The sequence below is a fragment of the Actinoplanes sp. NPDC049316 genome, from assembly GCF_040677315.1.
Lineage (GTDB): Bacteria > Actinomycetota > Actinomycetes > Mycobacteriales > Micromonosporaceae > Actinoplanes.
The window spans coordinates 56,428-112,028 of sequence record NZ_JBFAQM010000029.1 but is presented as its reverse complement, the minus strand read 5'-3'; the positions used below and the strand labels follow the sequence as shown (position 1 = coordinate 112,028).

Here is a 55,601-nt window from a genome sequence, read left to right as displayed (position 1 = left end):
CGCCGTTGCGGAGAAAGACGTTGCTGCTGCGTCCCCAGGACACCACTCGGCGGAACAGGTAGCGGGCCACCTCGTCCGGAGACAGCCGCCGCTGCCCCCGGTAGGTGCACGTGACTCCGTACTCGGTTTCGAGGCCGAAAATTCGCCGTTCCATGACGAAACACTAGCCGCAGAACGGCATTGAACGGCAGTGACAACGCGCCCTTTCACCGCAGCACTGCGTGGTCTTCCCAGGCCACAGGCCCCCGACCTGCGGATACACTGCCGACTTGATGAATCTTCTGATCACCGGCGGCGCCGGCTTCATCGGGTCCAGCTTCACCCGCGGCGTGCTCCGCGACGAACTGCCGGGCTTGGAGGGCGCGCGGGTCACGGTCCTCGACAAGCTCACGTACGCCGGGAACTTCGCCAACCTCGGTCCCGTCGCGGAGAGCAAACGCCTCGACTTCGTCCCCGGCGACATCTGCGACGCGGCCCTCGTCGACTCGGTGCTGAGAAAACACGACCACGTCGTCCACTTCGCGGCGGAATCGCACGTCGACCGCTCGATCCAGGAGGCGGCGGAGTTCGCCACGACCAACGTGGTCGGCACCCAGGTCCTGCTCGACGCGGCACTGCGGCACGGCGTGCAGAAGTTCCTGCACGTCTCCACGGACGAGGTCTACGGCTCGATCGAGTCGGGCTCCTGGACGGAAACGGCGCCGCTGGCCCCCAACTCCCCGTACGCGGCGACCAAGGCCGGCTCGGACCTCGTGGCGCTCGCCTACCACCGGACGCACGGTCTCCCGGTGACGGTGACACGGTGCGCCAACAACTACGGCCCGTACCAGCACCCGGAGAAACTGATCCCCCGCTTCGTGACGAACCTGCTGGAAGGCCGCCCGGTCCCCCTCTACGGCGACGGCGGCCAGGTCCGCGACTGGATCCACGTCGCCGACCACTGCCGCGGCACGGCCCTGGTCCTGCAGCAGGGGCGACCCGGCGAGATCTACCACATCGGCGGCAACGAGGAACTGACCAACCGAGACCTGACAGAGCTGCTCCTGGAGGCCTGCGGCGCCGGCTGGGACCAGGTCCACCACGTCGAGGACCGCAAGGGCCACGACCGCCGGTACGCCCTCGACGACACCCGCATCCGCGAGGAACTCGGCTACCGCCCGCAGGTCGACTTCCGCGAGGGGCTGGCCGAGACGGTCCAGTGGTACCGCGACAACCCGGACTGGTGGCGGCCCCTGGTCATCGACTGACCACCCCGCTCCCCGTGGCCGGCGGCGTGGTGGCCCAGCACTCGGGCCTTCTGACCACCGAGCGCACGCGCCAGCGAGACCGGCCCGCCGGCAACCCGGTCCTTCCCGGCCACCGAGCGCACCCGGGCAACCAGGCAACCCGCCGGACACGCGGCCCGCCAGTCGGCCAGGCCCACCGGACAACCGGCCCGGCCGCACCAGCGCCCCCGGCCCTTCCGGCCGCCGAGCGCACCCGGCCCGCCAGCCGACCAGACCCACCGGCCCGCCGAACACCCGGCCCGCCAGACACCTGGCCCGCCAGACACCCGGCCCACCAGCCGGACAGACCCACCGGACAGCCGGCCGGCTCGCGGGTGCGTCACTCGCCGGCGACGCACCCGGAGCGTCGCCCGTCAGGACTTGTCGTCGCCCTCTTCCGGCACGCCTTCCGTGTCCACCGACGCGGCCGACACGGTCGGCTTCTCCTCGGCCGGGGCGGGCGGCGCGGAGTCGCCCTGGGCGGTGGCCGATTCGTCCGCCGGCTGGTCCTTGCCGCCGGCCAGCAGGGACTCCAGCGCAGCGCCGCTGATGCGGCGGAACGTGCGGCCCTTGCGGCGCCGGTCCAGAACCGCGACCTCGAGACGGGAAGCGTCCAGCTCACGCTCGGCGCCGTTCTCGCCGCCGACCGAGCCGAGGCCCTTGACCGCCAGCGCGAGCGCGGTGGGCAGGTCCGCGGTGACGTCGTGACGTTCCTTGAGGACGGTGGAGATGGCCTCGGCCGAGCCGCCCATCGCCATGAAACCGGGCTCGTCCATCACCGAGCCGTCGTACGTGATCCGGTACAGCTCGTCCGTCTCGGGCGACGAGCCGACCTGCGCCACGCAGATCTCCACCTCGTACGGCTTCTGCGTCTCGGAGAAGATCGCGCCGAGCGTCTGCGTGTACGCGTTCGCCAGCGCGCGGCCCGTCACGTCCCGGCGGTCGAACTGCAGGCCGTTGATGTCCGCCATGCGCACGCCGGCGCGACGCAGGCTCTCGAACTCGTTGTAACGGCCGACGGCCGCGAAACCGATCCTGTCGTACAACTCGCTGATCTTGCGCAGCGAGGTGAGGTTCTCGGCGACCAGCAGGATGCCGCCCTCGTACGTGAGCACGACGGCGGAGCGGCCGCGGGCGATGCCCTTGCGGGCGTACTCCGAGCGGTCCCGCTGGACCTGCTCGGGTGAGGCGTAGAACTGCATGGCCACGGGTGGCTACTCCTTCGATGACCGGATGTCGTGGACCGGGGGTCGGCCGCCCCGGCGGGCGTGCCGACGACGGGAGGGTGCGGCGGAACCGCGCGGCTCAGCCGCCCGGGTTCTCCATCCGTCCGGCGACCACTGCCTCGGCCACCGCGGTGATCTCGGCGTCGGTGAGCCGGTGCGTGCCCTCCGCCGTCGCCGTCATCACCACCGGGTAGATCTTGCGGGTCACGTCGGGGCCGCCGGTCGCCGTGTCGTCGTCCGCGGCGTCGTACAGCGCCTCGACGGCGAGCCGGATGGCGTCCTGCGTGCCGACACCGGCGCGGTACTTCTTCTTCAGAGCGGACTTGGCGAACAGCGAGCCCGAGCCGATCGCGTCGAAGCCGGTCTCCTCGTAGAGCCCGCCCGCGACGTCGAAGCTGAAGATGCGCCCGGCGCGAGCCGGGTCGGCCGGCGCCAGGTCGTACCCGGCGAACAGCGGCACCACGGCCAGGCCCTGCATGGCCGCGCCGAGGTTGCCGCGCACCATCGAGGCCAGCCGGTTGGCCTTACCGTCGAGGGACAGCATCGTCCCCTCGATCTTCTCGTAGTGCTCCAGCTCCACCTGGAACAGCCGCATCAGCTCGATGCCGATACCCGCGGTGCCGGCGATGCCGATCAGCGAATACGCATCCGCCGGGTGCACCTTCTCGATGTCCCGGCTGGCGATGAGGTTGCCCATGGTGGCACGCCGGTCCCCGGCCATCACGACACCCTCGGCGGTGGCGATGGCGACGATCGTGGTGGCGTGCGGCGCGATGTCGGCCGACAGCCCCGGCGGCAGCGGCCGGCGTCCCGGCAGCAACTCGGGGGCGGCCTGGGTCAGGAACTGCGTGAAGGATGACGTCCCCGCGTTGGTGAACACATCTGGAAGACGCCCGGATGGATCAAAGCCCGCTGCCACGTGGTTCCTTTCAGATATGCGATCGCGTCGGCCAGGAGCACCGGGTCGTCCCGGAACTGCCCCAGACCGCCGTTGCAGTTGAAGCACAATATCCCGCGCACCTCGCCGGTGCGATGATCGTGGTCGAGGTGTTGAGGATCGTCTCCGCCACAGATCGCACAGACACCCCCCCTGCGCGGCCAGCAGCCCGTCGAACTCAAGCTGCCCGATCCCATACCGCCGCAGGTGATACTCCCGCGAGCCGCCGTAGAGGCGGGTTCTCGACTCCTTGCCACGCGTGTTGTGGCATGGCTTGCAGTAGCTCGCGTAGCCGGTGCTGTCGGCACGGTTGCGGGGGAAGTCGCCCAAGGGCTTGACGAGGCCGCAATCGGGGCACGCCCGGTAGCCTTCTGCCACGGCACGGACCGGGCGCACATCTCGACCGTGCCGTGCCCGCATGCTCTTGGCATAACTGACGCGGGACCTAACGTTGAAGCAGTCCTTGCAGTAGCTTCCGCGCCCGCTCGGACGCTTGCTATTCGCGCAGAACTGCTCCAACGGCTTCCACTCGCCACAGTCACGGCAAATCCGCTGGCCCTCACGATCGTCGGACTTCCGCGGCATGTCCGGTTTGCCCTTTAAGTGCTATTCTCCGCCTTTTTGTACATAGCCTCTGACGAATTCCTCGGCGTTCTCCTCGAGGACCGAGTCGATTTCGTCGAGCAGGTCGTCGACGTCCTCGGTGATCTCGGCGTGCCGCTCGGCTACCTCCGGGTTGGCCTCGGTGGTGACGTCCTCGATCTCCTCGTCGCGCTTTCCCTTGCCGGACTGCGACTGACCGCCGGTGTCTCGCGTTGCCATCCCTGTCCCCCTTCAAGACCCAACTGGTTCGGGTTGGGAAAAACCTACCTCGCGGGTACGACGAAAAGGCCTGCGCGGTCGCGTGTTTCGCTGCCGGCGAAGCCTCGCGAGGTCGCTCAGCGGCTCGTGATCACCTCGAGCAGGTCCTTGGCCGTGTCGCACTTGTCGAACAGGGCCCCGACGTGCTTCTTGGTGCCCCGCTCGGGTTCCATCATCGGGACCCGGACGAGGGACTCGCGGCCGACGTCGAAGATGACCGAGTCCCAGCTGGCCGCGACCACTTCGGACGCGTACCGGGCGAGGCACTGGCCGCGGAAGTACGCCCGGGTGTCCTCGGGCGGCTCCACCATCGCGCGACGGGTCTCCTCGGCGTCGAGGAGGGTCTTCATCGAGCCTCGGGCCACCAGGCGGTGGTAGAGGCCCTTCTCCGGCCGGACGTCGGAGTACTGCAGGTCGACGAGCTGCAGCTTGGGGGACGACCAGGCGAGGTTCTCACGTTCCCGGTAGCCCTCGAGCAGGCGCAGCTTGGCGACCCAGTCGAGCTGGTCGGAGCAGGACATCGGGTCGTCGCCGAGCTTGGTGAGGATCTCCTCCCAGCGGCGCAGGACGTCGGCGGTCTGCTCGTCGACGTCGTCGCCGTAGCGTTCGTCCACGAAGGCCTTGGCGCGCTCGTAGTACGCCCACTGCAGGTCGAGCGCGGTGAGCCGGCGGCCGTCACGCAGGCGCATGAGGTGCTTGAGCGAGGGGTCATGGCTGACCGCCTTGAGCTCGGAGACCGGGTCGGCCACGCCGAGGTCGCCGCTGAAGACCTTCTCCTCGATCATGTTGAGGATCAGGGCGGTCGTGCCCATCTTCAGGTACGTGGAGATCTCGGAGAGGTTCGCGTCGCCGATGATGACGTGCAGGCGGCGGTATTTGTCGGCGTCCGAGTGGGGCTCGTCGCGGGTGTTGATGATCGGCCGCTTGAGGGTGGTCTCGAGGCCGACCTCCACCTCGAAGAAGTCGGCGCGCGAGGAGATCTGGAAGCCGGAGCCGGAGCCGTCCTGCCCGATGCCGACGCGGCCGGCGCCGACGACGATCTGCCGGGTGACGAAGAACGGTGTCAGGTGGGCGACGATGTCCGCGAACGGGGTCTGCCGGCGCATGAGGTAGTTCTCGTGCGAGCCGTACGAGGCGCCCTTGTTGTCGGTGTTGTTCTTGTAGAGCTGGATGCGGTGGGTGCCGGGGATGGTCGCGGCGCGCCGGGAGGCCTCCGCCATGACGCGCTCGCCGGCCTTGTCCCAGCGGACGATGTCGAGGGGGTTGGTGCATTCGGGGGTGCTGTACTCGGGGTGGGCGTGGTCGACGTAGAGCCGGGCGCCGTTGGTCAGTATCACGTTGGCGAGGCCGAGATCCTCGTCGGCGAGGGCATCCGCCGGGTCGTAGGCGGCCCCGGAATACGTGAAGCCGCGGGCGTCGCGCAGCGGCGACTCCTCCTCGTAGTCCCAGCGGGCGCGGCCACCCCGGTTGAGCTCGGGCCGGGCGCCGTAGGCGTTGACGACCTGGGAGGACGTGACCATCGGGTTGGCGCCGGGCTGCCCGGGCACGGAAATGCCGTACTCGACCTCGGTGCCCATAATCCGCCGAACGCTCATGCGACCACTCCGCCCGCTGTGCTGCCGTTGCCCATGTATCGAGCCTAGACGCTCCGGTATCGGTTATCGCCCCGGGCCGTGCCGGGGAAAGCACTCTGAGTAGAGACAGCACGGGCGGAGGGAGAGCCCTCCGCCCGTGCCGTGGGTTGCTCGCTACAGGTATTGACCGGTGTTGCTGGCCGTCTCGATGGAGCGGCCGGCCTCGGCGCCCTTGCCGCCGGAGACGAGCGTACGGATGTAGACGATCCGCTCGCCCTTCTTGCCGGAGATGCGGGCCCAGTCGTCGGGGTTGGTGGTGTTGGGCAGGTCCTCGTTCTCGCGGAACTCGTCGACACAGCTGTCGAGCAGGTGCTGCAGGCGCAGCCCCTTCTTGCCGGAGGTGAGGAACTCCTTGATGGCCATCTTCTTGCCGCGGTCGACGATGTTCTGGATCATCGCGCCCGAGTTGAAGTCCTTGAAGTACAGGACTTCCTTGTCACCGTTGGCGTAGGTGACCTCGAGGAAGCGGTTCTCCTCGGTCTCCGTGTACATCCGGAGCACGACCGCCTCGATCATGGCCGCGACCGTCACGTCGGCGTCGCCGCCGTGCTCGGCCAGGTCGTCCTCGCTGAGCGGCAGGCCGGGGAGGATGTACTTGGCGAAGATGTCCTTCGCCGCCTCCGCGTCCGGGCGCTCGATCTTGATCTTCACGTCGAGGCGGCCGGGCCGCAGGATGGCCGGGTCGATCATGTCTTCCCGGTTGGAGGCGCCGATGACGATGACGTTCTCCAGGCCCTCGACGCCGTCGATTTCGCTGAGCAGCTGCGGGACGATGGTGTTCTCGACGTCGGAGGAGACGCCGGAGCCACGGGTCCGGAAGATGGAGTCCATCTCGTCGAAGAAGACGATGACCGGCGTGCCCTCGCCGGCCTTCTCCCGGGCCCGCTGGAAGACCAGGCGGATGTGCCGCTCGGTCTCACCCACGTACTTGTTGAGCAGCTCGGGACCCTTGATGTTGAGGAAGTAGCTGGTGTGCTTCTCCTCGCCGCGCCGCTCGGCGATCTTCTTCGCCAGCGAGTTGGCGACCGCCTTGGCGATCAGGGTCTTGCCGCAGCCGGGCGGGCCGTAGAGCAGGATGCCCTTCGGCGGGCGCAGCTGGTGCTCGCGGAACAGGTCGGCGTGCAGGAACGGCAGCTCCACCGCGTCGCGGATCTGCTCGATCTGCGAGTGCAGACCGCCGATGTCGGAGTAGTCGACGTCGGGCACTTCCTCCAGGACGAGCTCTTCGACCTCGCTCTTCGGGATGCGCTCGTACGCGTACGCCGAGCGCGGCTCGATCATGAGCGAGTCGCCGGCCCGCAGCGCGGACACCTGCAGTGAATCGGCCAGGTGGACGATCCGTTCCTCGTCGGCGTGCGAGACGACCAGGGCGCGGTCGCCCGGGGCGCCGCCGGGACCGGCGAGGACCTCCTTGAGCAGGACGACCTCGCCGACCCGCTCGTAGCCGAACGCGTCGACCACGTTGAGCGCGTCGTTGAGCAGGACCTCCTGTCCCCGGTTGAGCTCCTCGACCTCGAGGCTCGGGGACACGGCGACACGGAGCTTGCGGCCACCGGTGAAGACATCGACGGTGCCGTCCTCGTGGGCGGCCAGGAATACGCCGTAGCCGCTGGGCGGCTGGGCGAGGCGGTCAATCTCTTCCTTGAGAGTGACGATCTGAGCCCGGGCTTCCTTGAGGGTCGCCACGAGCCGGTCGTTGTTCTCGGTCAGCCGGGCGAGCTGCGCCTGCGTTGCCGCGAGCCGCTCCTCGAGCTGCCGGACGTGTCGGGGGCTTTCGGTCAACTTGCGCCGAACCAGAGCGAGTTCCTCCTGCAGGAACGCAACCTGGCTGGAGAGATCGTTGGCCTCTTTCTCCCAACGTGCGGCGCGGTGATCCGCCTCGTCGCTGCGTGCCACGTCCCACCTCCCCGGGGGCTCGAACGTTCTGAGACAACACTAACCGCTGCGGGCCGGATTTCGACCCATGCAACACCCTCGTCACTGAACCTTGATCGATTCGGTCAGGTGGGCGCGCCGGGTGGTCAGGGGGTTCGGGTACCGTCGGACCGGGCTATTTCTGGGAGGTGTGCGGTGTCCGTGGAGACCGGGACTGACGAACTGCAGGTCTGGGTGGATCAGGATCTGTGCACCGGTGACGGGCTCTGCGTGCAGTACGCGCCGGAGGTCTTCGAGTTCGACGTCGACGGCTTGGCGTACGTGAAGGACAGCACCGGTGAGCTGCTGCAGGACCCCGGAGTGCGCACCGGCGTGCCGGCGCGGCTGCGGCTGGAAGTGATCGACGCGGCGAAGGAGTGCCCGGGCGATTGCATCCACGTGGTGCGCAGTTCCGACGACGTCGAGGTCGCCGGCCCGGACGCCGACTGATCGGTTTCGGCAGGGCCGGCGCGGGCCGCGCGGCCGTCCGCTGTGACAGCGGGAAATGTCACAGTGTCGGACGGCCGACCAAAGATGCGACTATTCGGGAAAAGTCCTCCAACCGGGCGATTTGCCCCGGACCGCCGTCGTCGAGCGTCTTGCCGAAGCGCAGCGCGTCGTGCCGCAGCGCGGTCCGGCCCTCCTCCTCGGCCATGCCGGGCGGCGGCACCGCGTCGTCGACCGAGCTCAGCAGCAGGTAGACGTCGATGCTGTCGACCCGCGCCTGGCCGCTGGAGGTGCGCGTCAGCCGCCGCCGGCACCCGACCTCGGTGACCGTGGACAGCGGCACCACGCGCAGCGACGAGGTCATCGACCCGACCGGGCCGTCACCGGGCGCCACGTCCTCGCCGTGCCACAGCACCAGCCGGCTGCCGTCGCAGATGACGACCTCCTGCCACACGCCGTTGACCTCGTTGACGAAGCGCTCCAGCGTGAAACACAGCACCGACGCCCCGCGCAGCACCCCGAAGAGCGCGTCCAGCGCCACCTCGGGGTCCCGCAGGTAGGCCCGGGCGGCCGAGTCGAGGTCCTCGTACGGCGACCAGTCCGGGAAGACCGCCGGCATCTCGTTGCTGCCCCCGAACGGCGGAGAACTCATCGCGCCCACCGGTTCCCTCCCAAGCCCCATCAAATCCGCGACGGAAACTACCGGATCCGCGGCGGCCCGTCACACCCCGGTATCGTCGCCCGTCTCCGCGCGCTCGGCGGCGAGGGCGGCCTGAGCGGCCCTGCGCAGCGCGTACGCCTCGGCGCCCTTGCTGGGTTTGCGCCGGCGCGGCGGGGCGGTGACGCCGGGCGCGAGCTTACGGGCCGACACCAGGAACGCGGTGTGCGCGATCATCCGGTGGTCCGGACGCACGGCCAGGCCCTCGGCGTGCCAGTCCCGGACGAGCGACTCCCATGCCCGCGGCTCGGTCCACCCGCCGCGCTCACGCAACGCCTCGACCAGCTCGGACAACTGCGGCGTCGTGGCCACGTACCCGATGAAGACCCCGCCGGGCACGAGCGCCTTCTCGACCATGTCGAGGGCCTCCCACGGGGTGAGCATGTCGAGGATGATGCGGTCGAAACCGGTCTCGGTGGCGCCGGCCACATCACCGTGGTGCAGGTGCCAGGCCGGGTGCGGGCCGCCGAAGAACGACTCGACGTTCTTGCGGGCGATCGCGGCGAAGTCCTCGCGCAGCTCGTACGAGTGCAGCTCACCGCTGCCCCCGACGGCCCGCAGCAGCGAACAAGTGAGCGCGCCGGAGCCGACGCCGGCCTCCAGAACCTTCGCGCCGGGGAAGATGTCGCCCATGGCGACGATCTGCGCCGCGTCCTTCGGGTAGATGACCTGGGCGCCGCGCGGCATCGACAGCACGTAGTCCGACAACAGCGGGCGCAGCGCCAGGTATGCGGTGCCGCCGCTCGAGGTGACGACGCTGCCGTCGGGCAGCCCGATCAGCGAGTCGTGCTCCAGCGCGCCGCGGTGGGTGTGGAAGGCCTTGCCCGGCTCCAGGACGATCGTGTGCATGCGGTTCTTGGGATCGGTGAGCTGCACCCGGTCGCCCGCACGGAACGGCCCCCGGTGCGCGGGCACGGGGTCGGCGGCCACGGTGGTCTCTTGAACGGTCACGGATCCCTCTCTCGTCTGCTACCTCGCGGCGGTGCGGCGGACCGCGCGGCGCGGCTCCAGCAGCTCGGCCAGATCCGCGACGTGCAGCACGCCGACGACATCCTCGCCTGCGGTCACCACGTACTGTGCACCCGGGTGTGCCTGCACGGCCCGGACCACCTGCTCGCCGGTGAGACCGACGCGCATCGCCGGCAGCCGCGCCAGGTCGCGCGAGACGGTGTCGACGGAGACCCACGGCCGCCGCTCGGCCGGCACGGCCGCCGCGGCGGCGGCATCCACCACCGCGACGACGCGCCCGCTGGAATCGGCCACGGCAAGGCCCTTGCGCTCCAGCTCCGACGCATCGGCGCGGCGTTGTGCCTCCGCGATCGACGTTCCCGACGGTACGGCGAACAGCGGCCGCGCGAGGGTCGCCAGGTCGACCAGGGGGAACCGCCGCGTCATCCGCGCGAGCCGGATCGACTGCCCGGCGCCCTGCCACAACGTGAAGACCACCAGCAGGATGAACATGAGGCCGAACAGCGTCAGCAGGTTCAGCCGGTACAGGGTGAATGCCACACTTCCGGTCACCAGCGCGATGCCCCGGCCGGCCCAGCCCGCGACCTCCGTGGCCCGGTTCCGATCCTTGAGCAGCGCCCACATCCCCGCGCGCAACGCCCGCCCGCCGTCGAGCGGCAGGCCGGGCAGCACGTTGAAGACCGCCACGATGACGTTGCTCGCGGCCAGCTGGAAGGCGATCTGCCCGGCAACCGTACGGTCGGGCAGCGCGAACGCGGCGGCGGTGGCGAGCCCGCCCAGGACCAGGGACACGGCAGGACCGGCCAGCGAGACGAGGGCGTCCACGCGCGGGTTCGGGGCGTCGCGATCCATCTCGGTCCAGCCGCCGAGCAGTTCGAGGGTGATACCGCGCACACCGATCCCGTACCGCCGGGCGGTCACGGCGTGGCCGAGCTCGTGCAGCAGCACCGAACCCATCAGGCACACCACGAAACCCAGGCCCACCGCGTACGCGAAGGGCGCGGCCAGGCCCAGTTCGCTCTCCGCGTACCCGCCGTAGACGACCGTGACCAGCACAGCCAGCAGCAACATCGACGCGTTGACGTAGATCGGCACGCCCAGGACACGGCCGACCACCCGTCCACCGCGCCGCCGGGCCGGACGGGTCTGCCGCGAGCTGTCGTCCACGGCACCGATGCTACGGACCGAGCCTGAGAGCCCCGTACGGCCGCGGCCCGCCCGGTGCCCGGCGGGTGACCCCCGGCTCGCGGGTTTCGTCGTACCCCTCCCCTAGCCTTATCCGCATGACGGCAGAAACGGTCCTTTCCCCCGCCGGCGCCACATCCCCGGGCGCCGACCGGGAGCGCCACCCCGGCCCGTCGCTGTCGCCGTCGCGCGCGGCCGACTTCAAGACGTGCCCCCTGCTGTTCCGCTTCCGCACGATCGACCGCCTGCCGGAGCAGCCCAGCCGCGACCAGCTGCGCGGCACCCTCGTGCACGCGGTCCTGGAGCGCCTGTTCGACCTGCCGGCGCCCGACCGCACACCGGAGGCCGCGGCGGCGCTGGTGGCGCCGCAGTGGGAGCGGCTGGTGCAGCAGGAGCCGGAGGTGGCCCGGCTCTTCGAGGCGCCGGGGGACGTCCCGGCGCCGGTCGCGGTCGAGGACCACCCGCTCCCGGCGCCTTCCGGGACGGTCTCCCCGGCACCGCAGGGGACGCCCTCACCGGCGCCTTCCGGGTCGCTTTCCCCGGCGCCTCCGGGGATTGCCGCCGCGGAGCCTTCGCGGATTGCCGCCGCGGAGGCGGAGGCCCTGCCGGGCATGCCGCAGGGACGGCCCGCCGACGAGCGCGCCCGGCTCGAGGCGTTCCTGGCCGGCGCGGGCGAGCTGCTCGACGGCTACTTCGCCGTGGAGGATCCGCGGCGCCTGGAGCCCGCCGAGCGCGAGTCCCTGGTCTCCACGCTCGTCGACGAGGACCTGCTGATCCGCGGCTACATCGACCGCCTCGACGTCTCCCCCGCCGGCGACCTGCGCGTGGTCGACTACAAGACCGGCGGCGCCCCCCGCGAGGCGTTCGAGGGCCGGGCACTGTTCCAGCTCAAGTTCTACGCGCTGGTGCTGTGGCGCACCCGCGGCGTCGTGCCCCGGGTCCTGCGCCTGCTGTATCTCAAGGACGCGGAGATCTGCGACTACAGCCCGGACGCCGAGGAGCTGGAACGCTTCGAACGCACCCTGGTCGCGCTGTCCCAGGCGATCGAGCGCGCCAAGCAGGACCGCGACTTCCGGCCGAAACCGAGCCGGCTGTGCGGCTGGTGCAGCCACCAGCAGTTCTGCCCGGAGTTCGGCGGCACCCCGCCGCCCTACCCGGAGCCGGCACCCCCGGTCACAGACCAGCCCGCGGCAGCCGCCGCCGATCCGGTCCCAGCGACAGCCCCCGCCGCCGCTCCTGCGCCGCCCGCGAGCTCCGGCGAGGCGGTGTCAACCGAGGCCGGGCCGGCGCTGCCCCGGCAGCCCTGAGGCAACCGACGGCCGCCCTGCGCCACGACGGCCGCCGCGAGAGCAGTGACGCCGCCCTGCGCCGACGACGGCCGCCGTGAGCCCGCTGAAGGCCACCTCAAGCCATTCGATCGCGGCAGGAAGACCGACGACGGCCGCCGGGACGGCTACAAGGCACGACGATCGCTTAGGGTGAGCGCCGGAGCCGGACACGGGTGGGGAGGCAGAGCGGTGCCGCAGGGCAACGGGCACGACATCGGTCCCGCACCTGTGCCGGACGGCCATCGCGCCGCACCCACGCCGGACGGCCACCACGCCGCACCCACACCTGACGGCCACCGCGCCGCACCCACGCCCGACAGCCACCACGCCGCACCCACACCTGACGGCCACCACGCCGCACCCACACCTGACGGCCACCACGCCGCGCCCACACCTGACGGCCACCACGCCACGCCCACACCTGACGGCCACCACGCCACGCCCACGCCCACGCCGACGCCGGACCGCCACCGCGCCGCACCCACGCCGGACGGCCGCCACGCCGGGACCGTCCGTACCGTGCGGGTGTTGCTCGCTGACGAGCAGCCCATGTTGCGGGCCGGGCTGCGGATGGCGCTGGCCGGGGCCGACGGGCTCGCCGTGGTCGGGGAGGCCGGGGACGGGGCCGAGGCCGTCGACCTGGCGCGCCGGCTGCTCCCCGATGTCGTGGTCATGGATCTGCGGCTGCCGCGGGTCGACGGGCTGGCCGCCGCCCGGCGCATCACCGGGTCGGGGCTGCCGGTGCGGGTGCTGGTGCTGACCGCGGACGACGCGGACGAGCAGGTGGTGAGCGCCGTCGCGGCGGGGGCTTCGGGGTATCTGTGCAAGGATGCCGGGGCCGATGAGCTGGTGGCGGCGATCCGTACGGTGGCGGCCGGGGGTGCGGTCGTCGCCCCGCGGATCCTCGACCGGTTGCTGGTGCGGCTGGCCGAGCTGCTGCCCGTCGCCGAGGCCACGGCCGCCGCGCCCGCGCTGGACGCGCTCACCGAGCGGGAGCGTGAGGTGCTGGTGCACGTCGCCCGGGGCCATTCCAACGCCGAGATCGCGCGGGCGTTGTCGGTCAGCGAGACGACCGTGAAGACCCACGTCGGGCATGTGCTCACGAAGCTTCGGCTGCGGGACCGGGTGCAGGCGGTCGTGCTGGCGTACGAGACGGGCCTGGTCCGTCCCGGCGGCTGAGCCGGCGGCGGAGGGACGAGCGCGCCGGGTCGGGGTCAACCCTGAGATCACGTAGGTGACGTCCCCGGGCGAAATCTCCGCGTCGCGCTCCGCCGTCAGGCGGACGCCCGGGCCGGTCCCGGCCGGAAGACTGAGCGGGCCGGCCGGGCGCTGCCGCCCGGCCGGACCATCCGGCCGGCGACTGCGCACGTCCGGCCGCACCATCGCGACCGGTCCCGCATCGCGACCGGCCGCACCATCCCGGCCGCTCGGTGAGAGCGACCGGTTCAGCACCGGCGGGCCGCACCACGCCCGGCGGACCATTCCCGCGGGCCGCGTCCCGCATGACATACGACACACAGGGGGCGACAGTGACTGCGACGAATGCCGGTGAACCGGTGGCCGCACGGGCCGGCGAGGTCTGGAAGGTCTACGGCTCGGGCGAGGCGCGAGTCACCGCTCTGCGGGGCGTGAGCGCCGAGTTCGGGCGGGGCCGGTTCACGGCGATCATGGGGCCGTCGGGCAGCGGCAAGTCCACGCTCATGCACTGCCTGGCCGGTCTGGACACTGTGGACCGCGGCACCGTGCACGTGGGCGACACCGAGCTCAGCAAGCTCGGCGACAAGGCGTTGACGCGGCTGCGCCGGGACCGGATCGGGTTCATCTTCCAGCAGTTCAACCTGCTGCCGACGCTGAGCGCGCAGGAGAACATCCGGCTGCCGCTGGACATCGCCGGGCGCAAGCCGGACCAGCAGTGGTGGGACATCGTCATCGACACCGTCGGGCTGCGCGACCGGCTGAGCCACCGGCCCAGCCAGCTCTCCGGCGGTCAGCAGCAGCGGGTCGCGTGCGCGCGGGCGCTGGTCGGCCGGCCGGACGTGATCTTCGCCGACGAGCCGACCGGCAACCTGGACTCGCGGTCCGGCGCCGAGGTGCTGTCGTTCCTGCGGGCCAGCGTGCGCGAGCACCACCAGACGATCATCATGGTGACCCACGATCCGGTGGCCGCGAGCTACGCCGACCGCGTCGTCTTCCTGGCCGACGGGCAGATCGTCGACGAGCTGGCCGCGCCGACCGCCGAGACCGTGCTGGACACGATGAAGCGGCTCGACACGCACGCCGAGCCGGTGATGCTCTGATGCTGCGCGCCACCCTCAAGAGCCTGCTGGCGCGCAAGCTGCGGCTGATCCTTTCCGGGCTCGCCGTCGTGCTCGGCGTCATGTTCGTCGCGGGCGCGTTCGTGGTGACCGACACGCTGAGCCGCTCGTTCGACGCGGTGTTCGCCAGCGCGTACTCGACCACCGACGTCGGCGTGACGGCGCGGCCGAAGGTCGAGGTGTCGGAGATGGAGGGCGAGCAGGTCGCCGCTCCGCTTCCCGCCGGCGTGCTGGGCACGATCAAGACCGTTCCGGGGGTACGCGAGGCAGCCGGGCTGGTGGAGGCCGACGGCGCCCGCGTGATCGGCAGCGACGGCAAGGTGCTGACCTCGATGGGTCCGCCGCGGCTGGGCGTGGCCTGGACCGGCGAGGACGACCTGGTGCGGCTCCGCGCGGGCTGCGGCCCGTCCGCCCCGGACGAGATCGCGGTCAACGCGACCGTGGCCGAGGCCGCGGGCCTGAAGGTCGGCGACAAGGTCGGTGTGCTGACGCTGCAACCGAAGAAGCAGTTCACGCTTGTCGGCGTGTACGGCTACAGCGGCGACCGGGACAGCCTCGGCGGCGTGCAGGAGGTCGCGTTCACCGAGCCGGTCGCGCAGAAGCTGATGCTGGGCAAGACGGGGGTCTACAGCTCGGTGCGCGTACGCGCCGCCGCCGACGTGACACCGGAGGCTCTGCGGGACCGGATCACCGCCACGCTCGGCTCCGCGTACGTGGTCAAGACCGGCGACCAGCTGGCCGAGGACAACGCCGCCGATCTGCAGGAGGGCCTGAGCTTTTTCAGTCAGATCCTGCTCGGGTTCGCGGGCGTCGCGCTGTTCGTCGGCGTCTTTCTGATCCTCAACACGTTCTCGATCATCGTGGCGCAGCGCACCCGTGAGCTCGCCCTGCTGCGGGCGATGGGTGCGAGCCGCCGGCAGGTGATCACTTCCGTCCTGGTGGAGGCGGTCGCGATCGGCCTGGTCGCGGCGGTGCTCGGGCTCGCCGCGGGGGTCGGGGCCGGCGCGGGGCTCGCGTACCTGTTCGGCTCGTTCGCCGGCGGCGGCCTGGACCTGGCCCCGGTCGGCGTGCCGATGACCGCGGTGATCAGCTCGTTCGCCGTCGGCCTGATCGTCACCGTGGTGGCCGCGGTACTGCCGGCGCTGCGCGCGGCCCGCATCGCGCCCATCGCCGCCATGCAGGACGTCGCCACGCCCGACCGGCCGCTGACCCGGATCAGCGTGGCGGGCGGCGCGGTCACGGCCGCCGGCGCCGCCGCGCTGGGCGTCGGGCTGTTCGCCGACGCCGGCGACGCCGGCCTGTGGCTGATCCTCGGCGGCGTCCTGGTGTCGTTCATCGGGGTGGCGCTGCTGACCCCGCTGATCAGCCGCCCCGTGGTGTCCCTGCTCGGCCGGCTGTTCTCCTGGTCGCTGCCGGGCCGGCTGGGCCGGCTCAACTCGGGCCGCAACCCGCGCCGCACGGCGATCACCGCGGCCGCCCTCATGGTGGGCATCGCCCTGGTCACCGGGGTCACCGTGGTGATGGACTCGGCCAAGAGCAGCCTCAAGGCCGAGGCCGGGCGGGTGCTCAAGGCCCAGATCATGATCAGCGGGGATCAGAACGGTCCGAGGCCACCGACGTACGACCCGGCCGTCGTGCGCGAGGCCGCGGCGATCCCGGGGGTACGGGCGGCAGCCGGCCTCTGGAACGACCAGGTCCTCATCAACGGCGAGAAACAGTGGGTGAACGCGACCGACGACCTCGCGCAGCTCGCCCAGACGTACGGGGGCACCGCCGCCCTGCCGGCCCTGCGCGACGACCAGATGGTGGTCAGCGCCCCGGAGGCCGCCGAGCGGGGCTGGCAGGTCGGCACGCGGGTCACCGTGCAGCCGTCGCGCGGCGAAGCCCGCGACTACACGGTCGTGGCCACGTACCCGGAGGACTCCCTGCCCGGCAGCATCCTGCTGCCGGCGGCGGTGACGAAGGACTTCGGCATCCCGCAGCCGATGCTGGGCTTCGTGCGCCTCGCCGACGGCGTACCCGTGTCGGCGGTGTTGCCGCAGATCAAGGCCCTGTTGGCGGACAGCCCGGAGGTGTCGGCCACGGACGCCGCCGCGTTCGTCGACCAGCAGGCGGCCACGTTCGACACGCTCATCACCATGATCCAGGTCCTGCTGGCGCTGGCCATCCTCATCGCCGTCCTCGGCGTGGTCAACACGCTGGCGCTGTCGGTCCTGGAACGCACCCGTGAACTCGGCCTGCTGCGTGCGGTGGGCCTCGGCCGGGCGCAGACCATGCGCATGGTGACGGTCGAAGCCGTGGTGATCTCGGTCTTCGGCGCGCTGCTCGGCGTGACGGTGGGCGCGGGCATGGGCACGGCGGTCACCCGCGCGCTGGAGAACGACGGCATCACCGAACTGGTGCTGCCCTGGTCCCGGATGGGCACGTACCTGGTGTTCGCGGCGCTGGTCGGCGTCATCGCGGCGGTCCTGCCGGCGATCCGCGCGGCGCGACTGAACGTGCTCGGCGCCATCGCGCACGACTGACGGCGGGGTCCCGCGCCGGTCGCACCGACCGGCGCGGGCCGCCGTTCCTCGCCGCTTGTACGCGGTTCGCCCGCTGCGGCGTCTTGGGCCGGATTGTCTCTCCGCCACCAGGCTTCTCCGAATCGTGGCCTGGTTCCGCAGGTTCGGGCGTCGCCCGGGTCCCGCACCTTCGGGCGTCGCCCGGGTCCCGCACCTTCGGGGCGTGGCCCGGGTCCCGCACCTTCGGGGCGTGGCCTGAGCTCCGCAGCTGCGGAACTCAGGCGGTGACGCGGGCCAGCAGCGCTCCCAGGTACGACGGGTCGACGCCGACCAGGGTCTCGCGCAGGTGGACGCCGTCGGTCGGGGGCAGCTCCAGCTCAGCCGGCACGGCCAGCACGGCGGCTCCCGAGGCGATCGCGCTCGCCATGCCAGTGGGCGAGTCCTCGATCGCCACGCAGTCGGCGATCGGCACGCCCAGCAGCTCGGCGGCGGTCCGGTACGGCGCCGGGTCGGGCTTGGGCGCCGGCACCTCGTCACCGCAGACGACCACGTCGAAATTCTCCCGGCCCAGCGTGTCCAGCGCCACCTCGACCAGCCGGCGTCCGGTGGAGGTCACCAGCGCGGTCGGCAGCCCCGCGGCGCGGACCGCCAGCAGCAGCTCCATCGCGCCGGGACGCCACACGAGCCCCTCGGCGAACAGCTCCTCGACGCGGTGCTCGAGCCAGGCGACGTCGGCGGCCTCGTCCCGGTGGGGCTGACCCAGGTCGTCGCGCAGGATCCGCATGGACGTGGCCATGCTGCTGCCGATCATCGCCAGCCGGGCGGACTCGGAGAGCTTCCCGCCGGCATGCGCCGCGAGCTCGTGCAACGCGACGTCCCAGACCTTCTCGCTGTCGACCAGCGTGCCGTCCATGTCGAAGAGCACCGCAGCCGGATGTCGTGATGTCAGAACAGGCCTCCCACGCCGCTGAACCGTACCCCGCCCATTCTTGCCTGCGACCGGCCCCGGCGCGGCCCGGTGTGACGACCATGACGGTCGCGCTCGCCAGCAGGCCAGGACGGCGGCTGCCCGCGCTGGCCGGCCACGACGGGGCCCGCTGTGGCGGTCACCCTCGCCGGCAGGCCACGACGGGGCCCGCTGTGGCGGTCACCCTCGCCGGCAGGCCACGACGGGGCCCGCTGTGGCGGTCGCCCTCGCCGGGCAGGCCGCGACGTGCCCGGCGACGCCGGCCGCTGCGGCGGCCGGCGCAAGTGCGGGCGCGAGGTTACGACAGTTTGCAGGGGTCGAGCGAGCGGCGGTACCCGTTGCTGAACGCGGCGGTGCGCTGCCGGGCGGTCCCGTGCGCACCCTCGGCGAACCACGGCTGGCCCGGGTCGTCGCCCACCGCTTCCAGCCCCGCTGCCAGCTCGTCCAGGTCGCCGTCCTCCAGGCGCAGGCGTCCGGCCTTCTGCATGTCACCGATGTACGCGCCGGCCATGCAGTCGGCCTGCAGCTCCTGCTCGATCGTGAACTGCTTCTGGATGCCGAGGCGGCGCTGGATCGCGTGGGCGTACTCGTGGCCGAGAAGATAGAAGATGAACGCGTCACCGATCTGACGGAATGCCGCGAACGCCCAGTTGGCGTCGTACGCGATGAAGTCCCCCGCCGAGCAGTACGCCGCGTTGTTGAGCCCGAGCGCCTGCCCTCCGCACGCGACCTGCTTCCTCGCCCCGTACGGAATCAGCTCGGCGATCGGCTGGAAGTCCAGGCCGGAGCGGTCGAACTGCTTCTCCCAGTACTCCTCGGCGATCTCGCGCGCGTCGCCGACGTCGCCCTGGAACTCTTCGACGGTGTCCGTACCGTCGATGTCGGGGTCCGCGGCCGTGTCCGCCGTCTTGGTGGCGGCGGGTTTCCTCTGACCGGCGGGCGCACCTTGCCCGCCGGGCGCCTGCGGTGCGGCCACACAGCCCAGGGCGATCGCGGCCGCCGCGGCGAGCGCCGGCAGCACGAGACGGTTGCGGCGCGGCACCGGCATGCGAGGTCCTCCGAGGGCAGCAGTGGATTACCTCCACGATACGGACGCGAGCATGGTGCCGGATCAAGCGGTGTGGCGGTGGCCACCTGTGGACAACCGGGCGCGTCCCCGCCGGCGGGCGTAGCTTGCGAAGGGACTCCGGGACGGCCGCCGAGGCCGCCCGGCACGACCGCCGGATCCGGGCGCGGGAAGGGAATATCCGCATGAAGCAGGTTTCACTGGGCGGGCTCGACGTGTCCCGCATCGGCCTCGGGTGCATGGGCATGTCGGCGTTCTACACGGGCCGCGGCAGCGACGACGCCGAATCGATCCGCACGATCCACCGGGCCGTCGAGCTCGGCGTCACGTTCTTCGACACGGCCGAGATCTACGGTCCGTACACGAACGAGGAACTCGTCGGCCGGGCCCTGGCCGGGCGCCGCGACCAGGTCGTCATCGCCAGCAAATTCGGGTTGCTCTCGCACCGCGGCGGCGACGGCGGCCGCACCCTCGACGGTCACCCCGACAACGTGCGCGCGGCCGTCGAGGGCTCGCTCAAGCGGCTGGGCACCGACCACATCGATCTGTACTACCAGCACCGGATGGACCCGAAGGTGCCGGTCGAGGACACCGTCGGCGCGCTGGCCGACCTGGTGCAGGCCGGGAAGATCCGCCACATCGGCCTGTCCGAGGCGGCTCCCGAGACGATCCGCCGGGCCCACACCGTGCACCCGATCACGGCGGTGCAGTCGGAATACTCACTGTGGACGCGCGACCCCGAGACGGAGGTGCTGCCGACGCTGCGCGCTTTGGGCATCGGCTTCGTGCCGTATTCGCCCCTGGGCCGCGGCTTCCTCACCGGTGCCATCCGCTCCCCGGAAGACTTCGACGCGGACGACTTCCGCCGCAACAACCCCCGCTTCCAGGGCGACAACTTCCAGCAGAACCTCCGCATCGTCGACGAGGTGCAGGCGGTGGCCACCGAAGCGGGCGCGACGCCGGCCCAGGTCGCGCTGGCATGGGTGCTCGCGCAGGGCGACGACCTGGCGCCGATCCCGGGCACCAAGCGGGTCGCCCGCCTCGAGGAGAACGTCGCCGCGGACGGGTTGCACCTGAGCGCGGACCAGATCGACCGGCTGAGCGCGATCCGCCCGGCGGCCGGCGACCGGTACGCAGACATGAGCGAGGTGGGGCGCTGAGATCTCGTCGCTGACGCGAACGGCTACGTCGCGGATCGGGGTCTGCAGAGGCGTCACCGCGGCGGCCCATTCACCGCCGGTCCGCCCTATGCGAGTGCCGGGAGGGCAGACCGGATCGGTGCGGCCGGGCACGCTGCACCTGAAGCGGCGGAGCGCCCTGGCAGGACAGGAGCATGATGGGCGCGTGCGGATCGAGGACGTCACCCCGGAGACGATGCGGCCCGTGCGGCGGCCGTGGCTGGTGCAGAGCTGGCACGACCTGACCTTCCTGCACTGGGCCGTGCCGCCCGCCACGGTGGCGCCGTTCCTTCCGCGTGGCACGGTTCCCGACACGCTGGACGGCGTCACCTATGTGGGGCTGATCGGGTTCCGGATGGTGAAGCTGGGGCCGGGGCGCGGGCCGGGGATTCCGTACCTGGGGACGTTCTGCGAGACGAATGTGCGGCTGTACAGCGTCGACGCGCAGGGGCGGCGGGCGGTGGTGTTCCTGTCGCTGGATGCCGCGCGGTTGCTGCCCGTGCTGACTGCGCAGGCGCTGCTGCGGCTGCCGTACAAATGGTCGCGGATGTCGCTGGAGAAGCACGACGGTGTGCTGCGTTACGTCAGCACTCGGCGGTGGCCCGGGCCGCGCGGGGCCAAGACGGCCATGTCCGTACGGGTCGGAGCACCCGTTCCGGACCCCACGCCGATGGAGCACTTCATGACCGCCCGGTGGGGCCTGCACACCCGGGCCTGGGGCCGTACGGTGCATCTCCCGAACGAGCACCCCCGCTGGCCGCTGTTCCGCGCGGAGCTGCTCGACCTCGACGACGGCCTGCTCCCGGCCGCGGGCCTGCCGGTGTCGGGGCCGCCGGTCAGCGTGCTCTACTCCCCCGGCGTCCCGGTCACCTTCGGCGGCCCCGGCGTGGCGGCGGACTGACCGGCCCCGCCGGCGCGCGTGAACCGACCGGCCCGGCCGAGCCCCACAGCGCAGGACGACCTCCCAACACCCGCCAGGGCGTCGCACACGACCGCGGCGACGGCGCGTCGGACGCCGGCCCAGACCGACCGTCACCCGGGCCCACGCCCGAAGCCGGACGCCGTCGCGCAACGCCCGGCCCGACGCCGTCGCGCAACGCCCGGCCGGACGCCGACCAGACCGACCGACGCGCAATGCCCGGCGCAACCGCCACCCGCTGGACACCGGCGAGACCGACCGACGCGCGGCTCCTGGGCAGAGACCGCCACCCGGCACGACTCCGGCCGGACCGACCGATGCCCGGCCCCGGAGCGACCGTCACCCGGGCCCGGAGCGACCGACCCCCGGCCTCTGGAGCGACCGTCACCCGGGCCGACGCGGAAGCCGGACGCCGTCGCGCAGAATCCGGCCTGCGCGGCCCCGAGCCGCTACGCCAGGATCTTGTCGAGCTTGGTGAAGGAGCTGGTCCAGCCCTCGCGGGCCATGCCCTCCATCTCCCGGGTGTACGGGCCCTGCGTGATCACGATGCGCGTGCCGCCGTCCGGCTCGTCGTGGAACTCGATGCGCATGCGCATCTTGCCGGCCGGGAAGCCCGGGATGCCGGAGGTGTCCTCCTCGCCGACGAGGAGTTCGTTCTCGACGACCTCGGTGAAGGTCGCGTTGACCGGTGAGGCCATCGCCGGGTCGTCGTCGTTGACCATGGTGAAGCGCTGGTGGCCGCCCGTGCGGGCGTCGATGTCGACGGTGTCGCGCGGCACCGACCAGCCCACCGGGCCGAACCACTGGCTGAGCTGGTCGGGGTCGACGAAGGCTCGGTAGACCATGGGCCGGGGCGCGGCGAAGGTGCGGGTGATGACCAGGTCGGTGGTGTCGCTCATCGTTCGGTCTCCTCTGTGGGTGCTGACTGTTGAAGGCGGCGCAGGTGGGCGTCCAGACGCGTGAGGTTCTCGTCCCAGAAACGCCGGTAGCGCTCCATCCAGGCGGCGGCCTCCCGCAGGGGCTCGGCCTGCAGGCTGCTGGAGCGCCACTGGGCGCTGCGGCTCCGGGTGATCAGCCCGGCGTTCTCCAGGACTTTCAGGTGCCGGGAGATGGCCGGGAGGCTGATCTCGAAGGGCTCGGCGAGCTGGGTCACGGTCGCGTCCCCCTCGGCCAGCCGGGCCAGGATCGCCCGCCGGGTGGGGTCGGCGAGGGCCGCGAAGATCACGCTGAGCCGGTCGTCCGACACTGTACTTAACACCTCCGTTAATTAACGGCTATGTTAAACATAGGGTGGCCCGGAGGTGTCGTCAAGCAGGTGGAAGGTCAAACGCGGGCGGGGATGCGCCGGTGCAGCTCGGCGAGGAGGACGTCCGGGCCCGGCGACATGAGGCCGACGTCGATCACATACGCGATGCCGGCGTCACGGCGTACGGTCCGGGGCCGCCGGCCCGGTCCCGGCAGTTCGGTGACCTCAGCCGCCGCGACCGGGGTGACGACGAGTTCCGTGAAGGGTCCCCGGCGACGCAGCGCGACCGAGGCGACCGACGACCACGGCAGGTGCACCCCGCGCCGGCCCGTGGCCGCGAATTCCAGGCCGCGCACGGAGCTCTTGAGCCATCCCAGCCGGTTCCAGGCGACCAGGATGACGAGGCCGGCCACGGCGACGGGCACGATGAGCAGGCTCTCCGCGATCGTCACGAGGTCGGCGGGGGTCGGCCGCGCGCCCAGCGCCAGCGAGACCAGCAGGGACAGCCCGCGGGCCACGAGGAACACCAGCGCGACCACCCACAGCATGGTCACGAACACCATGGCGCGCGGCTGGAAGAACGTGGTCGCGTCCTCCCCGATCTCCAACGGATGGTCCTGCACGGTGCCCATTATGCCCGCTTTAAACCACGGGTACGCCGATTCGCCGGGTCGGCCGCCACCCCGGAGCCGTCCGGGGTGGCCCGGTCACGACGGACGCCACTCCCCCGGTGGGATGCGGGGAACCGGGTCGGGACCGGGCACAGAACCGCCGGCGGGTCCAGAACCGGTTGCAGGCCCAGCAGCGGGACCGGGTAAAGGACCGGCCGAAGACGGGAGGCCGGGGACAGGGGCGGCACCCGGGAAGGGGGCGGGGCCGGCGGCCGGGACAGCGCCGGGAAGCGGGGGCGCGCCGGCCGGGACCCGCCCGGTCAGCAGGTCCGCCACCCGGTACAGCGGCCCGATCTGCTGCGGGATCGTGTCCGGGTCCCGGAGCCGGCCGGGGACGGCCGCCAGCAGGTCGGTGCCCTGCAGCGTCCAGGCCGGCACGGCGCCGGCCACGTGGGCCGCCAGCAGGTGCGGGCTCAGCGGGTACGGCGACGCGCCCGGTTCGCCGACCACCTGGAACTGCTTGTCGAACTGCTCGTGGCCCAGGGCCGTGCCCGTGCCGAACAGCGCGCGGCCCCACCGGGAGAGGGTGCCGCGGGGCTGGATGCCGAGGTACGGCGACGGCCGGTCCAGGTGGACGACGAGCACCGTGTAGTGGTGGGTCGTCGACTGGGTGCCGTGCGTGGTGCCGCCCTGGCCGTCCGACGTGGTCGTCGAGGTCGTCTCGGTGTACGAGTAGTCGGCGACGCTGGCCCGGCGGCCCCACAGCGCCCCGGTCAGGGCGAGGGTCACGCCGCGGCGGTTGCGGCCGGGCAGGCGGGCGCTCCAGTCGACGGCGGGGTTCGGGACGAGCGTCCAGCCGTGGGTGGCCGCCCAGCGGTGCAGCGCGTCACGGCGGTCGCGTTCGCGGCGGCGGCCGAGCACGGCGGCGACCACCACCAGGGCGACGACGGCCGCCATGCAGGCGAGCATCCCGCCGACGATCACGACTGCCTCCATGGCCGCTCAGGATGCCATGCGTACGCCATCGAAGGCGCACCCGGGCGCGGCGGACAGCGGCACAGAGACGACGACGGCCGCCCGCGGGGCGGGCGGCCGTCGCTGCAGGCGGGCGTTACTGCCGGGCGGGCACCGTGGGCAGCGTGACCGTGTCCGCGCCGAGCTGCTCGGCGTCGACGACCTGCTCGACCGCTTCCATGCCGGCCGCCGCCGCCACCGCTTCGGCCTGGGCCTCGGAGGTCACGCCGATCTTCGCCAGCTGGCGGGTGTAGCTGTGGGTCGCCGTCCACAGCTTGTAGATGAGCAGGAGCTCGAAGGCCGTCAGGAGCACGGCGGACAGGATCGTCACCGGGATGATCTGGTTGGTCAGCGGGCCGACGATGAAGACGAACATCTGGAATTCGATGCCGCTGAACACATGCGCGCGGATCCGCTGGCGGACCAGCATGTTGCGGACGCGGACGAAGGCGCTGAACTTGCTGCGGAAGTCGCCGTACACGTCGACCACCGGACGCTCGGCGCCCTTGCCGTCGACGGCCGTGGCGGTGCCGACGGCCGCGCCGATCGGGTGCTCCGCGTCGGTCTCCTCGACGAACATCGGGGGCGCCGCGCCCTCGCCCTGGGCCGCCTCCAGGTGGCGGCGCATGTCGTTCTTGACCTTGCCCATCTGCAGGGCGTTCAGGTAGCGGAACATGTCCAGGAAGATGATCACGCCCGCCATCCACAGGTAGTGGATGTCGTCGGTCTTCGCGTACATGCCGCCCATGAGCGCGACGCCGCAGACCAGCACGCGGAGGCGGTCGAAGACGTAGTCGAGCCACGAGCCGAAGACCGAGCCGGTGCCCTTGAGCCGGGCGATCTTGCCGTCCATGCAGTCGAGCACGAAGCTCAGGTGGAAGACGATCGCGCCGGCCACCAGCCACGGGTAGTCGGCCTGGGCGAAGCAGGCGGCGGCGATCAGACCGAGCACGAACGCGCCCATGGTCAGCAGATTCGGCGTGATCCAGCGGACCGGGGCGACGAGCCACACCAGCCGCGACGCCAGCGGATCGACCAGCCAGACGGTCCACCACGCGTCGCGATCCTTGTAGGTGCGGGTGCGGATCTCGTCGAGCGAGAAGCGCTGTGCCATGCCACAACTCCACCATGGTGATGATTGCGTGAATAGTGAGACGCGCGGACCTTACAGGAGATCGATTCGCAGCATAGAACCCAGGCCAAGAATCTGGACAAAGGGCGAAATGATCGACCCTCGCGACCCAGTGATCATGAACTCCGGGGTAACGGAACCGCCGGGGCGAGACGGACGACGGCCAGGCCGCACGGTGTCACCACCCGGCCACGTTCCCAGTGGCACCGATCACCTCGCACGGCGCCGCAAGCCGCCGCCACCCGAGCGGGCGACGGCCGTGTTGGCCGCCGGCCGGTGGCGTGCCAGGATGCCCTGAGTCCGACAGACCGGGGGTACGGGTGGACGCCGAGCACGTGGCGGGCGATCTGGAGACGGTGCTGCTGACCGAGGAGCAGATCCTCTCCCGGGTGGCCGCCCTGGCGCGGGAGATCGGCGCGGACTACGCCGGCCGGGACCTCGTGCTGGTCGGCGTGCTGGGCGGCGCCGCAACGTTCACCGTGGACCTCGCCCGCGCCCTGGACAGCTCGGTGGAGATCGGCTGGATGGCGATGCGCTCGTACACCACGGGCAAGCGCAGCTCGGGCTCCGTACGCCTGCTCAAGGATCTTGATCTGGACATCGAGGGCCGCGACGTCGTCATCGTCGAGACCGTGATCGACACGGGGCTGACCATGTCCTGGCTGATCTCCAGCCTCCAGCAACGCCGGCCCGCCTCCGTCGCCGTCTGCGCGCTGCTGCGCAAGCCACACAGCCCGGCGTTCGACGTTCCCGCGTACGTCGGTTTCGACGTGGAGCCGGGGCTGATCGTCGGCTACGGCCTCGACTACCGCGGCCGCTACCGGAACCTTCGCTGCGCTGCCGTGCTCGCGGCGCACGCGGTGCGGCAGGACCGCCCGTGCCGGTGACGAACCCCTGGCTGGCCGGCCCCTCCCCCACCGGGCGGCTACCGCGCGAGCGCCTCGAGGAACGCATCCTCCATCTGCTGTCCACCCACAACATGTGCGTGCTCGCGACCACCGGGCCGGACGGCGCGCTGGCCACGCCGGTGCGCTACTTCCACCTCGGTTTCACCGTGATGTTCACCGCCGCCGCCGGCACACCGAAGCTGCGCAACATCGCCGCGGACCCGCGCGTGTCCCTCGGCGTCTTCGCGCCCCTGGTCGGTCAGGCCAGCAGCCGCGGCGCCCAGATCTTCGGCAGGGCCCGGGTCCTGACGCCGGATGACGCCGGTTACGCCGAGCACTGGCCCGCCGTACGGTGGGAGTCCGACCACGTTGAACGCTCCCGCGACCTGGACGAACCGCCGCACGGCCCGCTCGTCGTGGTCCCGGCCGACCGGATCGTCTACACCGAGCACTGGCTGCGCCGCGACGGGTACGCGCCCCGCCAGTTCTGGAAGGCGTAGGCCCGGCGCAGCGGTGCAGGGCGCGGCCCTGCGCGGCGGCCCCGGCGCGGCCGCCGGGTGCTATTCCGTGCGGGCACGTAGGCTCGACAGTACTCAGGTACGAAAGGTTGGCACCGTGACAGAGTTCGACGGCCTCCCCCTGCTGCGCTCCCCCGTGGCGATCGCCGCCTTCGAAGGGTGGAACGACGCCGCCGACGCGTCGACGGCCGCGGTGGAGCACCTGGAGCAGGTGTGGCAGGCCCGGGAGATCACCACCATCGACCCGGAGGAGTTCTACGACTTCCAGGTCAGCAGGCCGACCACGACGATGAGCGAGGGCCAGACGCGGCGCATCGAGTGGCCCACCACGCGGTTCAGCGTGGCGAGCCCGCCCGGCACCGAGCGCGACGTCGTGCTGATCCGCGGCATCGAGCCCAGCATGAAGTGGCGCACCTTCTGCGAGCAGATCCTCGAGGTCTGCCACAGCCTCGAGGTGGACCGCATCCTGCTGCTCGGCGCGCTGCTCGCCGACGTGCCGTACACGCGGCCGCTACCGATCAGCGGCACCGCCTCCGAGGAGTCGGTCGCCGAGAAGTACAAGGTCGTGCCGACCCGGTACGAGGGACCCACCGGCATCGTGGGTGTCCTGCAGGAGGCGGCCGGCCGCGCGGACGTGGAGGCGATGTCCTTCTGGGTCCACGTGCCGCACTATGCGAACAATCCGCCGTGCCCGAAGGCGACGCTCTCGCTGCTGAGCCGTCTGGAGGACGTGCTGGACCTGCCCGTGCCGGTGGCCGACCTCGCGCAGGAGGCCGACGAGTGGGAGAAGCGGGTCCGCGCCGCGGCGGAGCAGGACGCGGAGCTCGGCGAGTACGTGCGCGAGCTCGAGGAACGCGTCGGCGACGAGGGCATCAAGCCGCTCACCGGCGACGAGATCGCCAGCGAGTTCGAGAAGTACCTGCGCCGCCGGGGCGGCTCAGCCGGCCCGACCGCCGGCTCCTGGTGACGGGAGCCGGCCCCGGACGATTCCCGGGGCCGGCTCCCGCGGAGCAGTGATTACCGCCAGAAGGTGGCCACCGCGGCGTTGACCAGGGTCAGCGCGATGATCCCGATGAAGTGTCCGCTCGCGACGGCCTCCCGCCGCTTGCGCCACGGGATGAACACCATGACGAAGATCGCCACGGCGATCACGAGCTTCACCGCGAGCTTGGCCGGCTCCGGCTCGTTGTCCCCGCCCCCGCGCAGCGGCGCCGCGAGCGCCAGCCCGGTCACCACCTGGATCACCGAGCCCCACAGCATGGCCGGGTTGATCCGCAGCTTGCCGGAAATGTACTGGGCGATGGCACCGCCGAGCAGCAGCGCGAACCCGATGAGGTGCGCGTAGCGCAGGATCAACCGCAAAGCCTCCATGGCCGCACAGCCTAGAGGTCCTCTCTCCCGACGACTTCCCCAGGTCCTCCCGGCGTGTCGGGGCGACCCGGCACACCCCCCGTACGGCATCCTAGGAACCTAGGGTCTGGAGGTCGGAGCATGACGATCAACCCCGGCGCCGCCGAGTTCCCGCACCGGCAGATCGCCGCGCAGCTCAAGGAGCGGATCCGGCGCGGCGACTGGCAACCCGGCGAGCGCCTGCCGTCGATCCCGGCGATGGCCGAGATGTTCGGCGTCGCCAAGCAGACCGTGCAGCGCACGGTCGACCAGCTGCGCGTCGAGGGCATCCTCATCACCAAGCCGGGCTCCGGCACGTACGTCCGCGGCACCCGGCGCCGGCTCAACCGCCTCTCCCGCGGCCGGTACGGCGTGCACCGCGGCTACCACGCCGACCTGGCCGCCCGCTACCGCCAGCAGCTGACCGGGGTGGGCCGCGACGCCGCGCCGCCCGAGGTGGCGGACGCGTTCGGGGTCCGCGACGGCACCGAGATGCTGGTCCGCCGGCACGTCGTCCGCGCCGACGACGCGACGGTCGAGGTGGGCGCGTCGTGGTTTCGGGTGACCGACGCCACCGGCACCTCCCTGGAGCGCGCCGAGGCCTTCGGACGCCCGCTCTACCAGGAGGCCGAGGAGGCGATCGGGCGGCGCTACACCTCGGCGACGGACACGATCAGCGCCCGGCAACCGAGCCGCGAGGAAGCGGAGATCCTGCAGATCCGGCCCGACACGCCGGTGCTGCACCTGCTGCACGTGGCCTTCGACGAGAATCGCAAGCCCATCGAGGTCGCGCAGGCCACCTGGCCCGGACCGATGACCACGCTGACCGAGGAGTACCGCATTCCCGCGCCCACGCCGGACCCGGATCCGGACCCCGGGCTCACCCTCGCCTGACGACGGGGGGCGCACCCCGGCGCGCCGCCGGGAGGCCGCACCGTGCGCCCTTCTCGGTGGCCAGCACGTTCTCCTCCAGGCGCAGCAGGCTGGCCAGGGCGGCCTCCTGCTCGGACGGGCTCATGTCCCCGACGGTCAACTCCTCCAGCTGCGCCCAGATCCGCTCGACGCCGTCCCGCAGCGCGTCACCCGCCGGTGTGGACTCCACCAGCGTCGCCCGGCGGTCCGTCGGATCCGGCCGGCGACGGACATGCCCGGCGGCCTCGAGCCGCTGGACGATACGGGTCGTGCCCGCCGAGTCGGTGCCGAGCTCGGCGGCGAGATCGGACTGCCGCTGGGGCCCGGACTCCCACAGCCGCATGAGCAGCAGTTCCTGGCTGGGGTGCAGGCCGAGCTCGCGCAGCAGCCGCCCGGCGAGCAGCTGGTGAATCCGGGCGAGCCGCGCAATGGCGTGGCTGACCGGTCCGCCGGGCAGCGCCTCCGGAGCGAGGTTCATGCAGCTCAGCCTAGCTCCGCCGACAGTGGTGTTCGTCACTGCCGCGCCCGGAAACAAACGACCGCTGCCCGAACTTTCCTGTCCTGGACAGCAAAATAACTGTCGAGGACAGGAGTTTGTGATGGCAACCGCATTCGACGGGGCTCAGCTCGGCCGGTACACCACCCGCAACCGCGTGGTCATGGCCCCCATGACGAGAAGCCGGGCGTACGGCGAGGGCGCCAGCCCCACCGAGCTCATGGCCGAGTACTACGGTCAGCGCGCGAGCGCCGGCCTGATCATCACCGAGGGCACCCAGCCGTCCGCCGTGGGACAGGGCTACCTGAACACCCCCGGGCTGCACACCGCCACCCAGGTCGAGGCCTGGAAGCCGGTCACCGCCGCGGTGCACGAGCGCGGCGGCCTGATCTTCGCCCAGCTCATGCACGCCGGCCGGATCGGGCACCCGAGCCTGCACGGCGCGCACCCGGTCGGCGCCTCTCCGGTCGCCGCCGCCGGGCAGGTCTTCACCGCCGACGGCCCGCAGGACCTCGTGACGCCGGAACCCCTCGACGACGCCGCGATCCGCGCCACCATCACCGACTTCGCCGACGCCGCCCGCAACGCGATCGAGGCCGGCTTCGACGGTGTCGAGCTGCACGGTGCGAACGGCTACCTGCTGCACCAGTTCCTCTCCACCAACGCCAACGTGCGTACGGACGAGTGGGGCGGCACGGTCGAGGGTCGCATCCGGCTGGTCGTCGAGGTCGCCCGGGCCGTCGCCGCTGCGATCGGCGCGGACCGCGTGGGGCTGCGGATCTCCCCGTCGAACCCGTTCAACGACATCGTCGAGGACGGCCACCGCGAGACGTATCTCGCGCTGGTCGACGCGCTGAACCCGCTGGGGCTGGCGTACCTGCACGTCGGCGAGGGGCCGGACACGGAGTTCACGCCGCAGCTGCGCGCCCGGTGGAACGGGCCGCTGATCCTCAACCCGTACACGCCGGGCGCGTGGACCGGGCCCGAGGCCCTGAAGCTCGTCGAGAACGGCGAGGCCGACCTGGTCTCGTACGGCGCGCTGTTCCTGGCCAACCCCGACCTGCCGGAGCGCCTCGCTGCGGGCGGGCCGTTCAACACCCCCGACTACGGCAAGGCGTACGGCGGCGACCACACCGGCTACACCGACTACCCGGCGCTGACCGCGGCGGCCTGATCCACCGGCGTCCGGCGGTCCCCCGGGGCCGCCGGGGCGCCCAGCCGCCGCGCGAGCAGCACGAACGCCACGCCGAGCAGCAGCGGGCCGGCCACCCCGGCCGGTCCGCCGGCCAGCACGAGGAACGCGGCCACCCCGGCGACGGTCAGCGCCGGCACCCACTTGCCGGTCACCCCGTCGGCAGCCGCGCCCACCGTCACGGCGATCAACCCGAGCAGGCTCAGCGCCATCCCCGGCAGCGCCCAGCCGAAGGCCAGCAGCGGGTAGCCGCCCATCGTCTCCGCCACCCTGTCGGCCGCGGCGGCGCCGAGCACCTGACGGGCCGCGAGGTCCGCCGTGTCGCCGACCATCAGCGCGCTGAAGTGCAGCAGGGCCACGACCGTCACCCCGGCCGCCACCCGGGTGAACCGGCGCCCGCGCGATGCCACGACGAGCACCGCGGGCACGAACAGCAGCCAGCCCAGGTGCAGCAGCAACGCGCTGACCTGCAGCACGGCGGGACGGTCCGGGGTGGCGGCCGGCGCGGTCAGCATCCCGAGGGCGAACGCCGCGGGTGCCGCGTACAGGCAGAGGGTGGAGAGCCGGCGGCGGAACGCGCCGAAGACGTCGGCCTCGCCGGTCCCCGACCGGCGGGTGATCAGCTGCCACCCGGCGGCGCCGTACGCGCCGACCAGGACCACCGGGCCGAGCAGGTTCACGGGTACGGGCGAGATCGCGAAGAGGAAGTACAGCACCGTCCCGAGCAGCGCGGCCCCCGCCGTCCACCACGAGATCACCCGGCCGCGCGCCGCCGCGACGGGTACGAGCACCAGCGACAGCGCCCAGCCCATCAGGCCCGGCCACTGCCAGCCGGCCATGGTCGGCGTCTGCTCCTCGAACCTCGTGTTCACCGCCGCGGCCTGCGCGTCCGGCAGGTTCTGCTCCAGCGCCAGGATGAAGAAGTCGATCACCATCAGCGCCGAGAACGTCGCCAGCCCCAGCACCACCGCGACCCAGGCGATGCGGGCGAGCACGGCGCCGCGCGTACGGATCGGCGCGAGCAGGCCCAGCATTCCGGGTACGAACAGCACCCAAGCCCAGTGCAGCAGCAGCGAATGCCACTGCGTCGCGTCCGGATGGGCGCGGTAGATGCCGTGCACCTCGCCGGTGCCGAGCGCCGGGTCCACCCCGGTCGCCACGGCCAGAGCGATCGGAGCCGTCACCAGAGCGACGGCGGCCGCCTTACGCCACATCGTGGCCTCCTCGTGTTGCGTGGATGTCGGCCGCTGACGCTACGAACGGCGTGGCCTGCAGTAACCCGTACCGGGACGGAACCCGGGTCCGCCTGCGGGAGGACCGGCAATCCCCCGCGCGACGGTCTCGCGGGCGCGGCCGCGCCCGTACGGTCGAACAGTGATCCGCAAGCCACGCCCGCTCGACCTCGCGCTCGGCGCCGGGTTCGCCGCGTTCGCCCTGACCGAGGAGTACGTCGTCCGGATGCCGGGGCGCTGGTGGCCGTACGCGCTGACCCTGTGCGCGGCGCTGGTCGTCATCCGGCGGGCGGTGCCGCTGCTCGCGATGGCGGTGAACAGCGTGGCGGCGTGCTCGCTGTTCTACGACGACACCCCGGTCAGCTACCGGCTGTGGCAGCTCGTGGCGATGATGATCTCGGCGTACACGGTGGGGCAGCTCTTCCCGGCCCCGCAGGCCGGCCGCCGCGACCGGCTGCGCGGCGCCGCCGGAGCCGGTCTGGTCCTGCTCACCGCGCTGCTGTACTGGGAGAACGACCGCACCGACCCGATGGCCGCGGTCTTCTTCACCACAGCGCCGTACGCCCTCGGCGCGGTGGTCGCCGCCCAGGCCCGCCGCCTCGCCGACACCGCGGCGGTGCGCGCCTCCATCCGCGAGCAACAGGCCCGCGAGGCGGTGATGGAGGAACGCGTCCGCATCGCCCGCGAACTGCACGACATGGTCGCGCACAGCGTGACGGTGATGGTCATCCAGGCGGGCGCGCTGCGGCGCAGACTCGACGCGGGCCTCGGCGTCGACCCGCAGGTCCTGCACGGCATCGAGGAAGCCGGCCGCGAGGCGGTGGGCGAGCTGCGCCGCACCCTCGGCCTGCTGCGCGGCGACCGGGCCGAGACGGCCCCGCCGGCCGGCCTCGACCGGCTCGACGACCTGGCCGGCCAGGTCCGGGAGGCGGGCCTCAAGGTCACGGTCGACCGTACGGGGGCCCCGGCGCCGTTGCCGCCGGCGGTGGACCTGTCGGCGTACCGGATCATCCAGGAGGCCCTCACCAACGCCCTCAAACACGCCGGCGCGACGACCGCGACGGTGATGATCGCGCCGGAAGCCGGCGGGGTCCGGCTCACGGTGTCGAACGACGGCCCGGTCGTGCCGCCGCCGACGGCGGGGAACGGGCAGGGGTTGATCGGGATGCGCGAGCGGGTGGCCTTGTTCGGGGGTACGTTGGCCGCCGGGCCTCGGGAAGGGGGCGGGTTCGCGGTGCAGGCGTGGCTGCCGGCGTTGCCGGGAACGGCATCGACCTCGGCCGGAACTCTCTCACCGGGGGTGACGGGGTGATCTCCGTGGTCATCGCCGACGATCAGCGGATGGTGCGCGCCGGCCTGCGGATGGTCATCGAGACCGAGCCGGACCTGCGGGTCGTCGGCGAGGCGGGCGACGGCGTGGAGGCGGTCGCGCTCGCCCGGCGGCTGCGTCCCGACGTGGTGCTGATGGACATCGCGATGCCCCGCCAGGACGGCCTCACCGCTACCCGTGCGCTGCTCGCCGCCCCGAACCCGCCGCGGATCATCGTGCTGACGACGTTCGACACCGACGAGAACCTCTACCGGGCGTTGCAGGCCGGGGCGAGCGGGTTCCTGCTCAAGGTGTCGTCCCCGGAACATCTGATCACGGCCGTACGGGTCGTCGCGGCCGGCGAGGCGCTGCTCGACCCGGCGGTGACGACCCGGGTGATCTCGGCGTTCGCGGGCCAGCCGGGGCCCGCCGCGCCGCCCGAGCTGGGCACGCTCACACCGCGGGAGACCGACGTGCTGCGCCTGCTGGCCCGCGGTCAGTCGAACGCGGAGATCGCGGCGGAGCTGGCGGTCGGCGAGGCGACCGTGAAGACGCACGTCGCGCGGGTGCTGATGAAACTGGGGCTGCGGGACCGGGTGCAGGCCGTGGTGTACGCCTACGAATCCGGGCTCGTCCGCGCGGGCCGCTGAGCCCCACCGGGCCGGCCGGACTGAAGCAGGCCGCCGAGCCCGACGCGCCAAGGCCGAGCCCGACGCCAGGCCGACCGGGACGCTGAGCCCGAGCGGGACGCTGAGCCCGAGCGGGACACCGAGGCGTGGGCTAGACGCCGAGGTGCCCCTCCGCAGCGTGCTTCTACAGGCGGATGCCGAGCAGCGCGTCAACCGTGCGGGACATCAGCTCCGGGGCTTCCGCGTCGTCGCCGGTGCCGGAGAGGGCCGCTTCTGCCCACGCGTCGACCAGGGCGAGCGCCGCGGGGGTGTCGAGGTCGTTGTGCAGGGCCTCGCGGACCGCTGCGAGCAGGCCTCGGCCCGAGGGGCCCGACGGGGCGGCCGCCGCGGAGCGCCAGCGGGCGAGGCGCTGCTGACCGGTCTTGAGGACGTCGTCGGTCCATTGGCGGTCGCTGCGGTAGTGGTCGGCGATCAGGCCGAGGCGGACCGCCATGGGGTCGACGCCGTCGCCGCGCAGGCGGGAGACGAAGACGAGGTTGCCCTTGGACTTGGACATCTTCTCGCCGTCGAGGCCGATCATGCCGGCGTGCACGTAGTGGGCGGCGAACGGGGCGCGGCCGGTCAGGCGTTCCGCGTGGGCGGCGGAGCACTCGTGGTGGGGGTAGAGCAGGTCGTTGCCGCCACCCTGGACGTCGATGGTGTCGCCGAGCAGGCCGAGGGCGATGGTCGCGCACTCGATGTGCCAGCCGGGGCGGCCGGGACCGAGCTCGCCGCCCTCCCAGGCCGGCTCGCCGTCGCGGGCACCGCGCCACAGCAGCGGGTCGAGCGGGTCGCGCTTGCCCGCGCGGTCGGGGTCGCCGCCGCGCTCGGCCGACAGCACGAGCATCTCGTCGCGGGACAGGCCGGACTCGTAGCCGAACGAGGGTGCCGCGGCGATCGAGAAGTAGACGTCGCCGGTGCCGTCGTCCAGCGTGTAGGCCGAGCCGTCGGCGAGCAGCTCCCGCACGTGCGCGGCGATCGCCGGGATGGACTCGACCGCGCCGACGTAATGGGCCGGCGGGATGATCCGCAGCGCCTCCATGTCCTCGCGGAACAGGGCGGTCTCGCGCATCGCGAGGACGACCCAGTCCTCACCGTCGCGGTTGGCCCGCTCCAGCAGGGGGTCGTCGATGTCGGTGACGTTCTGCACGTAGCGCACGTCGAGGCCGGCGTCGCGCCAGGCGCGCTGCACCAGGTCGAACGTGATCATCGTGGCGGCGTGCCCGAGGTGGGTCGCGTCGTACGGCGTGATGCCGCAGACGTACATGGTCGCGGTGCCGTCCGGCGTGGTGGGTGCCACCCGGCGGCGGGCGGTGTCGAACAGGGCCGGCGGAGCGGCGTCTCCCGGCAGGGTCGGCACGTCGTGCCCGGTCCATGCGTCCATGGTCACCGAGCCTATCCAGACCCACCGACACTTTCGCCGGGGGCGTGAGTAAAGACTCAAGAAGACGAGGAAGCGGGCTCAGACGGGTGGCCAGGGCACCGCGGGCCAGTCCTGCGGCGGCTTGGGGAACCGCCCCGCGCGCAGCAGCCGCCGCACCCGCAGGCGGGCGTGCTGCACCTCCGACATCGTGAGGTGCTCCTCGAGCTTCTCCCCCAGCTCCCCGTCGAGCTCAGCGCCCAGCCGGGTCAGCACCTCCACGCATTCGGCCGGCAGCTGCTTGCCCGTCCAGCCCCACAGCACCGTGCGGAGCTTGTTCTCCACGTGGAAGGAGACGCCGTGGTCGACGCCGTGGATGCGGCCGTCGGCGGCGTACAGGACGTGGCCGCCCTTGCGGTCGGCGTTGTTGATGACCGCGTCGAGCACGGCGAGGCGGGCCAGGCGGGGGTCGTCGGCGTGGGCCAGCGCGTACGCGTCGCCGTCCTCGTCACGCGCCGAGGCGACCGGGAACCAGCCCGCGGGCACGTCGTACGCCGGGACGAAGCCGATCAGCGTCTCGGCGTCCTCCGGCTCGTCGATCCACAGCTGGCAGGCGCCCGGGCCGAGCGGGCCGTCCCGCAGGATCGTGGGCGGCACGAGGCCCCAGCCGGTGGCCTGCGAGACCAGGAACGCGGAGACCTCCCGGCCGGCGAGGGTGCCGTCCGGGAAGTCCCAGAGCGGGCGCTCGCCGCGGACCGGCTTGTAGACGCAGCGCCGGGTCACGCCGTCGAGCGTGATCCCGGCCCGCAGCGTGGTGTTCGAGGCGTCGACGAGCCGGCCCTCGAGCTCCATCGTCCCGCGGTGGAGCAGCTCCAGGGCGTCGCCCTCGGCGAGCACGGATGCCGGCTCCGTCGTCACCGGTGGTAGCCGTTGTGCCGGGGACAGAGATGGCCGGCCGGATCCAGCGGCTGGCCGCACAGCGGGCACGGCGGGCGCCCGGCGGCGACCACACGGCGGGCGCGGTCGATGAACGCGCGGGTCGCCTCGGGGGTGAGCCGGACGCGCAGCCGGTCGAGGTCGTCGTCGGGCTCGTCGTCCTCGTCGTCGTCGACCGCGGCGTCGTCGTCCTCCTCTTCGGCGCCGAGCTCGACCTCGGCGTCGGCCTCGCCCGCCTCGATGGCCTCGATGACGACCGTGGTGGTGTCGACGTCGAAGGCGAGGCCGAGCGTGCCGACCCGGAACTCCTCGTCCACCGGGGTGTCGAGGGGCTCGTTGTCGTTGACGGCGAGCGGGGACGGTTCGGGCAGCTCGACGCCGAAGCGGCGGCCGGCCTCGGTGAGCAGCTCCTCGAGCTTCTCGGCGAGCAGCGACACCTGGACCTTCTCCAGCGCCACGCTGACCACCCGCCCGCCGCCGCGGGCCTGGAGGAAGAATGTCCGGTCGCCCGGCTCGCCCACCGTCCCGGCGACGAACCGCTCCGGCGGCTCGAAGGCATGCACCTGGTGGGTCATGGCAACGACCCTATCCGCCCGCGCGCACGAGCGCGCGGCGCACCGGCCCGGTTCGCCGAGGGCGCAATGCGAGCCCCCGTCGCCGTAACACGCTGGTCACGCCGCGTACCCATGGGTTCACACGCCGGCGCCGGCGCCACCGCCCACCGCGGCGTCGGACTGCGCCGCCGGGTCCGCCGCCTGCCCGTCCTCCTTCTTCGCCGGGATCAGGCCGGCCAGGTCGGCCGTGTCGTTGAGGCGGACGACGAAGGGCCGGGTCGGCGTGTAGCGGATCACACTGATCGAGGCGGGGTCCGCGACGAGGCGCTGGAACTCGTCCAGGTGCAGACCCATGGCGTCGGCGACGATGGCCTTGATGATGTCGCCGTGGCTGCACGCCACCCAGAGCGCGTCGGCGCCGTGCTCGGCGCTCACCTTGGCGTCCCAGCGGCGGATGGTGGCGACCGCCCGCGCCGACATGGCCGCCATCGCCTCGCCGTTGGGGAACACCACGGCGCTCGGGTGCTGCTGCACGACGGGCCACAGCGGGTCCTTGGCCAGCTCCTTGAGCGGCCGGCCCTCCCAGTCGCCGTACCCGCACTCGGTCAGGCCGTCGTCCACCGCCGGGACCACGTCCGGGAGCGCGAGCTCGACGGTCTGCCGGCAGCGGACAAGCGGGCTGCTGACGACGGTCGCCAGCGGCAGCGCGCGCAGCCGCTCCCCGGCGCGCCGGGCCTGGTCGCGGCCGGTGTCGTCGAGCTCGACGGGCCGGCGACCGGCGAGCTCGCCGGTCGCGTTGGAGGTGGTCCGCCCGTGGCGGAGCAGCAGGACGGTCGCCACGGCTACTCGGCCACGCCGGACGCCTCGTAAGCCTCCGCGACCGCGCGCAGCGTGGCGATGCCGCTCTCCAGGTCACCCACGTACGGGCTCACCGACAGCGTGCCGACGCCCGCCGCCGCGTACTCGCGGATGCGCTCCACGATCCGCTCCTTCGGCCCGACCATGGACGTACGGTCGATGAAGTCCTGCGGCACCGCCGCGGCCGCGTCCCGCACCTTGCGGTCCAGGTAGAGGTCCTGGACCTGCTTGGCCTCGTCCGGGTAGCCCATCCGGACCGCGAGCTGGTTGTAGAAGTTCTGCTCGCGGCTGCCCATGCCGCCCACGTAGAGCGCCGCGTACGGCCGGATCAGGTCCGCGCACGCGGCCACGTCGTCGCCGATCGCGACGGGCACGGCCGGGCACACGTCGAAGCCGGCGAGGCCGGCTCCGGACTTCGCGCGGCCCCGCTCGATGTGCTGCAGCTGCTCGGCCGCCGCGTCCGGCGCGTAGAAGATCGCCAGCCAGCCGTCGGCGATCTCGCCGGCCAGCTCCAGGTTCTTCGGCCCGACGGCCGCGAGATAGATGGGTACGGCATCCCGGGGCGGATGGAAGCCCAGCCGCAGCGCCTTCCCGGCTCCGCCCGGAAGCGGGAGCCGGTAGTGCTCGCCCTCGTAGGCCACGGGCTTGCGCGCGATCGCGAGCTTGACGATGTCGACGTACTCCCGGGTGCGGGCGAGCGGCTTGGCGAAGCGCACCCCGTGCCAGCCCTCGGAGACCTGCGGGCCGGAGACGCCCAGCCCGAGCCGGAACCGGCCGCCGGAGAGCGTGTCGATGGTGGCGGCCGTCATCGCGGTCATCGCCGGGCTGCGGGCCGGGATCTGCATCACGGCGGCGCCCAGGTCGATGTGCCGGGTCTGGCCCGCCATCCACGCGAGCATGCTGGGCGAGTCGGAGCCGTACGCCTCCGCCGCCCACACCACCGAATAGCCGAGCCGATCCGCCTCCTGGGCCATCGCCAGGTGATCGGCGGGGGTGGTCCACGAGGTCTGGTATCCGAGGCTGAGTCCGAGCCGCACGGGTCCTCCCGTTCCTGCTGGCAGGGCCGCGATGCCCCGCGCTACGAAGCCTAGGCGACCACGCTGAGTGATCTTCGGGCCCTCGGGTCGCGTACCCGACGGTTCTGCGGCACTGTTGAGCTCTCGACAGCGTTCCGCCGGTGGTCCCCTCTGAATAAGGTTCACCCATGCAACAGCGACCGCTCGGCCGAAGCGGGCTGGCGGTCTCGCGGCTCGCGCTCGGCACCATGACCTGGGGACGTGACACCGACCCCGACGACGCGGCCGCGCAGCTGAAGCTCTTCCTGGACGCGGGCGGCACGCTGATCGACACCGCCGACGTGTACGGCGACGGCGACGCCGAAGCGGTGATCGGCTCGCTGCTGGATCACCTCGTGCCCCGCGACGACGTGCTCATCGCCACGAAAGCGGGGCTGGGGCATTCGTCACACCGGCGCCGCGACAGCTCGCGCGGGCACCTTCTGCGGACGCTCGACGCCTCCCTGCGCCGGCTCGGCACCGACTACGTCGACTTGTGGCAGCTGCACGGCTACGACCCGCAGACTCCGCTCGAGGAGACGCTGTCGGCGCTGGACCACGCGGTCAACAGCGGACGGGTGCGCTACGTCGGCGTGTCCAACTTCGCCGGCTGGCAGACCGCGCAGGTCGCCATGTGGCAGCGGGCTTATCCGGCGCGTGCGCCGATCGTGGCGACCCAGATGGAGTATTCGCTGCTGGAGCGCGGGATCGAACGCGAGGTGATGCCCGCGGCGGCGGCCCTGGGCATCGGCGTGCTGCCCTGGTCGCCGCTGGGCCGCGGCGTGCTCACGGGCAAGTACCGCAACGGCCGCCCGCTGGACTCGCGCGCGGCCACGGAGCACCTCGCGCCGTTCGTGCGGACGTACCTGGAGCCTCGCAGCTCCAGCATCGTCGAGGCGGTGGTGACGGCGGCGGCCGGCCTCGGCGTCGAGCCGCTGGAGGTGGCCCTCGCCTGGATCCGCGACCGCCCGGGCGTGGCGGCCCCGATCCTGGGTGCGCGCACGGCGGGCCAGCTCCAGGGCGCGCTGCTCAGCGAGGAGCTCACCCTGCCGGCCGAGATAGCCCGGGCGCTCGACGACGTGTCGGCGGTCCCGCTCGGCTATCCGGAACGCGAGGGGCTGACCGGCCCGGGGGCTGGTGGGACGCCCGAACCCGGCGCATATTAGGACCCATGGACTACGAGTACGCGCCGCTGCGGTTGCCGTCGAATGTCGATCGCCTGACCGCTGCGGCGCAGCTGGCCATCCAGGCAGAGTTCTCCGGCTGGGAGCTGGCCCGCGTGCAGCTCTTCCGCGACGGGACCCGCCAGGTGATGCTCCGCCGCAAGGTGGGGACCACCGGGCAGCCGGGCATCTCCATATAACCGAAGAGGACCGACCCCATCGCCCGCCTTCGACGGGCGATCACTACGTCCTGGCCAAGCCCCCGCGCACGAGGGCCGCCGCGGCCAAGCCAGCGGTGCAGTCTGCTGTGACCGCGACAAAACGCGCGGCGCAGGGCGGTGCGACCGCGACCAAACGCGCGGCACAGGGCGGTGCGACCGCGACCAAACGCGCGGCACAGGGCGGTGCGACCGCGACCAAACGCGCGGCGCAGGGCGGTGCGACCGCGACCAAAGTCGCACTGCGCCCCGCCGGTGTCGAGGGCGCCGAAACGGACGAGGCGAAGCCGTGGTTCGTTTCGGTGCCCTCGACACCGGCTTTTGAGGGGGCGCAGTGCCCGCCGGAGCGAAGCGGAGGCCAGCAGCACAGCCGTGGTTCGTTTCGGTGCCCTCGACACCGGCTCCTCCGGGGGCGCAGTGCCCGCCGGAGCGAAGCGGAGGCCAGCAGCACAGCCAGATTAGTGGTTGTGGCCGGCGTGGTCGTCTTCCTCGTCCGGGAGGAACGGGTGCTCGTCGAGGCGTCCGACCAGCATGTCGTCCGGTCCCGGGGTGAACGGCCCGGTGCCGTCCTCGTCCGCGTACGCCTCGAGGTCGAGCGGCTCGCGGACCTCGGAGACCGTCAGCAGGCCGTCGAGCGGTTCGAGCTCCGGCACGTCGAGCGACGACAGCGAGCCGTCCCCGGCCTGCAGCAGCTCCAGGACCGCCTCGCCGACCGACTCGATGGGCTCGGCCTCCTCGTCCTCGGGGACCAGGCCACGGCGGGCGTTGTCGGCCACGCGCAGCAGGGCGGTGACGCTCGGGACGCGGTAGTCGCGGCGCTGGCGGACCGAGATGATCTGGGGGTGGGGGTCGCTCCCGGCGCCGCCGAGGCCGTCGGCGGCGGCGTTGAAGCGGGCGGCCGCCTCGTCGGGGTCGATCGATTCGACGTCCCAGGGCGTGACCTCGCCGAACAGGTCGAGCAGCTGCTCGTCGTAGGCGAAGGAAGCGTTGTTGAGGTCGACGTAGGCCTGCCACACGTCGTCGTCGTCGACCCGGCCCTGGGCGGCCTTGACCGCCGCCAGGTGGGCTTTGGCGGCCGCCACGACCCGGTCGAGGGCGGCGTCCAGCTCCGCGTACTGGTCGGTCATGGTGTGAAAAGTCCTCTCATCAACGGCGTCGTTGTCGGGACGTCAGCTCGCCTTGAGCAGCCGGTCGAGCACACGCACGCCGAACTGTAGTCCTTCGACCGGTACGCGCTCGTCGACGCCGTGGAACAAAGCCGAGAAGTTCAGGTCGGCGGGCAGTTTGAGCGGCGCGAACCCGAAGCAGCGGATGCCGAGCGTGCTGAACGCCTTGGCGTCGGTGCCGCCGGAGAGCATGTACGGCACCGCGCGGGCCCCCGGGTCCTCGGCGCGCAGCGCGGAGGCCATGGCGTCGACCAGCGCGCCGTCGAAGCCGGTCTCGAGCGCGGCCTGCTGCTGCAGGTGCTCGATCTCGATGTCCGGGCCGACCACGTCGCGCAGCTGCTCGAGGAAGAGCTCGGCCTGCCCGGGCAGCGTACGGCAGTCGATGGTCGCCGACGCCTTGCCGGGGATGACGTTGTCCTTGTAGCCGGCTTCGAGGCGGGTGGGGTTGGCCGTGTTGCGCACGGTGGCGCCGATGAGGTTGGCGATCGGGCCGAGCTTGGCGATGGCGAGCTCCGGCTCCGCGGGGTCGATCTCGATGCCGAGCGCCTCGGACACCTGCTCGAGGAAGGCCTGCACGGTCGGGGTGACGACCATCGGGAACTTGTGCCGGCCCACCGCGGCGACGGCCTCGGCGAGGGCCGTGACGGCGTTGTCGTCGTGCACGAAGGAGCCGTGGCCGGGGCGGCCGCGGGCGTGCAGGCGGAGCCAGTCGATGCCCTTCTCGGCGGTCTCGACGAGGTAGAGCCGCAGGTCGTCGTTGATCGTGTACGAGAAGCCGCCCACCTCGCCGATCGCCTCGGTGCATCCCTCGAGCAGGTCGGCGTGCTCGCGGACGAGGTAGCGCGAGCCGTACTCCATGCCGGCTTCCTCGTCGGCGGTGAAGGCCAGGACGATGTCGCGGGGCGGGACCACGCCGGTGCGTTTCCAGTCCCGCACGACGGCGAGCATCATCGCGTCGAAGTCCTTCATGTCGATCGCGCCGCGGCCCCACAGGTAGCCGTCCTTCTCCTCGCCGGAGAACGGCGGGACGGACCATTCGCTCGCGTCGGCGGGAACCACGTCGAGGTGGCCGTGCACGAGCAGCGCGCCGCGGGACGGGTCGCTGCCGGGGATGCGGGCGACGAGGTTGGCGCGCTTCGGCGCGGACTCGTGCAGCTCGACGTCGATGCCGGCCTCGGTGAGCTGCTGCGCCACGTACTCGGCGGCGGCGCGCTCACCCACGGTGGTCCGGGGATCGCCGGTGTTGCTGGTGTCGATCCGGAGCAGGTCGCGGCAGATTCCCACGACCTCGTCGGCGGCGGTGACTGGTTCCATCCGCCCTTCTTACCAGGTGGGGACGGCCGGCGTTTGGCGGGAGATCAGGTCCGGGTAAGACGGGGCCGTGTCCGTGCATCTGCCTCCCCTGCCGCCGGTCGGTGGCGAGACGACCGGCCCGAACGTCGCCGACGTGATCACCCGTGAGCACCGCGAGCTGCTGGCGCTCTGCGACGAGCTGGCCGCCGCCGACACCGGCGCCGCCCGCGCCCGTACGCTCACCCAGGTCGTCGTGGCCGCCGTGTCCCGGCATCTGTCCGCCGAGGAGCAGTACGTCTATCCCGCCGTACGGGCCGTGGTCTTCGACGGCGACGACCTCGTGGAGCGGGAGGTCGCCGAGGACCGGGCCATGCTGGAGGCGCTGCGCCTGCTCGAGGCCGCGCCCGAGGAGGAGCGCGCCGAGCGGGCCGCGGACGTGCGGCGCCGCCTCAGCCGGCACACGGATGCGGCCGCCGGGGAGTTGCTGCCGCTGCTGGTGCGCATGGCCTCGGTGGAGGAGCTGATCCGGCTGGGGAACCGGGTGGAGACGGCGAAGGAGGCCGCGCCGACCCGCCCGCATCCGGGGACCCCGGCGACGCCGCCGTGGAACAAGGTCGTGGATCCCGCCGTGGCCATCGTGGACAAGGTGCGGGACGTGGTGGGCCGGCGGACGACGTATCCGAAAGATCTGTGACCTTACTGATAGTGCTAGATCGCGCACGAAGGGTTCCGGTACGGGCGTACGGGTTAGCGGGTTTGGTCCGTTTGTTTAACCCGTTTGTCACAACTGGAGGATCTTTGGCTGCCCGAAGGTCTAGCCGATATCGCGCGAACGTCCTACCGTCACGCTATGAACCTGGAGCTGCGGCATCTCAAGGTGGTCTGTGCCATCGCGGAGACGGGCAGCGTGACGAAGGCGGCGTCGCTGCTCGGGCTCGCCCAGCCGGCCCTCACGGCGCAGCTGCAACGCATCGAGCGGACCCTCGGCGGGCCGCTCTTCGAACGCGACCGGCGCGGCGCCCGGCCGACCGCCCTCGGTGAGCTGGTCCTCTCCCGCGCCCGGGTCCTGCTGCCGGCGATGAAAGGCCTGCAGGACGAGGCGGCCCGGCTGGCCGGCGCCGGCTCCGACGACACCATGAGCCGGTACCGGATCGGCTCCATCGGCGGCCCGATCATCGGCGGCATGGTGCACCGGCTCTCCGAGGCCCAGCCGGACGCGCAGATCAGCACTCATGCCTCGTACTACGTGGAAGAGCTGGCCACCATGGTGCTGGCCGGCAAGCTGGACTACGCGCAAGTCGGGGTCTGCGGCGACGCGCTGCCCTCGGCGGAGTACGGCCTCGTCTGGCAGACCATCGCGATCGACGGCGTATGCGTGCTCATGCCGGAGAACCACCCGGCGGCCAAGGGCGTCGACGTGGACCTCGCCGACCTGGCCGAGGAGCAGTGGGTGGCCGGCACCGGCGACGGCTGCTTCGGCGACTGCTTCGCCGCGGCGTGCGCGCGCGCCGGGTTCACGCCGCGGCGGATGCTGGAGACCGACATCCGCGGCTGTGTGGACATGGTGGAGTCCGGGCTGGCCCTGGCGCTGTGCCAGCCGACGTTCCGGCCGCCGGGCGGCCTGACCCACGTCCCCATCCAGGGCGCGCCACTGCGCTGGCGGCAGGTCCTCGGGTGGCACCCGGACAGCCCGGCCGCGCGGGTGGCGCCCCGGCTGATCGGCATGGCGAGCGAGGCGTACCAGGAGGCGGCGGCCCGCAACCCGCTCTACGTCGAATGGCTGGAGAACTATCCCCAGCTCGGCGTGCAACAGCTCACAGCGGCATGAGAAAGCCCCGGCACTTCGACGAAGTGCCGGGGCTTTCCCGTCAGGCCGTCAGACGGCGGCCGGTGACGGCGAGCCGACCTCGAAGGTCAGCCGGTCGTCCTCGACGCCGACGTGAACCGTCTGGCCCGGGGTCAGATCGGCCCCGAGCAGCATCCGCGACAGCCGGTTGTCCAGCTCGCGCTGGATCGTGCGGCGCAGCGGCCGGGCGCCGTACTCGGGCTGGAAGCCGCGGCCGGCCAGCCAGTCGATCGCGGCCGGGGTGAGCTCCAGGCCGACGTCCTGCGCGTGCAGGCGGCGCCGGGTCTCCTCCAGCAGCATCTCGGTGATCCGCCGCAGCTGCTCGGTCTCGAGCTGCCGGAAGATGATGATCTCGTCGATCCGGTTGATGAACTCGGGGCGGAACTGCTCGCGCAGCCGGCGGTCCAGCCGCTCGCGCAGGTCGCGGTCCTCGCTCACGCCGCCGTCCGCGGCGCCGAAGCCGAGCGTGCGCCTGGTGCCGTTGATGATCTCCGACCCGATGTTGCTGGTCATGATCAGGACGGTGTTCTTGAAGCTCACCGTCCGGCCCTGGCTGTCGGTCAGCCGCCCGTCGTCGAGCACCTGCAGCAGGATGTTGAAGACGTCCGGGTGGGCCTTCTCGATCTCGTCCAGCAGCACCACGGAGTACGGCCGCCGCCGTACCGCCTCGGTCAGCTGCCCGGCCTCGTCGTAGCCGACGTAGCCGGGAGGGGCGCCGACGAGCCGGGAGACGGTGTGCCGCTCCTGGAACTCGCTCATGTCGAGGCGGATCATCCGGTCCGACTCGCCGAACAACGCCTCGGCGAGCGACCGGGCCAGCTCGGTCTTGCCGACGCCGGTCGGGCCGAGGAACAGGAAACTGCCCACCGGCCGGTCCGGGTCGCCGAGCCCCGCGCGGGAGCGCCGTACGGCCTCGGCCACCGCGGCGACGGCCTCCTCCTGGCCGACCACGCGGTCGTGCAGGTGTGCCTCGAGGCGCAGCAGCCGCTCGCGCTCCTCCTCGGTGAGCTGCGCGACCGGGATGCCGGTGGCCCGCGAGACGACCTCGGCGATGTCCTCCGGGGTCACCTGCGGCACGCCGTCGGCGCCCGCGCCGGCCTGCTCCATCCGCTGCTTGATCGCGTTGATCTCGTCGCGCAGCTGGGAGGCCTTCTCGTAGTTCTCCGCCGCCACCGCCTGGTCGCGGTCACGGGTGAGCTGCTCGAGGCGGCGCTCCTGCTCGCGGACGTCCGCGGCGGGCGTCTTGACGCGCAGCCGTACCCGGGCACCGGCCTGGTCGATCAGGTCGATCGCCTTGTCCGGCAGGAACCGGTCGGTGATGTAGCGGTCCGACAGCTCCGCGGCGGCGTCCAGCGCCTCGTCGGTGATGCGGACCTGGTGATGCGCCTCGTAGTTGTCGCGCAACCCGCGCAGGATCGCGATCGTGTCCTCGACGCTCGGCTCGCCGACCAGGACGGGCTGGAAGCGGCGGGCCAGGGCCGCGTCCTTCTCGATGTGCCGGCGGTACTCGTCCAGAGTGGTCGCACCGACCACCCGCAGCCGGCCGCGGGCCAGCGCGGGCTTGAGCATGTTGCTCGCGTCCATGCCGCCGCCGTCGCCGCCACCACCGCCGGCGCCGACGAGCGTGTGGATCTCGTCGAGGAACACGATGAGGCCGTCGCCGCTCTGCTGGATCTCGTCGATGACCTTGCGCAGCCGCTCCTCGAAGTCGCCGCGGTAGCGGGTGCCCGCGACCAGGCCGGCCAGGTCGAGCTGGATGACGCGCTTGCCGGCCAGGGTCTGCGGGACGTCACCGTCCACGATGCGCTGGGCCAGGCCCTCCACGACGGCGGTCTTGCCGACGCCGGCCTCGCCGATCAGCACCGGGTTGTTCTTGGTACGCCGTGACAGCACCTCGACGGCCTGCTCGATCTCGGTGGCGCGCCCGACGACCGGGTCGATCTCGCCGCGCCGGGCGAGCTCGGTGAGGTCCACACCGTACTGCTCGAGGGTGGGGGTGTTCGTGCTGCCGCCCTGGCCGCCGCCGGCCGCCGGGGGCTCCGGCTGCTGCAGGCTGCGCGGGTCGACCCGGTCGGCCAGCAGGCGTCCGGCGGTGGAGTCGGGGTTGAGGCCCAGCGCCATGAGGATGTGCTCGGGGCCGACGTACGACGCGCCGACCGCGCGGGAGAGCTGCAGGCTGTCCAGCAGCGCGCGCTTGGCGGCGGGGGTCAGCGCGAGGTGCTCGGGCAGCTCACCGCCGGCGGCACGGGACGCCCCGCCGAGCTCGGCGAGCAGCGCCTCCGGGTCCGCACCGGCGCGGCGCAGCAGCGCCTTCTGCGGCTCCTGCTGCAGCGCGCCCCACAGCAGGTGGTCGGTGTCGAGGTCGGCGATGCCCACCCCGGCGGGAGCCACCTCGGCGGCCCGGCGCGCCGCGTCCGACAGAACCTCGCGGGCGTCGGCGCTCATGTACTTCGTGATGTCGATCCGCTGGGCGGACCGCCGAGGACCTGCCGTGCCGAAGAAACGGGCGAACAGGTCGTCCCAGTCGCCGGGGCCGGTCGGCCCCAGGGGTCCGATACTCATATGTCTTCTCTCTCCTGCGTGTCTCGAGGACTTCGGTCACGCCGAGGGTTCAACGCCCTGAACGATCGTTCAATTCCGGGCGGTGTGAGACGCTGCTGACATGGCCGAACCGCTGCTGGTCGTGGACGCCGCCAACGTCGTCGGCTCGAAGCCGGACGGGTGGTGGCGTGACCGCGCGGGCGCCGCGGCCCGCCTGCGTGATGCGCTCGTACCGATCAACGCCGATGGCCTGCCGGACCTTCCCGGACCGGTCGAGGTCGTGCTGGTCGTGGAGGGTCGCGCTCGTCACACCGAGCCGGTCCCGGGGGTACGGGTCGAGTCCGCGCCCGGCTCCGGCGACGACGAGATCGTGGCCGTGGTGGCCCGCGAGGGCGCCGGCCGGCGGGTCGTCGTGGTGACCGCCGACCGCGGGCTGCGCGATCGGGTGACCGCGCTGGGCGCCGAGGTACGCGGCCCCTCCAGCGTCCCGCGCTGAATCGGGCACTCGGGCACGACCGTCTCATCGGGGACGACTATTCTTGGCGCGTACAGGGTGCCGATCAACCGGGAGGCTGCACGAGTGGCCAGCGTCGCCGAGGTCAGAGCGGCCGTGGACGCCGCGCTCCAACAGGTCACCGAGGGTCAGGCGGCCATCCAGGCGGCCCGGGAGAAACTCGGCGAGGCCCAGCAGAGCCTGGCGGCCGCGCTGGACGGCTCGGCCAACGAGGCCGTCGGCGCCGCGCACGCCTCCCTGTCGCAGGCCGACCAGCAGCTCGAGGAGTGCCTCGGCGCGACGCTGCTGGCGGTCGAGCAGGCGCAGACCTACACGGCGACGCTCTGACGCGATGTCGCTGCTGCAGGAACTCGGCGCCCAGCTCCGCGCCACCTCCGAGGAGCTGCCCACCGGCCTCGTGACGGTGGCGATGGAACGGCTGCGCAGCGCCACCGAGCTGCTCAACTGGGTGCGCCAGACCTCGGTCGACCCGATGGGCGTACCGCAGCTCGGCAACGCGACCGAGCACGCCGAGCACGCCGCGGCCGCGCTGCGCCTGGCCCAGGACGCGATCGAGGCCTACCTGGCAGCGCTGGGCCTGGCCGGGCAGACCGGCACTGCGCCGGACACCGGCTACAAAGCCGGCCTGCAGCCGAAGGAGCAGCCCACGGCCCGCGACGACCAGGCGCCGCCGGCGCCGGAGAAGCTCGGCCCATGGTGGCAGGAGCGGGTGGCCGAGCTGACCGGCGAGGCGCCGCCCCCGGCGAAGGAGGGCGCCGCCGGGCCCGCCGACACGGCCGAGCTGCTGCGCCGGGTCGCCGCCGGGGTCCGCTCCGGCGACCGCGCCCGGCTCGGCCGCGACCTGCACGGCGTCAACGCCGCCACCGGGCTCGGCCTGTCCGCGGCCAGCTCGCCGGTGCTGCGCAAGCTCGCCGGTGACCTGCTCGGGCACGAACCGCGGCCCGAGGATCTCCCCCGGCTGCGCAACGCGGCGGGCGGGCGGGTGCGCTCGCTGCTGCCCGGCACACCGCCGGCCCTGCTGGACACGATGCTGGCCCGCATCTGCCGCGCACCCGCCAAGGAGGAGCAGCCCGCGCATCCCGCCGACTCGGCGGTCACCGCGGGCGTCCTGACCGGCGTCCTGCTCGCCCGGCTCGGCCGCGACCCGGCCACGCTGGACCCGCGCGCGCCGGAACCCGTACGGCCCAGTGGCGCCGATGCCTGACTCGACCGCGCAGCAGGTCGTCGAGGTCCGCGCCGCGCTGTCGCACGCGCTGGGCGCCGCCACCGGCGCGCTCGAGGCCGCCGAGGCCGAGCACGAGGCGGCCGTGACGCGCCGGGCCCGGATCGTGGCGGCCGCCAAGGAACGCCGCCGGCGCCTCGCCCACGAACGCGACAAGCGCCTGCTGCAGATCGACGAGCAGCACGAACGCGACCTGGCGGAGCTCGCCGGGGCGGCCGCCGAGACGGCGCGCCTCGCTGCTCCCGGCGCCGCCGGCACGCCGTGGTCACGCTGGCGGCCCACCCCGGCGGACTCCTCGGCGCCCGCGCCCGACCTGCGCGTGGGGCAGCTGCTGCTGCCGTACGACGGGGAGGTGCCCGCGCTGGTGCCGCTGCTCGACCGCGGGCACGTGGTGGTGCGCGGCGACGACGCGACGGGCGACGACGTGGTGGCCGGGCTGCTGCTGCGCGCCGTCGGCAGCGTGGAGCCGGGCCGGATCACGCTGACCGGGTACGACCCGGAGCAGCTGGGCGGCGGGCTGGCCGGCTTCGCCCCGCTCGCACCCGCCGGGGTGCTGCAGTTCGTCGGTCCGGGCGGGCTCGGCGCTCTGCTCGACGAGCTCGTGGACCACGTCCGGCGGATCAACGAGACCGTGCTGGCCGGCGAGCACTCCTCGCTGCGCGAGCTGGCGGCCGCCACCGGGCGCCGGCCGGAGCCGTGGCGGGTCGCGATCCTGCTCGGCGCGGGGCGCCCGGATGAGCTGTCGCGGCACGAGCGCAGCCAGCTCGACCGTTTGCTGCGCACCGGGGCCGCGTGCGGGGTGCACCTGATCGTTCGCGGCCTGCCGGTCGACGGGGGCGCCGGCGTGGAGGTCGTCGAGGCGGTGCCCGGCGACGACGCCCGGCTGAGCGGGTGCGGTGCTCTGCCCGTACGCCTGGATCCAGGACCGCCGCCCGCGGTCGTGACACGCACCTGCCGGCAGATCGCCGACGCCGTGGCCGCGGGCCCCGCCCCGGTGGCGCTCGACAGCCTGCTGCCCGAGCAGGAGTGGCAGCAGAGCTCCGCGCGGGCGCTGACCGCCCCGCTCGGCGACAGCCCGCAGGGCGCCCCGGTGCACGTGACGCTGTCGGACTACCCACCGCACGCGCTCATCGCCGGCCCGTCGGGCACCGGCAAGACCAACCTCATCTACGCCTGGATGGGCGCGCTCGCCGCCCGCTACTCCCCCGCCGAGCTGGCGTTCTACCTGCTCGACTTCAAGGAGGGCGTGTCGTTCGCCCGGTTCGCGCCGGGCCGCCGCGACCCCAGCTGGCTGCCGCACGTGCGGCTGGTCGGGGTCAACGTGAACACCGACCGCGAGTTCGGCCTCGCGCTGCTGCGCTTCCTCGGCGCCGAGCTGCGCAGCCGGGCCGACGCGGCGAAGCGGCACGAGGTGACCAACCTGGCCGAGCTGCGCGCCGAGGACCCGGAGGGCTCGTGGCCGCGGATCGTGGCCGTGGTCGACGAGTTCCAGGTGCTGCTCGCCGGGCGTGACGCGGTCGCCGCCGAGGCCGTCGACCTGCTGGAGGACCTGGCCCGCCGGGGCCGCTCCCAGGGCATCCACCTGGTGCTGGCCAGCCAGGACGTGTCCGGCATCGAGGCGCTGTGGGGACGCCCGGCGCTGGTGGCCCAGTTCTCGCTGCGCATCGCCCTGCCCCGGGCCCGGCGGGTGCTGGCGGAGACCAACACCGCCGCCGACGTGCTGCCCCGCTATCACGCCGTGGTCAACGCGGACTCGGGCGCGGTCGAGGCCAACCGGGTCGTCCGGGTCCCCGACGCCGGCAACCGGGAGCGGTGGAGCGCGCTGCAGCACCGGCTGTGGCGCCGCCGCCCGCCGGAGCTCGCGCCGCCGCGGCTCTTCGACGGCGACGCGATCCCGCGCCTCGACGACAGTCCGGACTTCCGCGCCATCGCGGCCGCCGGCACCGTCGCCGCGCCGGTGGTGCTGCTCGGCGAGACGATCGACGTGGCCGCCCGCTCGGCGCGCACGGTGCTGCGCCGGGCGCCGGGCCGCAACCTCGCGATCATGGGTACGCGCGTCGACGAGGCGTGCGCGGTGCTGCACACCGTGGCCCGCTCACTGGCCGCGCAGTTCGAGCCGGGCGCGGCCCAGTTCGCCGTGGCCTGCCTGGACACCGACGCGGGCACCGCGGTGGAGGCGCTCAAGGGCGTGCTGCCGCCGGAGACCGGCTACTACGACGCCGACACGGTGGAGTTCCTCTTCGAGGACGCCGCGATCCGCGCGACCGAGGGGACCGCGGCCGACCGCCCGCTCTTCCTCCTGCTGTACGCGGTGGACGCGGCGCCCGGGCGCAACCACGAGCTGCTGCGCCGGATCCTGCGCCAGGGTCCCGAGCGCCGGGTGCACGTGATCGGCTGGTGGCGCGGGGCGTCGCTGCTGCGCGACACCCTCGGCGGGCCGAGCTCGCGCACGGATGTGATCGGCGCGTGGGTCGCCTTGGACGTGCACGGCAGCGAGCTGTCGCCGTACTACCCCGGGCACGGATCGCCGACCTGGTATCCGAGGCCGTGGCGGGCCCTGCACTTCGACCGCTCGGTGCACCGCGGCGCCGAGGTCATCATCCCCTACGGACCCTCATGACCACTCCCGACGCTGACGGCACGCTCGAGCGCCGTACCCCCGACTACCGCAGCGTGCTGCGCAAGCTGACCAACCTGGACCAGGAGGCGGCCGCGCACCGCGCGGAGGCGCACACCTGGCACGACACCCGGGCCAGGGAGGCCGACGAGGCCGTGCGCGCGGCCGACCAGCGCATCCGTGCGGCGCAGGCGGCGGTACACGCCGCGCAACGGCACCGCGACGAGGTCGACGCGCAGGTCGCCGGGTTGTGGGCCGAGTTCGCGCACAAGGTGGGCCGCATCGCCGACCGGTTCGGCCACGCTCCCCAGCCGACGGTGCCCCGCCAGCGGGACCGGGACGCGGAGGACTATTTGCAGGAGGCGGCAGCCACCGCGGCGTGGACACCACCGGCCAAGCCGCTCAAGGGCGCCACCCTGCTGTACGTGGGCCTCGGCGCGCTCGGCGGGGCGCTGGGCCTGGCGGCGTGGTCGCTGCTGCGCTGGGCGGGCCGGGAGAGCGGCGGCGATCTCGCGGTTGGGCTGCCCGTGGTGGCGCTGATCGTCGCCCTGCTCGGGCCGATCCTCGCCGTGATCACGGCGAAGCGGGTGGCGGACCGCAGCGGCAACCCGCTCGACGCCTCCGCGGTCGCCACCGTCCTCATCGCCGCGCTGATCACCGCGGGGCTGATCCTCGCCGTGGTGCGCAACAACGCGCCCGGCGGCTGAGCCACCCGGCTCAGGCGGGAACCAGCACCGCCTCCCGCAGCAGGCGGCGGGCCAGGACGAGCCGGTCGGCGTCGTCGTCGAGCGCGGGCAGGTCGCCCACCCGGTGGATGCCGCCGTCGAGCGCCGTACGTACCGCTTGCTCGCAGAACGCGGGGAACCGCAGCGTGCGGTCCAGGAGCTGAAGAACCACGTGCTCCGGGCCGTCGGCGTGCAGGCTCCAGCGCAGCCCGTGGCGTACGGCCACCCGGTCGCCGGCGGTCAGCCGCTCGGCGAAGTCCAGCTGGGCGAGCGGGCGTACCGGTTCGGGGCGCTGCGCCGGCCAGGCCCGGGCCCGCAGCCGTTCGGCCACCTCGGCCGGGTCCGCGGTCAGCAGCCAGTCGCGCAGGGCGGCCACCGTGCCGGTCAGTTCGGCGGCCACCTGGTCCGGGTCGGCCACGTCCATCCCGTACGGCAGGGTCGCGCGCAGCCGCGGGTCCTGGGCGGCGAGGTGGAGCAGCTCCTCGACGAGCGCGTACCGGGTCAGGGCCCGTACCCCGAAGGTCAGGTGCAGCGACCGCTCCCCCTGCGCCTCGGCCGAGTGCAGCCAGCCGCGCGGCAGGTAGAGGGCGTCGCCCGGGGCGAGCACCACGTCGAGCGTGGCGGGCCCGTCGGCGACGGCGCCCACCTCGTCGGCCCGGCCGCCCCAGGTCTGGCGTTCGAGGGGCTCGGGCAGCACCGGCTCGTGCACCCGCCAGCGCTTGGTCCCGTCGACCTGCAGCACGAACACGTCGTGGGTGTCGTAGTGGGTGGCGAAGCCCTTGTTGCCGGCCGGGGTCAGATACGCGTTGACCTGCAGCGGCTGGCGCAGCTCCGCGCCGAGGCGGCGGGCGTACTCGATGAGCGGCGGCCAGATGCGGTGCAACCCCTGCAGCACGAGGGTGGCGCCGTCGGCGTACAGGCGCATGACCTTGTCATCGACGACCTGGTCGCCGATCTCGGCGCCGGCCCCGCCGGAGCCGGTGAAGGCCGAGGCGGGCAGCACGGTGCCCTGGTTGGCGACCCGCAGGAACGGCGTCCGCAGGCCGCGCTCGCTGAGCAGTTCGTCGACGGCGTCCGGGGACAGCAGGTCGAGGAAGCCGCTGGGACCGGCGAGCTCGTCGGCGCGGGTGAGCAGGGGCTGACGCCCCCAGTACGCCTCCGCGAACTTCGCCGGGTCGACGGCGACGGCCCGGGACAGGGCCGGGCGGCGGTCGGTGCCGCCCGGCGCAGGGTACGTCATCGCGGCAGACCTCAGGAGGCGCTGCCGTCGGCGCCGCCGTCGTGGCCGCCCGGGTTGGCGCCGCCGTCCGCGGGGCCCTCACCCGAGGCGCTGCCGTCGGCGCCGCCGTCGTGGCCGCCGGGGTTGGCGCCGCCGTCGGCCAGGCCCTCACCCGAGGCGCTGCCGTCGGCGCCGCCGTCGTGACCGCCCGGGTTCGCGCCGCCGTCCGCGGGGCCCTCGCCGCCGGCGCCGCCGTCCGCGCCGCCGTCCTGGCCGCCCGGGTTGGCGCCGCCGTCGGCCACACCCCCGCCGGAGACGCCGCTGCCGCCGGTGATGTCGTCGTCGCTGAGTCGCATGGTGGTTCCCCTTCGTCGGTGGAAGGTTCCCCCGGTACCCGGTTTCGATCACCCCTAATCTGGCAACCCTGGCGGTGTGCTGGTGATGGGCACCTCAGGCTGGCAGTACAAGGACTGGCGACCCCCGAAGGGCGGCGACAGCTCGCGGCCGTACCTGTATCCGGAAGGGCTGCCGCAGCGGCTCTGGCTGGAGCACTTCGCCGGCGTGTTCGCGACCGTGGAGATCAACAATGCCTTCTACCGGCTGCCTGAGCGCGACACGTTCGCTCAGTGGCGGGAGCGTACGCCGGAGGACTTCTGCTTCGCGGTGAAGATGAGCCGTTACCTCACCCACATCAAGCGGCTGAAGGAGCCCGAGGAGCCGGTGGCCCGCTTCCTGGGCCGCGCCGAGGCGCTGGGCGACAAGCTCGGCCCCGTGCTGCTCCAGCTGCCGCCGACGCTGAAGGTGGACGTGCCCGCGCTCGACCGAACGCTGTCGTTGTTCCCGCGCGAGGTCAAGGTGGCGGTCGAGCCGCGGCACGACAGCTGGTGGACCGACGAGGTGCGCGACGTGCTCAAGGGCCACAACGCGGCGCTGTCCTGGGCGGACCGCAAGGGCCGGCCGGTGACCCCGCTGTGGCTCACCGCGGACTTCGGCTACCTGCGGATGCACGAGGGACGGGCGCAGCCGTGGCCGCACTACGGGCGCGCGTCGCTGTCCGCCTGGCTGGACCGGCTGCCGGACGTGCCGACGTACGTCTACTTCAACAACGACCCGGGCGGCGCGGCAGTGACCGACGCCATCGCCATGGCCGCGCAGGCCCGCCGCCGCGGGTGGCCGGTGACGCGGACGCCGTAGGCTGGCACCAATGGACGTCGAGCTGAACGGGCGGGTGCCCGGCGTCGCCGAGCTGCATCGGCTGATCGCGACCAACTACGGGCACTACACGTCGCTGCAGGTCCGCGACGGGCGGGTGCGCGGCCTCGCGCTGCACCTGGCGCGGCTCGCGGACGGCGCCGAGGAGCTCTTCGGGCACCGCGTCGGCGTCGAGGAGGAGCACCGCCTGCTCGGCCTGATCCGGCACGCGCTCGGCCGTACGCGGGACGCCTCCGTCCGGGTGACGCTGGTGCCCGGGCCGGGTGGCGACGAGGGGCCGCCCGACGTGCTCGTGACCGTTTCCGATCCCGCGCCCGATCCGGCGGGGCCGCCGCTGCGGGTGCAGACGGTCACGTACGAGCGGGATCTGCCCGAGCACAAGCACCGCGGCACGTTCATGCTCGACTACCACGTCCGGGAGGCGCGCCTGGCCGGCTTCGACGACCGCCTCTTCGTGGGCCGCGACGGCAAGGTCCGCGAAGGCACGTCCTGGAACGTCGCGTTGTGGGACGGCGAGCAGGTCGTCTGGCCGGTCGCGCCGGTCATGCGGGGCATCACCATGGTGCTGCTGCAGATCGCCATGACGATGAACGGCACGCCGTGGACGCTGCGCCCGGTCGACGGCGCGGACCTCGCGTCCTTCGCGGGCGCCGCGGCGGTGAGCTCGGCCGGAATCCGGGCGATCGGCAGCATCGACGAGTTGCCGCTGGCGGACGCGCCGCTGGTGAAGGTGCTCGCCGAGACCTGGGCCGAGGTGCCCTGGGACGAGCTTTAGTCGTCCTCGCCCAGCAAGCCGATCAGCGTGGTCGCGTTGCGCTGGGCGTAGTCGGAGTAGCAATTGTTGAGAAAGACCTGGGTCTTCACGGTCTCCTCGGCGAGCGTGCGCAGCTTCGGCGCCCACTCGCGCAGCTCCTTGTCGGAGTAGTCGTAGCCGAACTTCTCGTGGATGTCCTTGCTGGTCCACTTGTCGCTGTGACCGTGAAAACGGACGACGGCCAGGTCGGCGGTCGCGGCCACGATGGGCGGCACGGACGACTTGTGGCCCTGCGGCATGTCGACACAG

At 72.7% G+C, this 55,601-nt stretch carries 56 protein-coding genes and 1 pseudogene (2 of these 57 only partly in view); 26 read left to right on the top strand and 31 right to left on the bottom strand.

Translation table 11 applies throughout. From position 1 onward, the window contains the following. Positions 1-154, bottom strand: the 5' portion of a protein-coding gene (gene pafA, locus AB0K03_RS32855; RefSeq protein WP_199512992.1) for a Pup--protein ligase. The gene continues 1,205 nt to the left of window position 1, outside the view; only the first 154 of its 1,359 coding nucleotides appear in the window; the start codon lies at positions 152-154; its stop codon lies off the left edge, out of view. 118 nt (positions 155-272) lie between these two features. Between pafA and rfbB the strand changes: the two genes are divergently transcribed. Continuing rightward, a complete protein-coding gene (gene rfbB, locus AB0K03_RS32850; protein ID WP_364693118.1) occupies positions 273-1,247 on the top strand; it encodes a dTDP-glucose 4,6-dehydratase in 975 nt (324 codons plus the stop codon). 392 nt (positions 1,248-1,639) lie between these two features. On the opposite strand, the gene prcA is transcribed toward rfbB, so the two are convergent. The 6 genes from prcA to arc all read right to left on the bottom strand — a co-directional run bounded on the left by prcA (position 1,640) and on the right by arc (position 7,819). Next, on the bottom strand, positions 1,640-2,473 hold the full coding sequence (gene prcA / locus AB0K03_RS32845; RefSeq protein WP_364693065.1) for a proteasome subunit alpha: 834 nt from the start codon (positions 2,471-2,473) through the stop codon (positions 1,640-1,642). Positions 2,474-2,570: 97 nt separating this feature from the next. Beyond that, complete coding sequence (gene prcB / locus AB0K03_RS32840) at positions 2,571-3,410, bottom strand: proteasome subunit beta (protein ID WP_364693062.1); 840 nt, start codon at positions 3,408-3,410, stop codon at positions 2,571-2,573. Next, entirely contained in the window at positions 3,329-3,625 is a 297-nt protein-coding gene (locus AB0K03_RS32835) for an endonuclease VII domain-containing protein (protein ID WP_364693059.1), read from the bottom strand. Before AB0K03_RS32835 ends, prcB begins: the two co-directional genes overlap by 82 nt. Positions 3,626-4,034: 409 nt before the next feature. Continuing rightward, positions 4,035-4,250 carry a ubiquitin-like protein Pup gene (locus tag AB0K03_RS32830; RefSeq protein ID WP_023364349.1) on the bottom strand — a complete coding sequence of 72 codons (216 nt, stop codon included), beginning with the start codon at positions 4,248-4,250 and terminating at the stop codon, positions 4,035-4,037. A 116-nt stretch (positions 4,251-4,366) separates the two neighbouring features. Continuing rightward, positions 4,367-5,884 (bottom strand): depupylase/deamidase Dop, encoded by a 1,518-nt coding sequence (gene dop / locus AB0K03_RS32825; protein ID WP_364693056.1) that lies wholly within the window; start codon positions 5,882-5,884, stop codon positions 4,367-4,369. Positions 5,885-6,037: 153 nt separating this feature from the next. Further along, positions 6,038-7,819 carry a proteasome ATPase gene (gene arc, locus AB0K03_RS32820; protein WP_364693053.1) on the bottom strand — a complete coding sequence of 594 codons (1,782 nt, stop codon included), beginning with the start codon at positions 7,817-7,819 and terminating at the stop codon, positions 6,038-6,040. A gap of 180 nt (positions 7,820-7,999) precedes the next feature. Between arc and AB0K03_RS32815 the strand changes: the two genes are divergently transcribed. Continuing rightward, complete coding sequence (locus AB0K03_RS32815) at positions 8,000-8,287, top strand: ferredoxin (RefSeq protein ID WP_364693050.1); 288 nt, start codon at positions 8,000-8,002, stop codon at positions 8,285-8,287. 58 nt (positions 8,288-8,345) lie between these two features. Here the strand turns inward: AB0K03_RS32815 and AB0K03_RS32810 are convergent, their stop codons facing one another. The 3 genes from AB0K03_RS32810 to AB0K03_RS32800 all read right to left on the bottom strand — a co-directional run bounded on the left by AB0K03_RS32810 (position 8,346) and on the right by AB0K03_RS32800 (position 11,042). Continuing rightward, positions 8,346-8,936: a hypothetical protein gene (locus AB0K03_RS32810; protein WP_364693047.1), complete on the bottom strand. Its 591-nt coding sequence runs from the start codon at positions 8,934-8,936 to the stop codon at positions 8,346-8,348. 69 nt (positions 8,937-9,005) lie between these two features. Then, the gene (locus AB0K03_RS32805; RefSeq protein WP_364693044.1) at positions 9,006-9,953 is read right to left on the bottom strand and encodes a tRNA (adenine-N1)-methyltransferase; all 948 of its coding nucleotides are present in this window, start codon (positions 9,951-9,953) and stop codon (positions 9,006-9,008) included. 18 nt (positions 9,954-9,971) lie between these two features. Further along, a complete protein-coding gene (locus tag AB0K03_RS32800; protein ID WP_364693115.1) occupies positions 9,972-11,042 on the bottom strand; it encodes a site-2 protease family protein in 1,071 nt (356 codons plus the stop codon). A gap of 212 nt (positions 11,043-11,254) precedes the next feature. On the opposite strand from AB0K03_RS32800, the pseudogene AB0K03_RS32795 reads away from it, so the two are divergent. From AB0K03_RS32795 to AB0K03_RS32780, 4 genes and pseudogenes are all read left to right on the top strand, one after another. Next, positions 11,255-12,313 (top strand): annotated as a pseudogene (locus tag AB0K03_RS32795) (PD-(D/E)XK nuclease family protein); the annotation flags it as partial. 690 nt (positions 12,314-13,003) lie between these two features. Then, a complete protein-coding gene (locus tag AB0K03_RS32790; RefSeq protein WP_364693112.1) occupies positions 13,004-13,663 on the top strand; it encodes a response regulator transcription factor in 660 nt (219 codons plus the stop codon). 323 nt (positions 13,664-13,986) lie between these two features. Continuing rightward, complete coding sequence (locus AB0K03_RS32785) at positions 13,987-14,781, top strand: ABC transporter ATP-binding protein (protein ID WP_364693041.1); 795 nt, start codon at positions 13,987-13,989, stop codon at positions 14,779-14,781. Beyond that, positions 14,781-17,324, top strand: coding sequence for an ABC transporter permease (locus tag AB0K03_RS32780; protein ID WP_364693038.1), 2,544 nt, complete (start codon positions 14,781-14,783; stop codon positions 17,322-17,324). Before AB0K03_RS32785 ends, AB0K03_RS32780 begins: the two co-directional genes overlap by 1 nt. Positions 17,325-17,580: 256 nt before the next feature. Here AB0K03_RS32780 and AB0K03_RS32775 read toward each other — a convergent pair whose 3' ends face one another. Continuing rightward, positions 17,581-18,228 (bottom strand): HAD family phosphatase, encoded by a 648-nt coding sequence (locus AB0K03_RS32775; RefSeq protein ID WP_364693035.1) that lies wholly within the window; start codon positions 18,226-18,228, stop codon positions 17,581-17,583. A 340-nt stretch (positions 18,229-18,568) separates the two neighbouring features. After that, a complete protein-coding gene (locus AB0K03_RS32770; protein ID WP_364693032.1) occupies positions 18,569-19,318 on the bottom strand; it encodes a neutral zinc metallopeptidase in 750 nt (249 codons plus the stop codon). Positions 19,319-19,521: 203 nt separating this feature from the next. On the opposite strand from AB0K03_RS32770, the gene AB0K03_RS32765 reads away from it, so the two are divergent. Further along, positions 19,522-20,496, top strand: a complete 975-nt coding sequence (locus AB0K03_RS32765) for an aldo/keto reductase (RefSeq protein ID WP_364693029.1) — start codon at positions 19,522-19,524, stop codon at positions 20,494-20,496. Between the two features lie 184 nt (positions 20,497-20,680). After that, positions 20,681-21,415 (top strand): DUF2071 domain-containing protein, encoded by a 735-nt coding sequence (locus AB0K03_RS32760; RefSeq protein ID WP_364693026.1) that lies wholly within the window; start codon positions 20,681-20,683, stop codon positions 21,413-21,415. Between the two features lie 467 nt (positions 21,416-21,882). Here the strand turns inward: AB0K03_RS32760 and AB0K03_RS32755 are convergent, their stop codons facing one another. The 5 genes from AB0K03_RS32755 to AB0K03_RS32735 form a co-directional block, all read right to left on the bottom strand. Then, positions 21,883-22,332 carry an SRPBCC domain-containing protein gene (locus AB0K03_RS32755; protein WP_364693023.1) on the bottom strand — a complete coding sequence of 150 codons (450 nt, stop codon included), beginning with the start codon at positions 22,330-22,332 and terminating at the stop codon, positions 21,883-21,885. Further along, a complete protein-coding gene (locus AB0K03_RS32750; protein WP_364693020.1) occupies positions 22,329-22,679 on the bottom strand; it encodes a metalloregulator ArsR/SmtB family transcription factor in 351 nt (116 codons plus the stop codon). Before AB0K03_RS32750 ends, AB0K03_RS32755 begins: the two co-directional genes overlap by 4 nt. Positions 22,680-22,756: 77 nt before the next feature. Next, entirely contained in the window at positions 22,757-23,311 is a 555-nt protein-coding gene (locus AB0K03_RS32745) for a hypothetical protein (RefSeq protein ID WP_364693017.1), read from the bottom strand. A gap of 75 nt (positions 23,312-23,386) precedes the next feature. Beyond that, positions 23,387-24,286 carry a hypothetical protein gene (locus tag AB0K03_RS32740; protein WP_364693014.1) on the bottom strand — a complete coding sequence of 300 codons (900 nt, stop codon included), beginning with the start codon at positions 24,284-24,286 and terminating at the stop codon, positions 23,387-23,389. 115 nt (positions 24,287-24,401) lie between these two features. Further along, on the bottom strand, positions 24,402-25,418 hold the full coding sequence (locus tag AB0K03_RS32735) for a CDP-alcohol phosphatidyltransferase family protein (RefSeq protein WP_364693011.1): 1,017 nt from the start codon (positions 25,416-25,418) through the stop codon (positions 24,402-24,404). 338 nt (positions 25,419-25,756) lie between these two features. On the opposite strand from AB0K03_RS32735, the gene hpt reads away from it, so the two are divergent. The 3 genes from hpt to AB0K03_RS32720 all read left to right on the top strand — a co-directional run bounded on the left by hpt (position 25,757) and on the right by AB0K03_RS32720 (position 27,808). After that, positions 25,757-26,323, top strand: a complete 567-nt coding sequence (gene hpt, locus AB0K03_RS32730; RefSeq protein WP_364693008.1) for a hypoxanthine phosphoribosyltransferase — start codon at positions 25,757-25,759, stop codon at positions 26,321-26,323. After that, positions 26,314-26,823: a pyridoxamine 5'-phosphate oxidase family protein gene (locus tag AB0K03_RS32725; protein WP_364693006.1), complete on the top strand. Its 510-nt coding sequence runs from the start codon at positions 26,314-26,316 to the stop codon at positions 26,821-26,823. The genes hpt and AB0K03_RS32725 overlap by 10 nt, the downstream gene beginning before the upstream one ends. 115 nt (positions 26,824-26,938) lie before the next feature. Next, the gene (locus AB0K03_RS32720; RefSeq protein WP_364693003.1) at positions 26,939-27,808 is read left to right on the top strand and encodes a PAC2 family protein; all 870 of its coding nucleotides are present in this window, start codon (positions 26,939-26,941) and stop codon (positions 27,806-27,808) included. 50 nt (positions 27,809-27,858) lie between these two features. Here the strand turns inward: AB0K03_RS32720 and AB0K03_RS32715 are convergent, their stop codons facing one another. After that, positions 27,859-28,212, bottom strand: a complete 354-nt coding sequence (locus tag AB0K03_RS32715; protein WP_364693000.1) for a hypothetical protein — start codon at positions 28,210-28,212, stop codon at positions 27,859-27,861. 120 nt (positions 28,213-28,332) lie between these two features. Between AB0K03_RS32715 and AB0K03_RS32710 the strand changes: the two genes are divergently transcribed. Next, positions 28,333-29,124: a GntR family transcriptional regulator gene (locus AB0K03_RS32710; protein WP_364692997.1), complete on the top strand. Its 792-nt coding sequence runs from the start codon at positions 28,333-28,335 to the stop codon at positions 29,122-29,124. On the opposite strand, the gene AB0K03_RS32705 is transcribed toward AB0K03_RS32710, so the two are convergent. Then, positions 29,111-29,620: a MarR family winged helix-turn-helix transcriptional regulator gene (locus tag AB0K03_RS32705; protein WP_364692994.1), complete on the bottom strand. Its 510-nt coding sequence runs from the start codon at positions 29,618-29,620 to the stop codon at positions 29,111-29,113. The genes AB0K03_RS32710 and AB0K03_RS32705 overlap by 14 nt on opposite strands. A 121-nt stretch (positions 29,621-29,741) precedes the next feature. Between AB0K03_RS32705 and AB0K03_RS32700 the strand changes: the two genes are divergently transcribed. Then, positions 29,742-30,812, top strand: coding sequence for an alkene reductase (locus AB0K03_RS32700; protein ID WP_364692991.1), 1,071 nt, complete (start codon positions 29,742-29,744; stop codon positions 30,810-30,812). Here AB0K03_RS32700 and AB0K03_RS32695 read toward each other — a convergent pair. Next, positions 30,785-32,044 carry a hypothetical protein gene (locus AB0K03_RS32695; protein ID WP_364692988.1) on the bottom strand — a complete coding sequence of 420 codons (1,260 nt, stop codon included), beginning with the start codon at positions 32,042-32,044 and terminating at the stop codon, positions 30,785-30,787. The two genes, AB0K03_RS32700 and AB0K03_RS32695, sit on opposite strands and share 28 nt — an antisense overlap. A 160-nt stretch (positions 32,045-32,204) precedes the next feature. On the opposite strand from AB0K03_RS32695, the gene AB0K03_RS32690 reads away from it, so the two are divergent. Both AB0K03_RS32690 and AB0K03_RS32685 read left to right on the top strand, forming a co-directional pair. Beyond that, on the top strand, positions 32,205-33,374 hold the full coding sequence (locus tag AB0K03_RS32690) for a sensor histidine kinase (protein WP_364692985.1): 1,170 nt from the start codon (positions 32,205-32,207) through the stop codon (positions 33,372-33,374). Next, positions 33,371-34,021: a response regulator transcription factor gene (locus AB0K03_RS32685; protein WP_364692982.1), complete on the top strand. Its 651-nt coding sequence runs from the start codon at positions 33,371-33,373 to the stop codon at positions 34,019-34,021. The genes AB0K03_RS32690 and AB0K03_RS32685 overlap by 4 nt, the downstream gene beginning before the upstream one ends. A gap of 163 nt (positions 34,022-34,184) precedes the next feature. Here AB0K03_RS32685 and mshC read toward each other — a convergent pair whose 3' ends face one another. The 5 genes from mshC to AB0K03_RS32660 all read right to left on the bottom strand — a co-directional run bounded on the left by mshC (position 34,185) and on the right by AB0K03_RS32660 (position 38,784). Further along, positions 34,185-35,423: a cysteine--1-D-myo-inosityl 2-amino-2-deoxy-alpha-D-glucopyranoside ligase gene (gene mshC, locus AB0K03_RS32680; RefSeq protein ID WP_364692979.1), complete on the bottom strand. Its 1,239-nt coding sequence runs from the start codon at positions 35,421-35,423 to the stop codon at positions 34,185-34,187. 78 nt (positions 35,424-35,501) lie between these two features. Beyond that, the gene (locus AB0K03_RS32675) at positions 35,502-36,296 is read right to left on the bottom strand and encodes an SCO1664 family protein (RefSeq protein WP_364693109.1); all 795 of its coding nucleotides are present in this window, start codon (positions 36,294-36,296) and stop codon (positions 35,502-35,504) included. Between the two features lie 17 nt (positions 36,297-36,313). Beyond that, positions 36,314-36,910 (bottom strand): DUF3090 domain-containing protein, encoded by a 597-nt coding sequence (locus AB0K03_RS32670; protein WP_364692976.1) that lies wholly within the window; start codon positions 36,908-36,910, stop codon positions 36,314-36,316. A 117-nt stretch (positions 36,911-37,027) separates the two neighbouring features. Then, positions 37,028-37,729, bottom strand: a complete 702-nt coding sequence (locus tag AB0K03_RS32665; protein WP_364692973.1) for a histidine phosphatase family protein — start codon at positions 37,727-37,729, stop codon at positions 37,028-37,030. 2 nt (positions 37,730-37,731) lie between these two features. Then, on the bottom strand, positions 37,732-38,784 hold the full coding sequence (locus tag AB0K03_RS32660; protein ID WP_364692970.1) for an LLM class F420-dependent oxidoreductase: 1,053 nt from the start codon (positions 38,782-38,784) through the stop codon (positions 37,732-37,734). A 167-nt stretch (positions 38,785-38,951) separates the two neighbouring features. On the opposite strand from AB0K03_RS32660, the gene AB0K03_RS32655 reads away from it, so the two are divergent. Together AB0K03_RS32655 and AB0K03_RS32650 are read left to right on the top strand one after the other, a co-directional pair. Then, positions 38,952-39,968 carry an aldo/keto reductase gene (locus AB0K03_RS32655; RefSeq protein WP_364692967.1) on the top strand — a complete coding sequence of 339 codons (1,017 nt, stop codon included), beginning with the start codon at positions 38,952-38,954 and terminating at the stop codon, positions 39,966-39,968. A 5-nt stretch (positions 39,969-39,973) separates the two neighbouring features. Continuing rightward, the gene (locus AB0K03_RS32650; RefSeq protein ID WP_199513022.1) at positions 39,974-40,165 is read left to right on the top strand and encodes a DUF5703 family protein; all 192 of its coding nucleotides are present in this window, start codon (positions 39,974-39,976) and stop codon (positions 40,163-40,165) included. Between the two features lie 476 nt (positions 40,166-40,641). Here the strand turns inward: AB0K03_RS32650 and AB0K03_RS32645 are convergent, their stop codons facing one another. Continuing rightward, positions 40,642-41,310, bottom strand: a complete 669-nt coding sequence (locus AB0K03_RS32645) for a hypothetical protein (RefSeq protein WP_364692962.1) — start codon at positions 41,308-41,310, stop codon at positions 40,642-40,644. Positions 41,311-41,352: 42 nt separating this feature from the next. After that, the gene (locus AB0K03_RS32640) at positions 41,353-42,663 is read right to left on the bottom strand and encodes a M20/M25/M40 family metallo-hydrolase (protein WP_364692959.1); all 1,311 of its coding nucleotides are present in this window, start codon (positions 42,661-42,663) and stop codon (positions 41,353-41,355) included. 67 nt (positions 42,664-42,730) lie between these two features. Here AB0K03_RS32640 and AB0K03_RS32635 point away from each other — a divergent pair, with 67 nt between their 5' ends. Together AB0K03_RS32635 and AB0K03_RS32630 are read left to right on the top strand one after the other, a co-directional pair. Next, positions 42,731-43,336, top strand: a complete 606-nt coding sequence (locus tag AB0K03_RS32635; RefSeq protein ID WP_364692957.1) for a hemerythrin domain-containing protein — start codon at positions 42,731-42,733, stop codon at positions 43,334-43,336. Positions 43,337-43,492: 156 nt separating this feature from the next. Next, positions 43,493-44,470: a LysR family transcriptional regulator gene (locus AB0K03_RS32630; RefSeq protein WP_364692954.1), complete on the top strand. Its 978-nt coding sequence runs from the start codon at positions 43,493-43,495 to the stop codon at positions 44,468-44,470. Positions 44,471-44,518: 48 nt separating this feature from the next. On the opposite strand, the gene AB0K03_RS32625 is transcribed toward AB0K03_RS32630, so the two are convergent. Next, positions 44,519-47,050 carry an ATP-dependent Clp protease ATP-binding subunit gene (locus AB0K03_RS32625; protein ID WP_364692951.1) on the bottom strand — a complete coding sequence of 844 codons (2,532 nt, stop codon included), beginning with the start codon at positions 47,048-47,050 and terminating at the stop codon, positions 44,519-44,521. A gap of 100 nt (positions 47,051-47,150) precedes the next feature. Between AB0K03_RS32625 and AB0K03_RS32620 the strand changes: the two genes are divergently transcribed. From AB0K03_RS32620 to AB0K03_RS32600, 5 genes are all read left to right on the top strand, one after another. After that, positions 47,151-47,525 carry a hypothetical protein gene (locus AB0K03_RS32620; RefSeq protein ID WP_364692948.1) on the top strand — a complete coding sequence of 125 codons (375 nt, stop codon included), beginning with the start codon at positions 47,151-47,153 and terminating at the stop codon, positions 47,523-47,525. An 84-nt stretch (positions 47,526-47,609) separates the two neighbouring features. Beyond that, complete coding sequence (locus AB0K03_RS32615) at positions 47,610-47,870, top strand: hypothetical protein (protein WP_199513115.1); 261 nt, start codon at positions 47,610-47,612, stop codon at positions 47,868-47,870. Between the two features lie 4 nt (positions 47,871-47,874). After that, complete coding sequence (locus AB0K03_RS32610) at positions 47,875-48,747, top strand: hypothetical protein (RefSeq protein ID WP_364692945.1); 873 nt, start codon at positions 47,875-47,877, stop codon at positions 48,745-48,747. After that, a complete protein-coding gene (locus tag AB0K03_RS32605) occupies positions 48,740-51,385 on the top strand; it encodes an FtsK/SpoIIIE domain-containing protein (protein ID WP_364692942.1) in 2,646 nt (881 codons plus the stop codon). Before AB0K03_RS32610 ends, AB0K03_RS32605 begins: the two co-directional genes overlap by 8 nt. Then, complete coding sequence (locus AB0K03_RS32600) at positions 51,382-52,089, top strand: hypothetical protein (RefSeq protein WP_364692939.1); 708 nt, start codon at positions 51,382-51,384, stop codon at positions 52,087-52,089. Before AB0K03_RS32605 ends, AB0K03_RS32600 begins: the two co-directional genes overlap by 4 nt. A 10-nt stretch (positions 52,090-52,099) precedes the next feature. On the opposite strand, the gene AB0K03_RS32595 is transcribed toward AB0K03_RS32600, so the two are convergent. Beyond that, the gene (locus tag AB0K03_RS32595; RefSeq protein ID WP_364692936.1) at positions 52,100-53,347 is read right to left on the bottom strand and encodes a JmjC domain-containing protein; all 1,248 of its coding nucleotides are present in this window, start codon (positions 53,345-53,347) and stop codon (positions 52,100-52,102) included. A gap of 11 nt (positions 53,348-53,358) precedes the next feature. Then, complete coding sequence (locus AB0K03_RS32590; RefSeq protein ID WP_364692933.1) at positions 53,359-53,682, bottom strand: BatC protein; 324 nt, start codon at positions 53,680-53,682, stop codon at positions 53,359-53,361. A gap of 85 nt (positions 53,683-53,767) precedes the next feature. On the opposite strand from AB0K03_RS32590, the gene AB0K03_RS32585 reads away from it, so the two are divergent. After that, positions 53,768-54,520, top strand: a complete 753-nt coding sequence (locus AB0K03_RS32585; protein WP_364693106.1) for a DUF72 domain-containing protein — start codon at positions 53,768-53,770, stop codon at positions 54,518-54,520. A 10-nt stretch (positions 54,521-54,530) separates the two neighbouring features. Beyond that, positions 54,531-55,313 carry an aminotransferase class IV gene (locus AB0K03_RS32580; RefSeq protein WP_364692930.1) on the top strand — a complete coding sequence of 261 codons (783 nt, stop codon included), beginning with the start codon at positions 54,531-54,533 and terminating at the stop codon, positions 55,311-55,313. Here the strand turns inward: AB0K03_RS32580 and AB0K03_RS32575 are convergent. Beyond that, positions 55,310-55,601 carry the 3' end of a DUF72 domain-containing protein gene (locus AB0K03_RS32575; protein ID WP_364692927.1) on the bottom strand. It continues 584 nt past the right edge of the window, so only the last 292 of its 876 coding nucleotides appear in the window; its start codon lies beyond the right edge, outside the window — the gene reads right to left on this strand; the stop codon is at positions 55,310-55,312. The genes AB0K03_RS32580 and AB0K03_RS32575 overlap by 4 nt on opposite strands.

Coding starts and splice junctions, on each gene's coding strand:
- rfbB (WP_364693118.1), top strand. CDS start 273: ATGAATCTTCTGATCACCGGCGGCGCCGGCTTCATCGGGTCCAGCTTC.
- AB0K03_RS32835 (WP_364693059.1), bottom strand. CDS start 3,625: ATGGGATCGGGCAGCTTGAGTTCGACGGGCTGCTGGCCGCGCAGGGGG.
- AB0K03_RS32830 (WP_023364349.1), bottom strand. CDS start 4,250: ATGGCAACGCGAGACACCGGCGGTCAGTCGCAGTCCGGCAAGGGAAAG.
- dop (WP_364693056.1), bottom strand. CDS start 5,884: ATGAGCGTTCGGCGGATTATGGGCACCGAGGTCGAGTACGGCATTTCC.
- AB0K03_RS32810 (WP_364693047.1), bottom strand. CDS start 8,936: ATGAGTTCTCCGCCGTTCGGGGGCAGCAACGAGATGCCGGCGGTCTTC.
- AB0K03_RS32800 (WP_364693115.1), bottom strand. CDS start 11,042: ATGTTGCTGCTGGCTGTGCTGGTCACGGTCGTCTACGGCGGGTACGCG.
- AB0K03_RS32785 (WP_364693041.1), top strand. CDS start 13,987: ATGACATACGACACACAGGGGGCGACAGTGACTGCGACGAATGCCGGT.
- AB0K03_RS32780 (WP_364693038.1), top strand. CDS start 14,781: ATGCTGCGCGCCACCCTCAAGAGCCTGCTGGCGCGCAAGCTGCGGCTG.
- AB0K03_RS32770 (WP_364693032.1), bottom strand. CDS start 19,318: ATGCCGGTGCCGCGCCGCAACCGTCTCGTGCTGCCGGCGCTCGCCGCG.
- AB0K03_RS32765 (WP_364693029.1), top strand. CDS start 19,522: ATGAAGCAGGTTTCACTGGGCGGGCTCGACGTGTCCCGCATCGGCCTC.
- AB0K03_RS32755 (WP_364693023.1), bottom strand. CDS start 22,332: ATGAGCGACACCACCGACCTGGTCATCACCCGCACCTTCGCCGCGCCC.
- AB0K03_RS32745 (WP_364693017.1), bottom strand. CDS start 23,311: ATGGGCACCGTGCAGGACCATCCGTTGGAGATCGGGGAGGACGCGACC.
- AB0K03_RS32740 (WP_364693014.1), bottom strand. CDS start 24,286: ATGGAGGCAGTCGTGATCGTCGGCGGGATGCTCGCCTGCATGGCGGCC.
- AB0K03_RS32735 (WP_364693011.1), bottom strand. CDS start 25,418: ATGGCACAGCGCTTCTCGCTCGACGAGATCCGCACCCGCACCTACAAG.
- AB0K03_RS32715 (WP_364693000.1), bottom strand. CDS start 28,212: ATGGAGGCTTTGCGGTTGATCCTGCGCTACGCGCACCTCATCGGGTTC.
- AB0K03_RS32710 (WP_364692997.1), top strand. CDS start 28,333: ATGACGATCAACCCCGGCGCCGCCGAGTTCCCGCACCGGCAGATCGCC.
- AB0K03_RS32705 (WP_364692994.1), bottom strand. CDS start 29,620: ATGAACCTCGCTCCGGAGGCGCTGCCCGGCGGACCGGTCAGCCACGCC.
- AB0K03_RS32700 (WP_364692991.1), top strand. CDS start 29,742: ATGGCAACCGCATTCGACGGGGCTCAGCTCGGCCGGTACACCACCCGC.
- AB0K03_RS32695 (WP_364692988.1), bottom strand. CDS start 32,044: ATGTGGCGTAAGGCGGCCGCCGTCGCTCTGGTGACGGCTCCGATCGCT.
- mshC (WP_364692979.1), bottom strand. CDS start 35,423: ATGGACGCATGGACCGGGCACGACGTGCCGACCCTGCCGGGAGACGCC.
- AB0K03_RS32670 (WP_364692976.1), bottom strand. CDS start 36,910: ATGACCCACCAGGTGCATGCCTTCGAGCCGCCGGAGCGGTTCGTCGCC.
- AB0K03_RS32655 (WP_364692967.1), top strand. CDS start 38,952: ATGCAACAGCGACCGCTCGGCCGAAGCGGGCTGGCGGTCTCGCGGCTC.
- AB0K03_RS32650 (WP_199513022.1), top strand. CDS start 39,974: ATGGACTACGAGTACGCGCCGCTGCGGTTGCCGTCGAATGTCGATCGC.
- AB0K03_RS32645 (WP_364692962.1), bottom strand. CDS start 41,310: ATGACCGACCAGTACGCGGAGCTGGACGCCGCCCTCGACCGGGTCGTG.
- AB0K03_RS32640 (WP_364692959.1), bottom strand. CDS start 42,663: ATGGAACCAGTCACCGCCGCCGACGAGGTCGTGGGAATCTGCCGCGAC.
- AB0K03_RS32630 (WP_364692954.1), top strand. CDS start 43,493: ATGAACCTGGAGCTGCGGCATCTCAAGGTGGTCTGTGCCATCGCGGAG.
- AB0K03_RS32625 (WP_364692951.1), bottom strand. CDS start 47,050: ATGAGTATCGGACCCCTGGGGCCGACCGGCCCCGGCGACTGGGACGAC.
- AB0K03_RS32620 (WP_364692948.1), top strand. CDS start 47,151: ATGGCCGAACCGCTGCTGGTCGTGGACGCCGCCAACGTCGTCGGCTCG.
- AB0K03_RS32610 (WP_364692945.1), top strand. CDS start 47,875: ATGTCGCTGCTGCAGGAACTCGGCGCCCAGCTCCGCGCCACCTCCGAG.
- AB0K03_RS32605 (WP_364692942.1), top strand. CDS start 48,740: ATGCCTGACTCGACCGCGCAGCAGGTCGTCGAGGTCCGCGCCGCGCTG.
- AB0K03_RS32600 (WP_364692939.1), top strand. CDS start 51,382: ATGACCACTCCCGACGCTGACGGCACGCTCGAGCGCCGTACCCCCGAC.
- AB0K03_RS32595 (WP_364692936.1), bottom strand. CDS start 53,347: ATGACGTACCCTGCGCCGGGCGGCACCGACCGCCGCCCGGCCCTGTCC.
- AB0K03_RS32590 (WP_364692933.1), bottom strand. CDS start 53,682: ATGCGACTCAGCGACGACGACATCACCGGCGGCAGCGGCGTCTCCGGC.
- AB0K03_RS32585 (WP_364693106.1), top strand. CDS start 53,768: ATGGGCACCTCAGGCTGGCAGTACAAGGACTGGCGACCCCCGAAGGGC.
- AB0K03_RS32580 (WP_364692930.1), top strand. CDS start 54,531: ATGGACGTCGAGCTGAACGGGCGGGTGCCCGGCGTCGCCGAGCTGCAT.